Genomic DNA, 57,671 nt, shown 5'->3' on the forward strand with positions numbered 1-57,671 from the left:
CCCCCCCCCCCCCCCCCCCCCCCCCCCCCCCCCCGCCCCCCCCCCCGCCGCGGGGGGGGCCCGGCGCCGGGGGGGGGGGGTCCCGGGCGCCCCGCCGGGGGGGGGGGGGGGGGGGGGGGGGGGGGGGGGGGCAGGGGCGTGGTCGGCCGTCAGGCCCGGCGGTTCGTCGGCGCCGTCGCGCCGGCGAGCGCCGTGGCGTCGTGGGGCTCGACGGCGGCCGGGACGGTGGCCTCGGCGGGCGCGTCCGGGAGGTCCGTGGCCGGGGAGGGGACAGCGACGGCGGGGTCGGGAGCGCCGAGGGAGCCCGCGGCGTCGGCCGGGAGCGGCGCGCCGAACGTGTGGCGCAGGCCGAGCAGCACCGCGCCCGCGACCACGACGACGCCGAACATCACCGCGGCCATCGTCACCGGCGGAGACCCGCCGAGCAGGCCCGTCACGGGCGCGACGACCGCCCCGACGCCGAACTGGAACGCGCCGATGAGCGCCGCGGCGCTGCCGGCGCGGTGCGCGTTGCGCTCGAGCGCGATGGCCGGCACGGACGGCATGACGAAGCCTGCGGTGCCGAGCGTGAGCACGATGAGCGGGACGAGCCACGCGAGGCCGCCACCGGCGAGCGCGGCGACGAGCAGCCCGCCCGAGAGGACGAACCCGGCCGCGACCGCGCCCTGGAGGATGCGCTCGGGCGTGACGCGCCCGACGAGCGCGCCGTTGATCTGGCTGCCCGCCGTCACGGAGACCGCGCCCACGCCGAACACGATCGCGTACTGCTGCGCGGACATCCCGTAGAAGTCCTGGAACACGAACGTCGACGCGGAGATGTACGTGAACATCGCGGCCATGTAGAAGCCGGCGATGAGCGCGAGGCCGATGAACGACCAGTCCCCGAGGAGCGAGCCGTACGAGCGCAGCGCGGCGACGGTCCCGCCGCTGCGGCGACGTTCGACGGGCAGCGTCTCGCGCAGCCGCAGGAGCACGAGCACGAAGAGCACGGCCCCCACGACGGCGAGCGCGACGAACATGCCGCGCCACGACCCGAGCCGCAGGAACTGCGCGCCGATGGTCGGCGCGAGGATGGGCGCGACGCCCACGACGAGCATGAGCCGCGCGATGACCTTGCCGATCTGGTAGCCCTCGAACGAGTCGCGCACGATCGCCATGGACAGCACCATCCCGGCGGCCGCGGAGAGGCCCTGCACGAACCGGAGCCCCGTGAGCGCGGCGACCGAACCCGCGAAGACGATCCCGGCCGACGCCGCGACGTACACCGCGAGCGACACCAGGAGCGGAGCGCGGCGCCCGACCGCGTCGGAGACCGACCCGATGAGGAGCTGGCCGAGGGCGAGGCCCGCGAGGGTCGCGGTGAGGGTGAGCTGGACGCGGGACTCGGTCGTGCCGAGCTCGTCGACGATGCGCGGGAACGCGGAGAGGTAGAGGTCGATCGTCAGCGGACCGATCGCGGTGAGCGCGGAGAGCAGCAGGACGAGCCCCGCGCTGATGCGCCCGGGTCGGGAGGGAGCGGCGAGGCTCGCGGAGCCGGTGCCCGACGGGGCGGCGACGGGCGCGGTCGGCGCCGGGGTCGCGGGGGGAGTGGAGGCCATGACAGCGGCAACCCCGCGCGGGGTCCCGCATGTTCCCGGACGCCGTACGCGATCGGATGCTGAGACGGCGGAGCGGTCTCAGCCCCTGCCGCGCGCCCCGCCGTCGCCGTCGCCGTCGCTGTCACCGCCGCCGACCCCGTGCCTCGCGGCTGCGAGACCGCGCCGCGCACGGGCTTCCTCGGCGACGTCGTCGAGCTCGACGGCGAGCACCTGGGCCGCATGGTGCAGGCTCGCCGCGCGGGCGGCGTCGCCCACGGCGAGCACGGCCTCTCCGAGCGCGTTCAGCGCCTCCGTCTCGACGAGACGTGCGCGCACGCGGCGCGCCAGGTCGACGGCGGCCTCGCCCACGGACACCGCCTCGGCGACGGAGCCCGCGGCGAGCAGCGCGGTCGCGAGAGCGCTGCGGGCCTCCGCCTCCGCGTCGGGGTCGCCGAGCCCGACGGCCGCGTCGACCGCGGCACGCAGCTCCAGGAGCCCGGCCCCCGCCGCGTCGCAGCGTGCGAGGAGCCGACCCACGTGCACCCGTGCCCGTGTCGCCAGCCCCGCGTCCCCCAGGGAGACCGCGCTCGCGAGCGCGTCGCGGTGGAGCGCGAGCGCGCGGTCGAGCGCGCCCTCCGCCTCCGAGAGGATCGCCGCGTTGCTCGACACGATCGCGACGTTCAGGGCGTCACCCACCCGCCGCGACAGCGTGAACGCCCGGTCGTAGCCGGCGCGCGCGTCGTCGTGCCGGCCGAGGATGCGGTGCACGTCCGCGAGGTTCCCGACGGCGCGACCCTCGCTCACCGGGTCGCCCGCGGTCCGCGCCCCGGCGGCGGCGTCGCGGTACGCGGTCTCGGCCTCGTCGAACCGCCCGAGGCGCTTGTACACGTTGCCGACGCGGTTGAGCGTCTGGCCGGGGCGGGGGTCGTCGCCGCGCTCGAGCGAGCGGACGAGCTGGGCGAGCGCCTCGTCGTACCGGCCGAGCCTCTCGAGCGCGCGCCCGAGGTCGCGCCCGGCCTGGGACCGCCCGGAGGGCCGCCCGTGCTCGACCGCCGCCGTGTGCACCGCGACCGCGTCGTTCCAGCGCCCCGCCGAGTCGAGGTACGGCGCGAGCAGGGCGGAGAGGTCGGTCACCGGGTCGGCGAGCTCGTGCTCCGCGGCGAGCGCCGGCGTCGCGACGAGCAGGGCGCGGTGCGCGTCGAGCCACGCGACGGCGGCGTCCGCCGTGCGGCCGGGATGCGCGTCGCCCGCCCCTCCGCCCGCCGCTGTGCCCGCCGCTGTGCCGGTCTCTGTGCTCGTCCCGACGCCCGGCCCGGCCGCGTCGTGGTGGGGCGACGTCGCGTGCACGGCCGGCCGGGCGTCGTCGAGCAGGCGCGCGGCGAGCCGCCCGACGGCGGACGCCCGCGCCGAGAACGGGTCGTCCGTCCGGGCGAGGTCGGCGGCGAGGGTGCGCACGGCGTCGGGCACGACGACCTCCCCGCGCGACCCGGCCGCGACGAGGTGCCAGCGGCCCAGGGCGGCGAGCGCGTCGCGGCTCTCGCTCGTCGAGACGCCGAGGAGCACGGGGACCTCGTCCGCGTCGAGCGGTACCGGGACGAGGGCGAGCAGGCGCAGGGCGCGGGCGTGGTCGGCGGGCAGACGGCGGTGCACGGCGGCGAGCGCGGGGTGGAGGGCCGGTCCGGGGAGGTCCTCGACCCGGCGGACGTGGTCGGCGAGCGACCAGCCGGGCCGCGCGCGGACGTCGTCGGCGATCTGCGCCAGCGCCGCGGGGAGCCCTCCGGACGCGCGCACCAGCCGCGCGGCGGCCTCCGGCTCCGCGGCGGTGCGGTCCTGGCCGACGCGCGCCGCGAGCAGCGCACGGGCGTCGTCCTCGCCGAGCGGTGCGAGGGTCGTGGCGGTCTCGCCGGGGAGCCCGACGACCTGGTGCGCCGCGACGACCACGCGCGCGGTGCCGGGCAGGTGCGCGACGGCGTCGGCGGCCTGGGCGCCGTCGGTCACGCCGTCGAGGACGATCGTCGCGCGCCGCCCGTCGAGCGCGGTCGCGAGCGCGGCGGCGAGGGCGGGGAGGTCGCGCGCCCGCGCGTCGGGCGGGGGTGCGCCGAGCGCCTGGAGCAGCGCGTCGAGCACGACGGCGGCCGGGGGCGGGCCGTCCGCCTCCCCGTGCAGGTCGACCAGCGCGACGACGTCCGCCGGGACCTCGCGGGCCGCGGCGAGCGCGACGCTCGTCGTGCCCGACCCGGGCAGGCCCGTGACCGTCACGACGCGCGGCTGTTCCTGCGAGGGTGCGGGAGGCGGGCCGGTGAGCGCCGCCGCGAGCCGCGCGACGTCGTCGGCCCGACCGACGAGCGGCCCGTCGGGCGCGAACGGTCCCAGCCGGACGGTCGGCGGGAGAGCGAGCTCCGGAACGGCCGCGGGGACGGTCGCCGTCCGGTACGCGGCGCGCCACGCCGCAGGCTGCCGGTCGCCGAGGACGTGCGCGACGTCGGCGAGCAGATCGACGTCGAGCCGCGAGCGGCCCGCCCGGAAGACGTCGTAGACGGTGACGCGGCCGGGGCGCGCCTCCGCGGCGGGGACGCCCCGAGCCGTGCGGAGCGCGCCGACGCGGCGCGCGATCTCGGTGTACGAGGGCTCTCCTGCCCACGCCCGCAGCGCCCGCAGCCGGGCGGCGAGCTCGTCCACCGACCCTGCGCCCACGGGGGACGGCGGCGGGTCGGGGGGCACGGCGCCAGGCTAGCGACGGCCGCGCGCCGCTGCGCGGCGTGCCCGGCGAGACGTCCGGACCAGCGAGGCGCATCTCCGGCTCCGCGTCAGCGACTGACAGGGAGCTCGACGAGGCCCCGTCGGGTCCGCGGCTGCCGGTCTCAGACCGAGGGTCGTGGACTGCGATGACGTCGGTGCGTCGATCGAGCCGACAGCCGTCCTCTTCCTGGGATAGTGAGTCGGTGACGGTGCTGCGGAACAGGTCGAACCAGCTTGCCGGCCTCGCGCTCGTGGCGATGAGCATCGCCTTGTTCGCCGGGGCGGACCCGTGGATGCTGTGGCAGTACGAGGACCTGCCGCCCTCTGACCGGATGACGAGCGAGCAGTCCGCCCTGGCCACCGCCTCCCTCTGCCTCGTCGCGAGCGTCGGCGTTACCTTCGCCCGGTTGCGCGTCATCGTCGGCATGGACGGCCGGATCGTCGTCGTCAATCCGCTCTACACCTGGCGCTTCGATCGGTCCCAGGTCGCCTCGATCGAGAGCGGTGCCGTCCCGAGGGCAGGCCTGAAGACCGGCGAGACGATCTGGTTGCTCGCGCTGGAGAATGCGCTCACCGACCGGCTTCGAGGTGCCGACAGGTCGGAGCCCTTGCGCGACCGCGACCGCCGAACCGGACACTCCGGAGCGTGCCCGATGCCTCGAGCGACGGGACGGAAGGCCTCGGGAGTCGTCCCCCTGGTCGCGCCTTGGGTCTGCGGCGCCGCAGGCTCCGTGCTCGGACTCCTGGTTTCCGCCTCGCGATAGCGCCGGCGCTCGGCCTGCCGGTCGTGCGCCGTGACCGGTCTGGCACTGCAACGTTCGGGATCGTTCGGGATGCGTGCCGCGGGCGTGCGACGTCGTCAGGCTCTCCGCAGGCCGCGACGACCGCGGCGCGAGGGTCCGCGCGGGGCGCGGCGGGACGAAGGAGCGACCGGTGGGGCTGTTCGACAAGCTCAAGGAGATGTTCTCGACGACGGCGGACCTCTACGCGAAGGAGGACGCCCCCGCGCTCACGCCGGCGCAGCAGCGCGGGCTCGCGCTCGGTGCGGTCTACGCCGTCGAGGGCGTGCTGCCGATCAATGCGCTCACCGTGGAGGCCGACGCGCGCACGGCCGCGAAGCCGCTCGCGGCGGGGTGGGACGTGCGGGGCGCCGACGACGTCGAGCGCACCTATGAGTTCCTGCTCACCCAGGGTCACCGGGGCTACTACGCGATCGCGATGCCGAAGGTCGAGGAGCTCTACTCGGGCCGCCTGAGCCGTCGCGACGCGAAGGGCGCGGCGGACCAGCACGTCGCCCAGGCGAGGCAGGAGGCGACGGCGCGGGGCCTCGACCCCGAGCGCGCCGTCGCGTTCTACCAGGGGTGGAGCGCGTCGGCCCAGATGGGCGGGCACGGCGAGCTGGCCGACCCGCTGCCGCCGTCGATCGCGGCGTGGGACGCCGCGCGGGTCGTGCACGTGAGCCGGCTCGCGGTCGACGCCGGGTTCGTCACCCCGGAGCGGGCGTGGGCCGCGATCGAGGAGGCCGTCGCGATGTCGCGCCCCGCCTACGCGTCGTGGGAGCAGTTCGGCGACGGGTTCCTCGCGGGGCGGGCGTTCTGGTCCGCGGGCAACCGCACCCCGGTCGACCAGGACCTGCCCGACTTCAAGCGCGCGGTCCGGCGGCTGCTCGACACCGAGTCGTCGCCCTGGCGCACACTGTCGTACTGACGGCGGGGACGAGAGCGACGGGACGAGAGCGACAGGACGGGAGGGCGGACGGTGCACCGATCGGCGTGGTGGTGGCGCGCAGGGCTCCTGCTCGTCGTGGTCGGTGTCGGCGTGGCGGTGGTCGCGGCCGACGACGGCCTGCGCTCGGAGGTCCACGCGGCCCTGTCGAACCTGGCGCGGGCGCTGTTCTGACCAGACCGTCCCGCCGAGCACGGGGTTGCTGTCGTCCTGGGCCTCAGAGCGACAGCAACCTCGTGCTCGGCACCGTGGGCGGCGCCGGCAGCGCCGCGGTCAGCCCTGGGCGTCGCGCCAGGTGACCCACTCGCGCACGAGGGACAGGTCGTAGTCGGGCCCGCTCGTGCCGACGGTGAACAGGGTCGCGCCCGCGGCGACGAGCGCGTCCGCGGACTCCGCCGGCGGCCGGGACACGGCGACCGAGCGCTCGACGAGCGCGGCGGTGTCGCGGCCCACGGCCGCGCCGTGCTCGTCGAGGATCGCGCTCTTGCGCGCGAGCGTCTCCGCGTCGCCGAACGAGTGCCAGACGTCCGCGTGCTCCGCGACGACGCGCAGCGTCTTGCGCTCCCCACCTCCGCCGACGAGCACCGGGATGTCGCGCGTCGGCGTCGGGTTCGACGCCGCCCAGCGGGCCTTGATGCGCGGGAGCGCCGCGGCGAGGTCGGCGATGCGGCCGCCCGCGGTGCCGAACTCGTACCCGAACCGGTCGTAGTCCTTCTCGAACCAGCCCGCCCCGATCCCGAGGATCAGACGACCGCCGCTGATGTGGTCGACCGTCCGCGCCATGTCGGCGAGGAGGTCCGGGTTGCGGTAGCTGTTGCACGTGACGAGTGCGCCGATCTGGACGCGCTCGGTCTGCTCGGCCCACGCCCCGAGCATGGTCCAGCACTCGAAGTGCTTGCCGTCGGGGTCGCCCGTGAGCGGGAAGAAGTGGTCCCAGTTGAAGATGACGTCGACGCCCAGGTCCTCCGCGCGCAGCACGGCGTCGCGGATCTGGGCGTAGTCGGCGTGCTGCGGCTGGAGCTGGACGCCGATGCGGAAGGGGTGCCGAGGAGAGGTCATGCTCGGAATCTACGTCCGGGCCGAGAACGACGACACCCCGCGTCGAGCACGACCTCGTCGGCGCCACGAGCGTCAGAACGACGGCAAGGTCGTGGTCGGCGGACCTAGGGTGGGCGCATGAAGCGACTGGTGGGCCTGCTCGTGACGCTCGTGGTGCTCGTGGCGGTCGCCGTCGTGGCCGACCGGGTGGCGGTGCGCGCCACCGAGCGCGGCGCGGTCACGGCGTTCGAGCAGCAGGCCGACGACGTGTCCGGCGCCCAGATCGACATCACCGGCTTCCCGTTCCTCACGCAGCTCGTGCGCGGCTCGCTGACGCACGTCACGGGCTCCGCGGACTCCGCGTCGTTCGGCGGCTACGCGATCTCCGACCTCCAGGTCGAGGCCGACGGCGTGAGCACGTCGGAGCCGTACCGGATCGCGTCCGGCACGGCGTCGGGCGTCATCGCGGCGGAGTCGCTGCAGCAGGTCGTCGCCGAGCAGAGCGGGCTCGACGTCGACGTCACCGCGACCGGCGGCGTGCTGTCCCTGGGCTTCGAGCTGCTGGGCACCACGATCACCGTCGACGTGACGCCGCGCGTGTCCGGACCGGCCGAGCTCGCCGTCGACGTCGTCGCCGTCCGCACCGGCCTCGGCACGGTCTCTGTCGACGACCTGCCGTCCGGGCTCTCGGGCGCGCTGTCCGACCTGCGCGTCCCGCTCGACCTGCCCGACGGCGTCGCGCTCGACTCCGTGTCCGCCGTCGAGGGCGGGGTGCGCGTCGCGGTGACGGGGACCGACGTCGTCGCCGCGGACCTGGTGGCCTCGTGACCCGGGCGGCGTGGCCGTCGTGACCGGGGCGGGGTCGTGAGCACCGGGGCGGTCGACGGGCGCCGCGTCCTCGCGGCGCGCCTCGCCGCGCAGCGGCTCCGCTCGCCCGACCTGCCTGACGTGCCGACCGCCGTCGGGCACCACGTCGCGGTGCAGGGCCAGGAGTTCCACCCCGCCCTGTGGGGCCTCACGCGGCGGCTGCGCGCGGACGCGCGGCCGGGTGCGGCGGGCGCGGTCGCCGCGTGCGACCGCGGGGAGGTGCTGCGCACGCACGTGCTGCGGCCCACGTGGCACCTCGTCCGGCCCGACGACGCGCGCTGGCTCCTCGAGCTCAGCGCGCCCCGCGTCCACCAGGCCAACGGGACGCTGTACCGGCAGGTGGGGACCGCCGGGCACGGGGCGGAGACCGACCTCGTCGTCGAGGCCGTGCAGGAGCGGCCCCGCACGCGCCGCGAGCTCGCGGGACTGCTCGCCGCGCACGGCCGCCCGCTCGAGGGCATCGCGCTCGGCTACGTGCTCATGCGCGCCGAGCTCGACCGGCTGCTGGTCAGCGGGCCGCTCGACGGCCGGCAGCAGACGTACGCCCCGTTCGACGACCGCGTCCCGCCCGGCTACGGGCCGCTCGGCGAGCGGTTCGACCGGGACGCCGCGCTCGTAGAGCTGCTGCGCCGCTACCTCGCGAGCCGCGCGTACGCGACGGTCAAGGACGTCGCCCAGTGGTCGGGTTTCACGCTGACGGACGTGCGGCGCGCGCTCGACCTGCTCGACGACGAGGTCGTGGCCGTGCCCGGGGCGGGTGCGCTCGACGGGCTGACGCTCTGGCGGCTCGCGGACCCCGGCGACCGGGTGCTCGACCCCGCGCCGTTCGTCGGTGCGCTCGCGCCCGACGGCGACCCCGCCCGGCCGGTCGTCGACCTGCTGCAGAGCTACGACGAGCTCTTCCAGTCCTTCGGCGAGTCGCGCAGGGTCGTCGTGGCCGACGGCGTCGACCTCGGCGACCGGCTCGGGTCCTTCATCCATGCCGTCGCGGTCGACGGCGTCGTCGTCGGGCGGTGGCGCTGGGTCGTCGGGACGCGCGACGTCGTCGTCGAGCCGCAGTGGCGCCGCGCGCCGTCGCTCGCGGAGGAGGAGGCGTTCGCCGCCCAGGTGGACGCGGTCCGCACCCACTGGGGCACGCTCCTCGCGTGACGAGCCGCCGAGCACGGGATCCGCGACCGGATCGGCCCCGAGACGGTCGCCCACCCCGTGCTCGACGGGGGCGGGCGGGCTAGAGGGTGGCAAGGTGGTGGGCGTGACGGACTTTGGCGCTCCGCGTCTCGCTAACTGGGCCGGGAACCTCACCTACGGGTCCTCCGGGGTCGCGCACCCCGTGAACCCGGAGGAGCTGGCCGACGTCGTGCGGCGGTCGGCGCGCGTCAAGGCCCTGGGGTCGCGGCACTCGTTCGGGGACGTGGCGGACACGACGGGCACGCACGTCGTCCTCGACCGGTACGACGACGGCCGCGCCCCCGTCGAGGTCGACCCGGCCTCGGGCGTGGTGTCGGTCGCGGCAGGCCTGCGGTACGGCGACGTGACGCGGCACGTCCAGGCGGCGGGCCGGGCGCTCGCGAACCTCGCGTCGCTCCCGCACATCTCGGTCGCGGGGTCGGTCGCGACGGCGACCCACGGCTCGGGCGACGTGGTGGGCTCGCTGGCGAGCGCCGTCGTCGGGATGGAGCTCGTCACCGGCGACGGCGAGCGCCGGACGCTGCGGCGCGGCGACGCGGACCTCCCCGGCGCGGTCGTGGCGCTCGGGGCGCTGGGCGTCGTGACGCGCGTCGAGCTGGAGACGGTCCCGACGTTCGACGTGCGCCAGGACGTGCACGTCGGGCTGCCGTGGGACGCGGTGACGGCGCACTACGACGAGATCACCGCGTCGGCGTACTCGGTGAGCCTCTTCACGGACTGGGGGCCCGACGGCGTGCAGCAGGTCTGGCGCAAGTCCCGCCTCGCGCCGGGGGAGCCCGGCGTGGCGCGGGCGGACCTCTTCGGTGCGGCGCCCGCCACGACGATGCTGCACCCCCTGCCCGGCATCGACCCCGTGCACTGCACGCCCCAGCTCGGCGCGCCCGGCCCGTGGAACGAGCGGCTGCCGCACTTCCGGCTCGACTTCACGCCGAGCAACGGCGCCGAGCTGCAGTCGGAGTACCTCGTGCCGCGCGCCCGGGCCCAGGAGGCGTTCGCCGCGATGCGCGACCTCGGCCCGCGCGTCACCCCGCTGCTCCAGGTGGGGGAGATCCGCACCGTCGCACCCGACCCCGAGCCGCTGTGGCTCAGCCCGTTCGACGGCCCGACCGTCGGCGTGCACCTCACGTGGAAGCCCCTGCCCGACGACGTCGCGCGCGTCCTGCCCGACGTCGAGGCCGCGCTGCTCCCGCTGGGCGCGCGCCCGCACTGGGGCAAGCTCTCGCACGCGCTCGTCCACGACCCGGGCACCGTCGCGGCGCTCTACCCGCGCGTCGACGACTTCGGCGCGCTCGCGCAGCGCTACGACCCGCAGAGCCGCTTCCTCGGCGGGTACGTCGAGCGTCTGCTCGCGGGCTGAGCACCGCCGTCGGCTCGCACGGTGCCCGACTGGTCGTTACGGTCGTCCGAGCACCGAGAGGCTCGCCGCCGCGCCGACCCGCGCGGCGCCCGCGCGGGCACGGCACGACAGAGGTACCGAGGAGAACTGTGGCAGCGACCGGCACGGCGGGCGGGGAGCCCGCGACGCAGCAGCCGCGCGAGGAGTGGACCGGGCAGGTCGGCTTCATCATCGCGGCGATCGGCTCGGCGGTCGGGCTGGGGAACATCTGGCGGTTCCCCGGCGTGGCGTACGAGAACGGGGGCGGGGCGTTCCTCGTGCCGTACCTCGTCGCCCTGCTCACCGCGGGCATCCCCATCCTGTTCCTCGACTACGCGATCGGGCACCGCTTCCGCGGCTCGGCCCCGACGGCGTTCCGGCGGATCGCGCGGTGGCTCGAGGGTCTGGGCTGGTTCCAGGTGATGATCTGCTTCGTCATCGCGCTCTACTACACCGCGGTCATCGCGTGGGCCGTGAGCTTCTTCGTCTTCTCGTTCGACCTGCGCTGGGGCGACGACCCGGCCGCGTTCTTCACGGGCGACTACCTCCGGCTCGCCGACCCGGGCGTCAGCCTCGAGTTCGTGCCGGCGGTGCTCGTGCCGCTGGTCGCGGTCTGGGTCGTGACGATCGTCGTCCTCGCGCTCGGCGTGGCGAAGGGCGTGCAGCGCGCGAACACGGTCTTCCTGCCGCTGCTCGTCGTGGCGTTCGCGGTGCTCGTGGTGCGCTCGCTGTTCCTCGAGGGCGCGGCGGACGGGCTGAACGCGCTGTTCACCCCGGACTGGTCGGCGCTCGGCGACGCCAACGTGTGGATCGCCGCCTACAGCCAGATCTTCTTCTCGCTGTCGATCGCGTTCGGGATCATGGTCACGTACGCGTCCTACCGCCGACGCCGGTCCAACCTCACGACGCCGGGGCTCGTCGTCGCGTTCTCCAACTCCTCGTTCGAGATCCTCGCCGGCATCGGCGTCTTTGCGACGCTCGGCTTCCTCGCGCACGAGCAGGGGGTCGGCGTGGGGGAGCTCGAGGGCATCAGCGGGCCCATCCTCTCGTTCGTCACGTTCCCCGCGATCGTGTCGCAGATGCCGGGCGGCCCGATCTTCGGTGCGCTGTTCTTCGGGTCCCTCGCCATGGCGGGGTTCACGTCGCTGCTGTCCATCCTCCAGGTCGTGTCCGCGGGGTTCCAGGAGAAGTTCGGCTGGACCCCGCGACAGGCGTCCGTGCGCCTCGGCGTGGTGAGCGCGGTCATCTCCGTCCTGCTCTTCTCCACCACCACCGGCCTCGTCGCCCTCGACACCGCCGACCAGTGGGCCAACAACATCGGCATCGTGGGGTCCGCCGTGCTCATGTCCGTCCTCGTGCTGTGGGTGCTGCGGCGCGGACCGGAGCTGCGCTACCACCTCAACGCCGTCTCGACGTTCCGCCTCGGCCCCTGGTGGCAGGTGCTCGTCGCCGTGCTGGCCCCGCTCGTGCTCGGCTACATGCTCGTGTCCAGGATCGTCACGCTCGTCGTCGACGGCTACGAGGGGTACCCCGCCTGGTACCTCGCGCTCGTCGGGTGGGGCGCGATCGCGTTCATGGTGCTCGCCGCGCTCGTGCTCACGGCGATGCGCTGGCGCCGCAGCCCCGACGACTTCGTCCCCTGGCCGCCGTACCCGCCGGGTGACGCCTCTGCAGGGCCGGGCCGGGCGCCGTCGGGCCGCGGGACGACGGGCCGCGCGACGGCCTCGACCGGTGCCGACGGGGAGGAGACCCGATGACCACCTCGGCCGTGATCCTGCTCGTGCTCGCGATCGTCGTCGTGTGGGGCGGGCTGCTCGTCGCGATCCTGCGGCTGCGCGCCCAGCCCGAGCGGGCGGACTACCCGCCCGGGGACGAGGACGACCACCGCGAGGACGAGGCGCCGGTCGAACGCGACACGTAGCCCGCGCGGGCCCGCGCCGAGCGCGCCACAGGCGGGTGCGGTTCGTCACGGTTCGGCGTCGATGTCCCCGCCGGTTTGGTGAGCGGGGCCGAACGGCCCCACACTCGTGCGCAGGTGCCGCGCACCGCCGGGTCCTCTGTTCCCCGTACGTTCCTCTGCCCTCACGGGCCGGGTGCTGACGTAACACGACGGAGACGATCGGTGTCTACGCTGCCCCTGCCCGGCCCCCACCGATCGGAGACACCATGCGTACGACCCCGCGCAAGCTCCCCCTCACCGGTCTCGTCGCGCTCGCCGCGACGAGCACCCTCCTGCTCGCCGCGTGCACCGACGCGTCCCAGACCGGGACGGACGGCAGCACGTCGGGCTCCGGTGACGAGACGTCGGCGGCGCCGTCGTTCGACCCGTCGACCATCGAGGTCGACGACGCGGCCGCCGCGCTCCTGCCCGAGGACGTCGCCTCCGCGGGGACGCTCGTCGTCGGCTCGAACACCGAGTACGCGCCCGCCGAGTTCATCGACGCGGACGGCAAGACGCCCATCGGGTTCGACATCGACGTCATCAAGGCCGTCGGCGCGACGCTCGGGCTCGACGTCGAGGTCCAGTCGGCCGACTTCCCGGCGATCATCCCCGCGCTCGGCACCAAGTACGACGCCGGGATCTCCTCGTTCACCATCACGGAGGAGCGCATGCAGGAGGCGAACATGATCGCCTTCCTCAACGCGGGCTCCGCCTACGCGGTCGCGTCGGGCAACCCGGACGACATCGACCCCGAGAGCCTGTGCGGCGTGACCGTCGCCGTGCAGACGGGCACGGTCCAGGACGAGGACATCGCCGTGCAGAGCCAGGCGTGCACCGACGCCGGCGAGGAGAAGATCGACATCCTCCAGTACGACTCGCAGTCCGACGCCACGACGAACGTCGCGGGCGGCAAGGCGCAGGTCCTCTACGCCGACTCGCCGGTGATCGGCTACGCCGTCGAGCAGACGGGCGGCCAGCTCGAGCAGCTCGGCGACGTGTTCGACAGCGCGCCGCAGGGCGTCGTCGTCGCGAAGGACGACACGGAGCTCGCCGCCGCGATCCAGGCAGCCCTGCAGTCGCTCATGGACAGCGGCCAGCTCGAGGAGATCCTCGGGGCCTGGGGCAGCGGCGACGCCGCCCTGGAGACGGCCGAGCTCAACCCGTCCGTCGGCTGACGACCCCCTCGCCAGCCCCCGTCCGTCCCGCCGTCCCGCGGGCGCCCACCCGGCGCCCGCGGCCGGCGGCCGGGACGACCGCGCGGACGACGACGACCGCGCGGCCCGGCTCGTCCCCCGAGCCCCGACCCCCCGAGGTGCACCATGACGACCGGTAGCTCCCCCCGCGGCGCCGCCGCCGGACCGGCCGACGACCCGGTCCCCGACCGCATCCACGCCGTCCCCGTCCCGCGGCCCGGGCGGTGGATCTCCGCCGCCCTGCTGCTCGTGCTCGCCGCGATGGCGGCCAACGCCCTGCTGACGAACGAGAAGTTCCGGTGGGACGTCGTCTGGCTGTACTTCCGCGACGTGACGGTCGTGCGCGGCGTGGGCTGGACGCTCGTGCTGACGTTCGGCTCGATGCTCATCGCGATCGTCCTCGCCGTGCTCCTCGCGATCATGCGGCGCTCGGACAACCCCGTCATGCGGTCGGTGAGCTGGGGCTACATCTGGTTCTTCCGCGGCACCCCGATCTACACGCAGCTCGTTTTCTGGGGCCTCATCTCGGTGCTGTACCCGCGCCTGAGCCTCGGCATCCCGTTCGGGCCGGAGTTCTTCGAGTTCCGCACGGCGGACCTGTTCACCGCGTTCGTGTGCGCGCTCATCGGGCTCTCGCTCAACGAGGCGGCGTACCTCGCGGAGATCGTGCGCGCGGGCCTCGGGTCGGTCGACCCGGGCCAGACCGAGGCCGCGAAGGCGCTCGGCATGAAGGACGGCAAGATCCTCACGCGCATCGTGCTGCCCCAGGCCATGCGCGTGATCGTGCCGCCCACGGGCAACGAGACCATCTCCATGCTCAAGACGACGTCGCTCGTCCTCGCGGTGCCGTTCACGCTCGACCTGCAGTACTCGACGAACGCGATCGGCAACCGCCTCTTCCTGCCGATCCCGCTGCTCATGGTCGCCGCCATCTGGTACCTGCTCATCACGAGCGTCCTCATGGTCGGCCAGCACTACGTGGAGCGGTACTACGGCCGCGGGTTCGGCACGCAGGCGCCGACGCGGCGCCGCGGGCGCGGCCCGGGCGGGCGCGGCCGCAAGCCGAACCGGCAGGACCTCATCGCCGCGTCCGGCACGACGAAGGACGACCCCTTCCTGGAGGTGACCCCGTGAGCGGGACGCACGACACGGCATCCGCGGCGCCCCGGACCTCCCCGGAGGCGGGCCGCTCCACCGACGCCACCCCGATGGTGCAGGTCGAGGGCCTGCACAAGATGTTCGGCGACCTGCACGTGCTCAAGGGCGTGGACCTCGAGGTCGCGCGCGGCTCGGTGTGCGTCGTGCTCGGCCCGTCGGGCTCGGGCAAGTCGACGCTGCTGCGCTGCGTCAACGAGCTCGAGGAGATCACGGGCGGCCGCGTCCGGGTCGACGGCGAGCTCATGGGCTACCGCGAGGTCACCAAGGACGGCCGCACTCGCCTGCACCGCCTGCACCCCAAGGTCGTGGCGCGGCAGCGCTCGCGCATCGGCATGGTGTTCCAGCGCTTCAACCTGTTCCCGCACATGACGGCGCTCGAGAACGTCGCGGAGGCGCCCGTCCAGGTGCGCGGGCTGAGCAAGGCGCAGGCGCGGGCGCGCGCGTCCGAGCTCCTGGACCGCGTGGGCCTCGCGGACCGCGCCGACCACTACCCGGCGCAGCTCTCCGGCGGCCAGCAGCAGCGCGTGGCCATCGCGCGGGCGCTCGCCATGGATCCCGAGCTCATGCTGTTCGACGAGCCGACGTCGGCCCTCGACCCCGAGCTCGTGGGCGAGGTGCTGGCCGTCATGCGCGACCTCGCGCGGTCCGGCATGACGATGATGGTCGTGACGCACGAGATCGGGTTCGCGCGCGAGGTCGCCGACACCGTGGTCTTCATGGACGACGGCGTCATCGTCGAGCAGGGGACCCCGGAGCAGGTGCTCGGGGACCCGCAGCACGAGCGCACGCGGTCGTTCCTCGCCCACGTGCTGTAGGCGGCGTCGCCCCGGCGCGGGACGCGAGATCGGCCCGGGCGTCCGAGGTCGGCCCTCCGTGGGTCGACCGGGGGGCGGTCGGGTCGATCCGGCGCTCAGCCGGCGCGGCGGCGGCGCGGGAGCGCGGGAGCGCCGTGCGCCGGCGCGAGGCGGGGCGAGAGCCCCGTGGGCCGGGCGACCGTGACCATCTCCCCGCTGAGCGCCCGGCCGAGGTGGACGAGCGGCAGCATGTTCTCGTGCTCGACCACGAGGGCGTCGTAGATCGGGGTCTCGCTGTCGGGGGTGGGGGAGGAAGATCGCGTCAGCACGCCTCCCACTGTCGGTGAGGGACGTGTGTTCCGCGACCGGAAGCGGTGACGTGTCCGTGAGGCGTTCGTGGAGACCGCCGGGTCACCAGCCCCAGCCGCCCCAGTCCCAGCCGCCCCCGCCGCCGTCCCCGTCGCCGCCGTCGTTCCCGTTCCCGCCGCCGTTCCCGGGGCCGTTCCCCGGACGGTCCTCCTCCTCGCGCTCGTCCTGCTGCTTCTGGCGTTCGTCGAGCTCCTGCGAGCGCTTCGACGCGTCCTCCTCGGCCTTCGCCACGGCCTCCTCGCGCTCCGTGAGCTGGGCCGTCGCGGCGTCGAGCTCGGCGCGCTGCGACTCGAGGTCGGCCCGCTCGGACTCGAGCTGCTCGCGCTCCGCCGCGACCTCGCTCTGCACGCGCTGCGCCTCGGCCTGCTCGCGCTGCGCCTCGCCCTGCGCCGAGAGCGTGAGGCCGATGCCCACGAGCAGCCCGACCGCGACGCCCGCGAGACCGACCGCCGTCGGGACGACCCACCGCCGCCCCCGGTCCGGCGCATGGTCGCCGTCGTCGTCGGCCGCGGGCAGGGCGAGCGGCCCCACCGGGATGACGCCGGCGGTCCCGGCCCGGGCCGGGACCGTCGGGGCTGCACCCGGGGTCGCGGACGGCGTCGGGCGGGCGGTGGGGACATGCGTCGCCGGGCGGGCGGCCGGGACGGGGACGGGCGACGGGCGCGCGGCCGGGTCGTCGAGCATCCCGCCGAGCGCGGGGAGGATCATCGTCGAGCTCGCCACGGGGTGGTCCTCCACGGCGCCCGGGGCCGGAGGGGCGGCCGGGACGGCGGCCGCGACGCGCGTCGCGTCGGCCTCGGGGCCGACCGCCGGCGTCGCGCCCGACGAGCGGGCGCGCAACGACCGACGGGTCGGCGCGCCGGACCCGACGGGCAGCGGCTCGGTGCTGTGCAGGACGGGTGCCTCCGGGGGCGGCACGGGCCCGGGCGCGGGGGCGGCGTCGTCGGCCCAGAACACCCACCCGGGCGGGGGCGGCGGCCAGGACGGGTCCGGGTGCCACTCGGTCGTCGGGGTGAAGCCCGCGGGCACGGGCCACCCCGGCGGCGGTACGAAGCGCACGGCCATGGGTCCTCCTTCGGTGGCGCCCGCCGGGCGAGGGCGGGGGCGCCGGGAGCCGCGGGGCTCCCGGTCCGGCGCGGACGTGCCGCGGCGACGTCCGACGACGACGTCCGGGCGGGACGTCCGACGGGAACAGTAGGGGAGGCCCGCCCGTCGGCACGAATCGCCTCATCCCGGGCACGGGGCGGCCGCGGGCGGCGGGCGGGCGTGGACGCCGGGGGCGGCGGGCGGTCCCGGGTGCTCAGCGGGTGGTCGGTGGGCGCGGCGGGCGGAGGGGCCGGTGCGGGTGGGTGGCGCCGACGCGTGGGTGGCCGCTGGTAGAACGGACGCAGACCGACGGACGGTCGGCGGCGACGGCCGTCGGCGGCCGTCCCGAACCGGAGGTGTGCGTGTTCCTCGTCGACGAGCCGGTGCTGCGGGCCGCGACCGTGGCCGACCGGGCCGGTGCCGGCGCGGCGCCTCCCCGCGAGCAGTCGCTCGTGCTGTCGGCGAGCGACCTCGTCGTCGCCGCGGACTGCGAGTACCGGCTCCTGTGCCGGCTCGACGAGCAGCTCGGGCGGGCGCCCCGCCGCGACGAGGGCGAGGACGCGATGCTCGCCCGCACGGCCGAGCTCGGCGCCCGGCACGAGCGCGCGGTGCTCGCGGGCTACGAGGCCGAGCACGGCCCGTTCGACCCGGCGACCGGCCGCGGCGTCGTGCACGTCGAGCCGCCGCGCGGCACCTCGTGGGACGAGCTCGTCGCCGCACAGGCGCGCACGCTCGCCGCGGTCGAGGCGGGGGCGGACGTCGTGCACCAGGCCGCCTTCTTCGACGGCGCGTTCCACGGCCGGGCCGACTTCCTCGTGCGCACCGGCACGGACGACGCGGGCGCGGCGCGCTACGCCGTCGTGGACGCCAAGCTCGCGCGCCGCGCCAAGGTCCCCGCCCTGCTCCAGCTCGCGGCCTACGGCGACCAGCTCGTCGCCGTGGGCGTCCCCGTGGACCCGGACGTCTCGCTCGTCCTCGGCACGCGTGAGCGCACGTCGCACCGCCTGGCCGACCTGCTGCCCGTCTACCGGGACCGGCGCGAGCGGCTCGTGCGCCTGACGGCCGAGCACGTCGCGCGCGAGGGCCGTGCCCCGTGGGACGACCCGGCGGTCCGTGCGTGCGGGCGCTGCGCCGACTGCCGCGCCCAGGTGGAGGCGCGCCGGGACGTGCTCCTCGTCGGTGGCGTGTACGAGTCGCAGCGCACGGCCCTGCACACGGCGGGGATCCGGACGATCGACGAGCTCGCCGCCGCGACCGACGAGACGCCGGTCCCGGCCGGGATGAGCCGGTCGACCTTCGCGCGCGTGCGGCGCCAGGCCGCGCTCCAGCTCGGCACCGGCCCGTCCGACGGCACGGTCGTGTGGGCCGACGCGTCCGGGCCGCACGAGCTGTCGTGGCGCATCGACGACCCGGCGCCCGTGCTCGCCCTGCCGGAGCCCAGCCCGGGCGACATCTTCTTCGACTTCGAGGGCGACCCGCTGTGGACGGACGCGAGCGGCACGAGCTGGGGGATCGACTACCTGTTCGGGTGGGTCGAGCGTCCGGCGACGCCCGAGGACCGGCCGCCGTTCCACGCCCTGTGGGCGCACGACCTCGCGGCGGAGCGGGACGCGCTCGTCGCGTTCGTCGACCACGTCAACGCGCGCCGCCGTGTCCACCCCGACCTGCACGTCTACCACTACGCCGACTACGAGCGCGCGCACCTGCTCGCGATCGCCGCGCGGCACGGCGTCTACGAGGAGGAGGTCGACGACCTCCTGCGCGACGGCGTCCTCGTCGACCTGTACGCCGTCGTGCGGCAGGCGCTGCACGTGTCCGACCGCTCGCGGTCCATCAAGAAGCTCGAGCCGCTCTACATGGGCGACGAGCTGCGCACCGGCGACGTGACCACGGGCGCCGCGTCCGTCGTCGCGTACGCCGAGTACACCGCCCTGCGCGACGCGGGCCGCAGCGAGGAGGCGGCCGAGCTCCTGCAGGGGATCGCGGACTACAACCGGTACGACTGCGTGTCGACGCTGCGCCTCGCCGCGTGGCTGCGCGAGGCGGCCGCGGGGGTCGCGGACCGTGACGTCACCGGGGATACCGCGGCCACGGCTACGGCCACCGGCACGGCCGCCACGAGCGTCGGCGCCACCACCGTCGCGGCTGCCACGACCGGTGGGGTCGACGAGACCGGGGCCGGGGAGCGCGAGCGGTCCTCCGCGGTGCTGCTGGAGGAGGAGATCCGGCAGGCCGTCGGCGAGGACCGCGCACGGCGCACCGCGGACGAGCAGGCGCTCGCGATGTACGGGGCGGCGGCCGGGTACCACCGGCGCGAGGCCAAGCCGTTCTGGCACGAGCACTACTCCCGCCTCGCGCTCCCGCCCGACGAGTGGCTGGGGCGGCGGAACGCGTTCCTCGTCGAGCAGGCCGAGGTCGTCTCGGGGTGGGAGGTCGAGCCGGGCCGGCGCACGTGGTCCCGGCACCTCGAGCTCGTCGGACGACTGCCCGAGGGCAGCGACCTGCGCGTGGGCGTCGCCCCGTTCGTGCTCTACGACCCGCCCCTGCCACCCTGCGCCCGCACGGCCGTCGACGGCGTGCGGGGGTGGCTCACGGGCGGGGTGATCCTCGACGCCGGACGCCGCGCGACGTCGGCGGGCGAGCGCGACGTGCTCGTCGTGCGCGAGCAGCTCCCGACGAGCGCGGAGCCGTTCGACGCGACCCCGGTCGCGCTCACCCCGTCGCCGGGGCCGGGCACGAAGCCGCTCGAGGCCGCCACCGAGGAGGCCGCGCGCCGCGCTCTCGCCACGTGGCGGGCCACGGGCTCGCTCCCGCGGGACGCCGCGACCGACCTGCTGCTGCGCCGGTCGCCGCGCCTCGTGCCCGCCGGTCCGGCCGCACCCCACGTCGCTCCGGACGGAGCCGCCGCGGCCGACGGCGCGGGCAACGTGACGGGCGGCGTGCTGCCGCCCGTCGCGGACGATGTCGTCGACGCGGTCACGGCGGCCGTCGAGCGGCTCGACGACTCGTACCTCGCCGTGCAGGGCCCTCCCGGGACGGGCAAGACGTACGTCGGCGCGCGGGTCGTGGCGCGGCTCGTCGCGCAGGGGTGGCGCGTCGGCGTCGTCGCGCAGTCCCACGCCGTGGTCGAGAACCTGCTGCGTGCGGTCGTGCTCGGCGCGGGCGTGCCGCGCGAGCTCGTCGCGAAGAAGCTCGCGGCGGACGGGCCGTCGCCGCGCGCCGTGTACGCCGAGCTCGACGGCGCCCACCTCGCCGCGTTCGCGACCGAGCCAGGCCCGCGGGTCGTCGGCGGCACCGCGTGGGACTTCGCCGCCGAACGGCTGCCCGCGGGCACGCTCGACCTGCTCGTCGTCGACGAGGCGGGGCAGTTCTCGCTCGCGAGCACGGTCGCGGTCGCACGGGCGGCCCGCCGCCTGCTCCTGCTCGGCGACCCGCAGCAGCTCCCGCAGATCAGCCAGGGCCGTCACCCGGAGCCCGTCGACCGCTCGGCGCTCGCCTGGCTCGCCGACGGCCACGGGGTGCTGCCCCCCGAGCGCGGGTACTTCCTCGCCACCACGTGGCGCCTGCACCCGGACCTCGCCGCGGCGGTCTCGACGCTCTCGTACGAGGACCGGCTGCGGGCGCACCCGCTCGCCGCGGCCCACCGCCTCGACGGCGTCGCGCCCGGCGTGCGGCAGGTGCTCGTGGAGCACGCGGGCAGCACCGTGCGCTCGACGGAGGAGGCGGCCGAGGTCGTGCGCCAGGTCGCGGACGTCCTCGGCCGGTCCTGGACGACGACGGTCGACGGCGTCGCGCACGAGCGCCCGCTCGGACAGGGCGACGTGCTCGTCGTCGCCCCGTACAACGCGCAGGTGTGGGCGGTGCGTGGTGCCCTGCGCGACGCGGGCTACCCGGACGTCGAGGTCGGGACGGTCGACCGGTTCCAGGGCAAGGAGGCTCCGGTCGTCATACTCACGCTCGCGGCGTCGTCCGGGCACGAGGCGTCGCGCGGGCTCGGGTTCCTGCTCTCCCGGAACCGCCTCAACGTCGCGGTGTCGCGCGCGCAGTGGAGCGCGGTCGTCGTGCGCTCGCCCGGTCTCACCGACACGCTTCCCCGCTCGGCCCGCGGTCTGGAGGAGCTCGGCGCGTTCCTCGCCCTCACGTCCTGATGGGCGACGCCCGGCCGCCTGACGGGCGACGCCCGGCCGCGGGAGCCACCTGAACCGCTCGGCGGAACCTCCGACCGGACGCACCCGCCGGAACCGCGCGCCGGTGCGCGTCGTTGGTCGGGGAGTGAGCCGTACCCGGCCACGACCCCGGCGCGAGCGCACCGCTCGGCGCCCCCACCCCCGGAGGACGACCCATGGGATTCCTGGACCGGCTCCTCGGCCGCGAGCCGCGAGACCACGGCGGCGCGCCGCAGCACACGGGCCCCTACGGCGCCCAGCCCCCGACGCAGCCCGCGAACCCCTACCCGACGCAGTACCCGGCCCAGCAGCCCGCGTACGGCAGCGCCCCGCAGGACGCCCGGCCCGCGGCCGGGCAGCGCACGCCCGACCAGGTGGCGATCGACCGCTACCGCTACCTGCTGCGCACCGCCCCGCCGGACGCCGTCGAGCAGGCGCACGCCGAGGCCTTCGCGCGGCTCACGCCGGAGCAGCGCCGGCAGGTGCTCGCCGAGCTCGGCGAGCAGGTCCCGGCGGGCGAGCGGGCGACGTCGGACGCCCCGCAGGACCTCGCCCGCATGGCGACGCGGGCCGAGATGCGGCAGCCCGGGACGCTGGAGCGCACCTTCGCGGGCCGGGGCCAGGCGGGCCCCGGGTTCGGCGCGATGGTCGGGTCGAGCCTGCTGGGCACGATCGCGGGCGTCGTCATCGGGTCCGCGGTCGCGAACGCCCTGTTCGGGCCCGCGTTCGCCGACCCGAGCCAGCCCGTGGCCGAGGACGCGGCTGCCGAGGACCCGGGCGCGGGCGAGGACCCGGGTGCCGCCGAGGGCGGCGCTGACGGCGGCGCCGTCGAGGCGTCGGGCGGGGACCCCGCGGGCGGTGCCGACGGCGGTTTCGACGGCGGCGGCTTCGACGACTTCGGCGGCTTCGGCGAGTTCTGAGGCTGCCCGCCCTCGGCGTCGCCCGACCTCGCCCCGCGTTGAGTGCATGAAACAGTCGCCCTCGAATCGGTTCGGGCGCGACTGTTTCATGCACTCAACGTCTGGCCCGTCGCGTCGCGTCGCCCGGAACGCACGAGTGCCCCCGACCGGAGGGTCGGGGGCACTCGAGGAACGATCGATCGGTGCGGCGAGACGCTACCGAGGAGATCGGGTCAGACGGGGCGGATGTTCTCCGCCTGCGGGCCCTTCGGGCCCTGCGTCACGTCGAACTCGACGCGCTGGTTCTCCTCCAGCGTGCGGAAGCCCTGCGACTGGATCGCGGAGTAGTGCGCGAACACGTCGGCCGAGCCGTCCTCGGGGGCGATGAAGCCGTAGCCCTTCTCGCTGTTGAACCACTTCACGGTTCCGGTAGCCATTGTTACTCCTTCAAGAGTGTGGAAACACCCCCCGCGGGCGCAGGGGAGTACATCACGGTGTTCGTCGTCAACTCTTGGGTAACAAGGTCCGCCGGGCACCCGCCGGGTGGCGGTCACGTCGACGCGAGGACAAGCGAGGCACTGCAATCTCGGAGACAACCGTACATGGTAGGCCCCCTCTTGGCCATGGGTTGCCGCGAGCTGTTGTGCCGACCCCCGCGGCATCCGCGGTGGCAGGTGCAGGGAGCGCGCGTGGAGGCGCCCGGGAGGTCCCCGGGCACTCCCCGTGAGGTGCCCGGAGAGCGTCGCCGGGGAGCGCGTCGAGGGCTCAGAACGGGACGTTCGTACCGTTCACGGAACGAAACGAGACCCTTGCGTTACGAGTCGGTAACAACTCCCTGCGTCCCACGAAACCCGATCCGCCTACGTTCGCGTCACCCAGGAACGCGGAGGCGCCCCCTCCCGCGGATTCGTGGGTCCGGAGCCCTCCGAGATGCCGCGGAGGGCTCCGGACGGCGCGACCGCGGGGAGGTTTCGTCCCCGGGTGACCTGTGTCACTATTCAGCACGCAATTCAGTGTTGAATTCAGCGATCGACCGCGGAGAGAGGCGGCTTGGCTGCCTCCGCGGGGATCAGGACCACGGAGGTTGGCATGCATCGCACAGCACGACGGGCGAGCGGGGGTGCCGCCCTGCTCCTCGCGGCCACCCTCGTCCTCACCGCCTGCGGTCCCCAGTCCCAGGGCGGCGGCGACGACGAGACGACCGGGACGTCGACCGAGACCGACGACGGCGGCGGCTCGGCCGACCTGAGCATCGTCCCGTCGGTCCAGATCGACATCGACGGCGCCGAGGTCGAGGCGACCGCGGCCGGCAACCCGGTCGACCCCGCCGGTGACGGCAGCGCCGAGTGCGCCGAGGGCACCTCGATCGCGGTGGCCGGAGCTCTCACGGGCCCGAACGCCGCGCTCGGCCTCAACATCCAGTACGGCGCCCAGGTCGCGGTGGACGCGTTCAACGAGGCGAACCCGGGCTGCCAGGTCACGCTCAAGCCGTTCGACACCGAGGGCGACCCGCAGAAGGCGACCCAGGTCGCGCCGCAGATCGTCGGCGACGCGAGCGTGCTCGGTCTGCTCGGCCCCGCGTTCTCGGGCGAGACGGCCGCCACGGGCGACGTGTTCAACCAGGCGGGCCTGCTGTCGCTCACGGCGTCGGCGACCAACCCCGACCTCACGAAGAACGGCTGGACGAACTTCTTCCGCGGTCTCGCGAACGACGCCGTCCAGGGCCCGTCGGTCGCGAAGTACCTCGTCAACACGAAGGACTTCGGCAGCGTCTGCGTCGTCTCCGACAACTCGGACTACGGCATCGGCCTCGCCCAGCAGATCACCGAGGGCCTGGGCGACGCCGCGAACGAGGACTGCGCCGCTGAGGTGAAGACCGGCGACAAGGACTTCTCGGCCGCCGTCCAGATCATCTCCGGTGCCGACGCGGACGCCGTCTTCTACGCCGGCTACTACGCGGAGGCCGCGCCGTTCGTGCAGGGTCTGCGCGACGGCGGCGTCGACATCCCGTTCGTCTCGGCGGACGGCACGAACGACCCGCAGTTCGTCTCGCAGGCGGGTGCCGCGTCGAAGGGCGCGATCCTCTCCTGCCCGTGCGGCCCGGCCCCGGAGGACTTCGCGGCCACCTACGAGGAGACGAACGGCCAGGCGCCGGGCGTGTACTCGGTCGAGGGCTACGACCTCGCGACGATCATGCTCACGGGCATCGCCTCGGGCGTGACCGACCGTGCGGGCCTGATCGACTACGTGGCGAACTACTCCGGTGAGGGCCTGGCCCGCGCCTACGAGTGGGACGACACGGGCGAGCTCGCCTCGGCGCTCATCTGGATCTACGAGGTCCAGTAGTCCGACGACGACGGGCGCCCCGCCCCGACGTCCCCGCCCCGCGCGGGGACCGGTCGGCGGGGCGCCCGTCGTGGACCACGACCTCGTACCCCAGAGAACGAACCAGGGAGCGTCATGCCCGCTCTTGCTGACGCGCTGATGCACAGCGCGACCGCCGGCCCCCTCGTCCACCAGTCCCTCATCGACTTCAACATCGCGGGCCTCGCCCGGAACTTCTGGGGCCTCACCATCGAGGGCCTCACCTACGGCGCGATCTACGCGCTCGTCGCCGTCGGCTACACGCTCGTCTACGGCGTGCTGCGGCTCATCAACTTCGCCCACTCCGAGGTCTTCATGCTCGGCATGTTCGGGCAGTACGCGACGCTCATGCTGCTCGGCTTCTACCCGAGCGGGAACGCGTACGACAAGGGCATCGCCCTGACGGTGCTCTACCTCGGCATCGCGATGCTCGGCGGGATGCTCGTCGCGGGCGGTGCCGCCGTCGGGCTGGAACGCGTGGCGTACCGGCCGCTGCGACGGCGCGGCGCACCGGCGCTCGTCTTCCTCATCACCGCGATCGGGATGTCGTTCATCATCCAGGAGTTCGTGCACTTCGTGCTGCCGAAGCTCACGGGCGGCACGCTCGGCGGCGTCAACGCGCAGCAGCCGATCCGGCTCGTCCAGCCCGAGGTGCAGTTCACGATCGGCGGCGCGCCGGTCACGAACATCACGCTCGTCATCATCCTGTCGGCGCTGGTCCTCGCGCTCGCGACGGACATGTTCATCAACCGGACGAAGTTCGGCCGCGGCATCCGCGCCGTCGCGCAGGACCCGGTGACCGCGACCCTCATGGGCGTCTCGCGCGAGCGCGTCATCATGCTGACGTTCCTCATCGGCGGCATCCTCGCCGGCGCGGCCGCGCTGCTCTACACGCTGCGCGTGCCCAACGGGATCATCTACTCCGGCGGCTTCATCCTCGGCATCAAGGCGTTCTGCGCCGCGGTGCTCGGCGGCATCGGCAACCTGCGCGGCGCGCTGCTCGGTGGCCTGCTGCTCGGCGTCATGGAGAACTACGGCCAGGTCGTGTTCGGCACGGAGTGGCGCGACGTGGTCGCGTTCGCGCTCCTCATCATCGTCCTGATGTTCCGCCCGACGGGCATCCTCGGGGAGTCGCTGGGGAGGGCCCGCGCATGAGCACCTCGACACCTGCACCCGCCCCCGCGCCCGACGGCGGTCGCCCCACCGCGATGCCGCCCGCCGGCCGCGTCGCGACGAAGGACCGGCCGCACAGCGGAGTCGGCGACCGGCTGCGCCTGTGGTGGGACGCCCAGGCCCGGCCCACGCAGTGGGCGATCGGCGTGCCGTTCCTCCTCTTCCTGGCGCTCGTGCCGATCCTCAACATCCCGGTGCTCACCACGGTGGGCACCAACTTCGGCGGGGTGATGGCGCAGTTCGGCATGATCGCGCTCATCGCCATCGGCCTCAACGTCGTGGTGGGCCAGGCGGGCCTCCTCGACCTCGGCTACGTCGGCTTCTACGCCATCGGCGCGTACACGGTCGCGATCCTCACGAGCCCCGACAGCCCGTGGAACCAGACCGACGAGTGGCTGTCGAAGGACTGGGCGTGGCTCGCGGCGCTCCCGATCGCGGTCGCGATCACGTCGTTGTCCGGGCTGATCCTCGGCTCGCCGACGCTGCGCCTGCGCGGCGACTACCTCGCCATCGTCACGCTCGGCTTCGGCGAGATCGTCCGCCTCCTCGCGGACAACCTCGACGAGCTAACGGGCGGCGGCCAGGGCCTGCGCGGCGTCGCCTACCCCCGGGTGGGCGTCACGGAGGAGCTGCCCAACGGCGTCTTCTCCGCGGGGAACGCCGCGGGCACGCTCAACTCGGGCGTGTGGTGGTACTGGCTGAGCCTCGTGTTCATCGTCATCTCGCTGCTGCTCGTGGGGAACCTGGAGCGCTCGCGCGTTGGGCGCGCCTGGGTCGCGATCCGCGAGGACGAGGACGCGGCCGAGATCATGGGCGTCCCCACGTTCCGCTTCAAGCTGTGGGCGTTCGTCATCGGGGCGTCGATCGGTGGTGTCGCGGGCGCGCTCTACGCCGGGCAGGTCCAGTTCGTCATCCCGACGAACTTCAACGTCATCAACTCCGTGCTCTTCCTGTGCGCCGTCGTGCTCGGCGGCCAGGGGAACAAGCTCGGGGTGATCCTCGGCGCGTTCATCATCGTGTACCTGCCGAACTTCTTCCTCGGCCGCACGGAGCTGTTCGGCATCCCGATCAACGGCAACGAGATCGCGAGCTACCGGTACCTGTTCTTCGGGATCGCGCTGGTCGTGCTCATGATCTTCCGTCCGCAAGGGCTCCTCCCCGTCCGGCAGAAGCTCCTCGCCTACGGGCGCGAGCTCTACGTCGCCGCGCGACGCGCGGCGCAGGCCGCGACGCGGAGCGGGTCCGACGACGGCGCCCGCCCGGGCTCCCCGGCGGTCGCCACGGCGTCGGGCGGCTCCCGCGCGACGCGCGCGACGGGCACGACGACCGGGACCGGCGCAGACGGCACCACGACCGGGGAGGAGACCCGATGAGCACCCACGACCCCGGCGGCATCGGCGCGGGCGGCGAGCACGGCGACGAGCACCTCGCGTCGTCGGGCCGCGCCGACTCCTCGCGTGCCGACCTGTACATGCCCGGAGCCGTCCTCGAGGAGCCGGCGGTCGTCGACGTCGCGGACGTGCGCCCCGAGCTCGCGAACCCCGAGCTCGTCGACGCGATGGTCGCACCGGACCGCACGGTCCACGCCCGCGTCGGCGAGCCGCTGCTCCAGATGCAGAACGTCACGGTCCAGTTCGGCGGCCTCGTCGCGCTCGACGACGTGACGTTCGACATCCGGCGCGGTGAGATCCTCGGGCTCATCGGCCCGAACGGCGCGGGCAAGACGACCGCGTTCAACGCGATGACGGGCGTCTACCGGCCCACCCAGGGGCAGGTCGTCTTCGACGGCTCCCCGGTGGGCAAGCTCAAGCGCTACCGGATCACGCAGCGCGGCATCGCCCGCACGTTCCAGAACATCCGCCTGTTCAACGAGATGACGGCGCTGGAGAACGTCGTCGTCGGGTCGGACGCGCGGCACCGCACGTCGGTCCCCGGGGCGCTGCTGCGCACGCCGCGGCACCGGCGCGAGGAGCGGGACGCGATCGACCGGGCGCTCGCGCTGCTCGAGTTCGTGGGCGTCGGCGGGCGGGCGACGGAGAAGGCGCGCAACCTCTCGTACGGCGACCAGCGCCGGCTCGAGATCGCGCGGGCCCTGGCGACCGAGCCGAAGCTGCTGTGCCTCGACGAGCCGGCGGCCGGCTTCAACCCGGCGGAGAAGGAGTCCCTCATGGACCTCATCCGCCACATCCGCGACGACGGCTACACCGTGCTGCTCATCGAGCACGACATGCGCCTCGTGCGCGGGGTGACCGACCGGATCGTCGTGCTCGAGTTCGGGCGCGTCATCGCGGACGGCACGCCCGACGAGGTCACGAACGACCCCAAGGTCGTCGCGGCCTACCTCGGCGTGCCCGACGAGGAGCTGGCCGGCCCGGACGGCGTCGGGCCCGCGGCCCCCACCACCGAAGGAGGCAGCGGCCATGCCCCTGCTTGAGCTGCAGGACATGACGGTCGCCTACGGGCGCATCGAGGCCGTGCGCGGCATCTCGATCACCGTCGAGGAGGGCGAGCTCGTCACCCTCATCGGGGCCAACGGCGCCGGGAAGACCACGACGATGCGCGCCATCTCGGGCATCCGCCCGGTAGCGCGGGGCAAGGTGCTGTTCGACGGCAAGGACATCACGAAGATGAAGGCGCACCTGCGCGTGCTCGAGGGCATCGTGCAGGCGCCCGAGGGCCGCGGCATCTTCCCCGGCATGACGGTCGTCGAGAACCTGGAGATGGGCGCCTACGCGCGCACGTTCGCGTCGAAGGCCGAGCACGACGAGACGGTCGAGCGCGTCTTCGACCTGTTCCCGCGGCTCGCGGAGCGCAAGGAGCAGGTGGGCGGCACCATGTCGGGCGGCGAGCAGCAGATGCTCGCGATCGGGCGCGCGCTCATGGCCCGGCCGCGGCTGCTGCTCCTCGACGAGCCGTCGATGGGGCTCGCGCCCATGGTCATCCAGCAGATCTTCCGCATCGTGTCGGAGATCAACGCGCAGGGGACGACGGTGCTGCTCGTCGAGCAGAACGCGCAGCAGGCGCTGTCGCGCTCGCACCGCGCCTATGTGCTCGAGACGGGCGAGGTCGTGCGCAGCGGCGGCGGGCGCGAGCTGCTCGCGGACTCGAGCATCAAGGAGGCGTACCTCGGCGTCGCGTGACGGGCACGCCGTCCTCGGCCGGACGCGCCGCCGGGCGCGTCCGGCCGGGTCGGGCATGGCCGGGGGCGGTCCGCCGTCGGGCGCGCTGGCCTAGGCTGGCCGCGTGCCGCTCCGACGACGTGACGCCCGGGACCGACTGACCTTCGAGCTGGTCGAGTCCGAGGACGTCGACGCGGACGACGACGCCCTCGGCGGTCCGGGCCCGGTCTCGCCGGGCGGGCCGCGCGGCGTGCCGTCCGGCGCGACGGGGGGCACGACCTGGACGCCGGGCGTGACGGCGGGCGTCCGTGCCGCCCTCGGGGCGACGGACGGTCCCGCGGGACCCGACGGCCCGCCCAGGCGTGCGTCGGTCGACGACGACCCGGCCGAGGACGACCCGGCAGAGAGCGACCCGGCGGAGAGCGACCCGGCCGAAGGCGGACCGCCCCGGCGGGGACGGCCTGCGGCGGTCGTCGCGGGGGTCGCGGCGGGGGTCGCGCTCGTGCTGGGCGGCATGCTCACGGTCGACGCGTGGCAGGGCCGGGCCGACGTGGAGCGGCTGCGGGCCGCGCCCGGCGGCCTGGAGCCGCTGCCCGACGCGCCCGTCGAGCGCTGGACGGCTGACGTCGAGGTCTCGGGCGGGCTCGCGCTCCTGCCCGGGGCGGTCGTGACGGTCGAGGACGGGACCGCCGTCGCCCGCTCGCTCGACGACGGGGCGGAGCGCTGGCGCGTCGACGTCGGCGCCCACGCGTCGTGCGGCGGCCAGCTGCTGTGGTCGCTGCCCTTCGGTGAGCCCGCCTCGACGCTCGTGTGCGTGGCGCCGTCGTCGGACGCCGTCGGACTCGGGGGCGTGACCGACCTGCAGCTCGACCCCGAGACCGGCCGCGTCCTCGCGTCGGACTGGGCGGTCACGGTGCTCGCCGCGGACGGCGAGGTGCTCGGGCGCCGCGACACGACGTCCGCCGGCGGCGCGCCGATCCCCGGGACCGACGGCACGCTCCTCCGGGCCCAGCGCGTCGGCGAGGTCCCCGCGGGCGACGGCGCCGTCGTCGAGCAGGACGTGGCCACCGGGGAGGTCGCCGACCTCCCCCTGGGGCGCCCCGCCGTCGTCCGCGTCGAGGACGCGCTCACGGGCGACACGCGCTGGGAGGCCGACGTGCCGTTCGTCGAAGGGTCAGGACAGTGCGTCGGCTGGACCGAGGCGGACGGGACGGAGACGATCCGGGCGGAGCTCGAGAACCTGTGGGCGGCGACCGAGACGCACCTCGTTCGTGTCGAGGGCTGCGGCGTCACGGCGTGGTTCACGCCGGGCGGCGAGCGCCTCGACGACCAGGAGAACCCGCTGGACGGAGTCGTCGCGCTCGCGGACGGCACGTACTACCGCGACCCGTCGGGGTATGCCTCCACCTGGGGCTCGGCGGCGACCGCACCGCGCGACGCGGCGCGCGCCGTCCTTGCGGCGGACGGCGCCGTGCGCTGGGAGCCGCCCGGCCCGATCCTCGTGCCGCGCTCGAGCGACGGCTCGGACGCGCCGCTCCTCACCCGGTCCGAGGGGGAGCTCGTCGCGTTCGACGGTGACGGCAGCGAGCTGTGGCGCTCGTCGGAGGTGGTGGCGCCCGAGGCGGTGCTCGTCGCCACGCACGACACGGTCGTCGTGTCCGGGGGTTCCAGCACGGGCTGGATGACCGGGCTCGACGCGACCACGGGGACGGTGCGCTGGTCCCTCGACCGCGAGACGGTCGAGGCCGCGGCCGGCGGGAGCGTCAGCTGGATGGACACCGCCTACACGGACGGGCGGCGCGCGATCCTGCTCGCCTACCAGGACGACGGGCGGACGGACCTTCTCGCGATCGACCTCGCCGACGGTCACGTCGCGTGGTCCGGTGGTGTCGGGCCGGAGGAGGGCTCCTGGCCCGTTCCCCTCCAGGGACGGCTCCTGCGGATCGGGCAGTCGGAGATCGCCCGGCTCGGTTGACGACCGGCCTACGCTGAGGGGGTGCCGCTCCGACGGGGAGACGGCGGCGACGGCCGCCGGACGTTCGAGCTCGTCGACACGGCCGGGGTCGACGACGACCTCGACCTCCTCGACGCGCCGAACCCGGTGCTGCTCGGCGGACCGCACGCCGTGCCGCGCGGCACGACCTTTCCACTGCCTCCCGGAGCGCCCGGAGCGCCCGGAGCGCCCGGAGCGCCCGGAGCGCCCGGAGCGCCCGGTGCGCCTGGTGCGCCCGGTCCTGGACCACGGTCGGCCGGGGCACCCCCTGAGGTGCCGAAGACGCCGCCTGGTCCCGGCCGCCGTCGGGCCGTGGCCGCCGCGGTCGCGACCGGGGTGGCCGTGCTCGTCGTCGGCGGGATGCTCGTCGTCGACGCCGCGACGAGCCGGGACGCGCAGGAGCGGCTGGAGACGGCGCGCGGCGCGGTCCGCGCGCTCGACACCGCCCCGACGGAGCAGTGGCGCGCCCCCGCCGCGGCGGACCGCGGGACGGCCTTCCTCCCGGGACTGCTCGTCACCGTGGACGGCGACGAGGCGGTGGCGCTCGACCTCGACACGGGGGCCGAGGCGTGGCGCGTGCCGGCCGGCGGCGACGAGGCCGTGTGCGGGTCGTGGAGCCCGTGGGAGCGGTCGGCCGTGCCGTCGCGCACGGTGGTGTGCGTCGCCGGGTCGGGGGTCGCGCCGTCCTGGGACGACGTCAGCCCGCCGTCCCGGCCGGGGGAGGGCACGGCGACCGTGACGGTGCTCGACGCCCGCGGGCGGGTCGTCGGGCAGCGGCAGGCGGAGACCGCGGGGGCGCTGCTCGTCCCCGGCCCGGACGGCGGCCTCGTGCGGGCCGAGCGCGTGGGCGAGCCGGGCGCGCCGAGCGGTGCCCCCGTCGCCGTCGACCCCGGCGCGGGCGAGTCCGTCGACGGCGTCGCGGGGCGGGACGTCGTCGTGACGCTCGAGGACGCCGCCACGGGCGCGGTGCGCTGGCGGCGCGAGCTGCCGTTCCAGGACGTCCCGTGGTCGTGCACGTCGTGGCACGCCGAGACCGGCGGGGAGGAGGTCGACCCGGAGCGGCTGCTGCTCGTCGCGACGGAGACCCTGGTCGACGTGGGCGGGTGCGGCGTCGCGGCGTCGTTCCTGCCGGACGGCGAGCGCCTCGACGACCCGGACGTCCCGACCGACGGCGCGGTCCCGCTCGCGGGCGGGCGGTTCCTCGTCGACGCGCACCGGCAGGGGTCGGACGGCGCGCTGCGCGCCGACCGCGTGCTCGACCCGGACGGGACGCCGCTCCTCGACGTGCCGGGCGAGGTCCTGGACCCGCAGGCGACCGACGACCCCGCTCCGGGCGTGCTCCTCGTGCGCGACGGCATCGCTCTGCGTGCCTACGACGAGCAGGGCGCGCGCCTGTGGACGTTCGACGGCGCCCGCGTGCCCGAGGCCGTGTACGTCGTCGCGGAGGGCACGGCCGTCGTCGGGACGGCGAGCACGGTCCTGGGGCTGGACGCGCTGTCGGGCGAGCAGACGTGGTCGCGGTTCGTCGACGACCTCGCGGGCGAGCGCGGCCACGGCGCCGTGGTGACGCAGGCGTTCACCGACGGGCGCTGCGCCTTCCTCGTGCTCGTCGACCCCGCGACGGGGGCGAGCTCGCGCGTCGTGGCGCTCGAGCTGTCGTCGGGGTCGGTCGTCTGGTCGGAGGACCTCGACGGCGGCTGGGGCGGGCTCCTCCCGGTGCAGGGCCGGCTCCTGCGCTGGGACGGGCAGACGGTCGCCCTCCTGGGCTGAGGTGCACGGACGCTCACGCGCTGATGTCGTCGGGTCCCGGCACTACCCTGGCGAGATGCCCGACGACCTCACGCAGCCCGCCACGCCGTCTTCTCCCGAGCCCGAGGTGGCCGAGGCGCCCGAGACTCCGCAGGCGCCCGTCGCCCTCCGTCGTCCCGCGCCGCGCACGCACCACGGCGAGACGGTCGACGACGACTACGAGTGGCTGCGGGACAAGGAGTCGCCCGAGGTCGTCGCGCACCTCGAGGCTGAGAACGCGTACACCGAGGCGCGCCTCGCGCACCTCGAGCCGCTGCGCGAGCGGATCTTCGAGGAGATCAAGGCCCGCACGCTCGAGACGGACCTGTCCGTCCCGGTGCGCCAGGGCGCGCACTGGTACTACGCGCGCACGGTCGAGGGGTCGCAGTACCCGATCCGGGCCCGCGCCCCGATCGACGCGAGCCTCGGCAGCGACGCGCCGTCGGCCTGGGTGCCGCCCGTGCTGGAGCCGGGCGTGCCCGTGCCGGGCGAGCAGGTGCTCCTCGACGACAACGTCGAGGCCGAGGGCCACGAGTTCTTCTCGCTCGGGTCGTTCGACGTCTCGGCCGACGGGACGCGGCTCGCATACGCGGTCGACGTCGTGGGCGACGAGCGCTACACGCTGCGGGTCCGCGACCTGGAGTCCGGCACCGACCTCGTGGACGAGGTCCCGGGGACGTTCCCGGGCGCCGTCTTCTCCCCGGACGGGCGGTACGTGTTCTACCCGACGGTCGACGACGCGTGGCGGCCCTGGCGCGTGTGGCGCCACGAGGTGGGCACGCCCGCGACGCAGGACGTCGTCGTCTTCGAGGAGCCCGACGAGCGGTTCTGGGTCGGGGTGGGCGTCTCGCGCTCGCAGCGGTTCGTGCAGATCGACGTGGGCTCGAAGATCACGTCCGAGACGTGGCTGATCGACGCCGACGACCCGACGGGCGAGGCGCGCGTGGTCTGGCCGCGCCGCGAGGGCGTCGAGTACACGGTCGAGCACGCCGTCCTGCCGAGCACGTGGTTCCCGACCGCCGAGCACGCGGTCGGCGACCGTCCTGACGAGAATCCGGTCGCCGACCCCGTGCTCGGCGGGGCGGGGGAGGGGCGGGACGTGCTGCTCGTCCTGCACAACGACGGCGCGGAGAACTTCGAGCTCGTCGTCACCGGTGTCGCCGACGTCTCGGCCGGGCCGGGCGGCGCGACCGTCGTCGTGCCGCACGACCCCGCGACCCGGCTCGAGGCCGTGGACGCGTTCGCCGGGCACCTCGTCGTCTCCTACCGGCGCGACGCGCTCTCGCGGGTCGGCGTGATCGACCTCGCGAGCCCGGAGCCGCCGCGGCCCGCGGGCCTGCCGACCCCGATCCGCACAGGAGACACACCGGCGCCCGCGACCGACCTCTGGCACGTGCACGAGGTCGCGTTCGACGAGCCGCTGTACACCGCGGCGCTCGGTGCGAACCCCGAGTGGGACCAGCCGAACGTCCGGCTGAGCTACACGAGCTTCGTCACGCCGTCGACCGTGTACGACCTGCGGGTCGAGACCGACGAGCTCACGCTCCTCAAGCAGCAGCCCGTGCTCGGCGGCTACGACGCCGCGGACTACGTGCAGCGCCGCGAGTGGGCCACGGCCGAGGACGGCACGCAGGTGCCGGTGTCGCTCGTGTGGCGGCGCGACGCCGTCGGGCTGGACGCGACGGGCACGGGCGCCGAGCCGGCACCGCTCCTGCTGTACGGCTACGGGTCGTACGAGATCAGCATCGACCCGGGGTTCTCGATCTCGCGCCTGTCGCTGCTCGACCGCGGGGTCGTGTTCGCCGTCGCGCACGTGCGCGGCGGGGGCGAGATGGGGCGCCGCTGGTACGACGAGGGCAAGACGCTCGCCAAGCGCACCACGTTCACGGACTTCGTCGCGGTCGCGCGGCACCTCGTCGACGCCGGCTGGACGAGCCCGGAGCGGCTCGTCGCGCAGGGCGGCTCGGCGGGCGGGCTGCTCATGGGCGCGGTGACGAACCTCGCTCCCGAGCTCTTCGCGGGCGTGCTCGCGCAGGTGCCGTTCGTCGACGCCCTCACCTCGATCCTCGACCCGGCCCTCCCGCTCACCGTCGTCGAGTGGGACGAGTGGGGCGACCCGCTGCACGATCCCGACGTCTACCGGTACATGCGCACGTACACCCCGTACGAGAACGTGCCCGACGACGCGTCGCACTACCCGCGGATCCTCGCCGTGACGTCGTTCCACGACACGCGCGTGCTGTACGTCGAGCCCGCGAAGTGGGTCGCGCGCCTGCGCGCCGCGGGGGCGCCCGCGCTGCTGAAGATCGAGATGCACGCCGGGCACGGCGGGGTCTCGGGCCGCTACGAGGGCTGGCGCGAGGTCGCGTACGAGGACGCGTGGGTGCTCGACGTGCTCGGGCTGGCCGACCGGTGACGTGCCCACGGGCGTGAGGCCGCAGACGGAGGGGGAGCGATGACCGACGAGACCGTGACGCCCGACCCGCGGACGGCGCGCGACGCGACGCCGCCCGGGAGGGCCGTGCTGCTGCTGCGCCCGGTCGGGTACCTCGCCGTCGGGCTGGTGGGGACGGCCGTCGGGCTCGCCCTCCTCGGCCTGTACCTCGCGCCCGCGGCGTACGGGCTGCTCGCGCCGCCGGTGGACCAGGAGCCCTGGGCCGGGCTCGTCGCGTCGCCCGGCGCCGAGCTCGGGCGGCTGGCGGTCGTCGCGCCGGTCGCCGTGGCGCTCGCCGGTCCGGTCGCGTGGTACCTGTCGTGCGCCGTGTGGCCGCTCGCCGCGCTGGCGTTCGTGCACGCCGGGCGGGCGCTGCGGCCGTCGTCCCGGGACGACCGGCTGTCGTTCACGAGCCGGGTCGCGCCGGGCACGACGCTCGGGCCGCCCGTGCCCGGGCCGCTCCCCGTGCCCCTCCAGCCGCAGCGGCGCTCGCGGCTCACGGACACCCTCGTGCGCTTCGCCGTCTGCGGCTGGCACCCCGACCGCCGCGAGGCCGGGGCCGCGGTGCCGGCCGGCGTCGCGTGGGTGCTCGCGAGCGCGGGGGCGTCGACGGCGCTGCCGCCCGGCTGGCGGGTCGTGCTCGTCGTGGCCGCGGTCCCGTTCGCGCTGTGGTCCGTGGTCGCGCTGCGGCGCCGGTGGGTCTGGCGGTTCCACCGCGAGCGCGTGCGCGCGGCGCGGCGCGAGCGGTGGCTCGAGCGCCACGCCGACGGGTACGTGATGCGCGACGGCCCGCGCGTCGTCCGGTCGCGCCCGCAGTCGGCCGAGCACCGCGCACGCGTGGAGGCGGAGCGCGCCGCGGCCCGCGCCGAGCAGGACCGCCTCACGAGCCTGACGAGCGACGCCATCGGCGAGCGCCGCGAGGCGGTGCTCCGCGCCCGCCGCGAGCGCGAGCAGCACCAGAACGACGCCCCACGAGGAGACTGACCCCGCGAGGCCGCCGAGCATGGGGTTGTTGCCCGTCCGGCGTCGGGGACGGGCTGCGACCGCATGCTCGACGGCGGGGGGTCAGACGGACTGCGGGCTGCCGCACTCCGCGCAGTAGCGCGCGGCCGCGGCGTTCTGCGTGCCGCACTCGCGGCACGCGGCCACCTGCGCCAGGCGCTCGCCGCACTCGGGGCAGAACTTGCCGCCGTCGACCTTCGCGCCGCACGACGGGCACCGCGTGACGGCGGCCGTCCGCAGGTCCGCGCCGCCGACGAGGTCGGTCGTGCGGAGCTGCTCCTGGACCTGGTACCGGCGGGCCTCGGCCTGGAGCTGGGCGAGCTCCTCCACCTGCTTGGGCGAGCAACGCACGCACTGCCCCACGGCCTCGTTCCAGCAGACCTCGTGGCACATCCAGTCGCCGCACCCGTGGCACTGGCGGAACGCGTCGCGCACCTCGCCGACGGCGGCGTCGAGCGCCTTGTCCTTCGCCGACGAGTTGGTCTGGCGGTCCGCGGCCCACGACCCCGCCGCGTAGGAGAGGTCGGCGACCTTGCCCCCGAAGAACCGTCCCGCCGCCTGGACGAGGCTGCTGCCCTTCGCGACGACGTCCGTCCGGTAGGCGGAGCGGTAGCCGTTGCCGCAGCGCTCGCACCGGAACTCGAACTGGTAGCCCCCGGCGTTCGACAGGTCGCGGACGTTGTCGGTGAAGGCGATGGGCGTGCTCATGGCGGGGACCTCGGTGGGCTCGTGGGGTCGGCGTCCCCGCAGGCCAGGCCCGCGGGAGGGGGGAGTCATGGGGATCCCGTGACCGCTGCGATGCTACCCACCGACCCTCGCCGTCCCGGCGGATCACCCGGGTGAAATCGGGCGGACCGGCGGGCGTGCCGCGGCCGGGGATCAGGGCCGGACGAGGCGGAGCGGGGCGTCGGCGGTGCGGACCGTCACCGTCTGGCCCCACGAGGCGACGAGGCGGTCGTCCTCCACGCCGTCGCCGAACACGACGAGCCGGTCCGAGGCGACGGTGAGCGCGACGTCGGCCCCCTCCTCGACGACGCCCTCGGTGAGCGAGACGCCCGTCGCGGGCGAGGGCCACGCCTCGCGGACGAACCAGCCGAGCCGGTGCTCGGTGCGCCCCGGGGCCCGCCGTCCGCCGCGGTCGTGCGCGAGCGACGCCCACCAGCCGGTCGCGCCCGTGCCCGTCGCGACGAGCACGCCCGACGACGACTGCCGCTCCTCACCTGCGCCGCAGCGCAGCGTGTAGCGCGCGCTCTGGTGGCTGGGGTGACCGACGAAAACCTCGTTGAGCGCGGTGAGGTGCTGGCCGTCGTCGAGGTCGGCGCGGACCATGGTGAGCGCGTCGACGGGCAGGAGCGCCACCCGGTCGGGCGCGCCGCCCGGCGCCTCGGCGTCGGCCCCGAGCCCGCGCAGGAGGGCCGTCGCCGCCGCGACCGGGTGCCGCACGAGCACGCCCGCGTTCACGCCGGGCTCCGGGTCGACGCCGAGGACCGGCTGGCCGTGCAGGTACTTCGCGACGTTCGCGACGAGGCCGTCCTGCCCTACGACCACCACCACGTCCTCGGGCGCGACGAGGAACCGCGACAGGTCCGCGCGCTCGACGTCGGCGCGCGCCCAGCCCGGGGGCAGGGCGGCCACGACGGCGTCGCGCGCGGCCGCGAGGGCGTCGTGCCGCGCCTGCACCTCGGCCAGCGACCGGCCCCGCGACCGGAGGAAGAACTCCGCCTGGCCGCGCGTCCCGTGCCGGTCCAGCAGGTCGTCGAGCTCGGTCCGCCGGTGCACGACGACGGCGCGTCGCCGGAGCATCGTCAGGCCGCCTTCCCGGGCGCCGCGGCGGGCGAGCCGCCGTCGGGGCCGAGCCCGCGCACCAGGGTCGACAGCACCCCGGTGAGCAGGTCGGGCGTGATGGTGAGGTTCTGCACGTCCGGCAGCGACCCGGCGGCCTCGCGCAGCGCGAGCGCGAGGAGCGTGCCCTGCCCGGCGCTCGCGTACACGTCCATGCGGGCCTGCTCGGCGGCGGCCTCGGCCGCGCCGACGACGCGCACCTGCTCCGCCTTCGCGTCGGTCGCGAGCTGGGCGCGCTCGGCGGTCGCGCGGGCGTCGACGAGGGCGGCGGCCGCCTTCTCCTCGGCCTCGCGCCGCGCGTTCGCGCCCTCCTGGGCGACGAGGCGCTCGCGCCGGGTCGCGAGCTCGATCCTGCTCGCGAGCTCGTTCTCCGCGATCGCCCGCTCGCGCTCGACGGCGAGGGCCCGGCGCTCGTAGGTCGCGCGGTCGGCCTCGGCCTGCACGTGCTCGCGCGCGGGCGTCTGGAGCGCGCGCTCGACGTCCTTCTCCGGCCGGACGGCGAGCACCTGGACGCCGATGACGACGATCCCCGTCGTGGTGAGGCGCGGGTCGGTGGTCAGCGCCTCGGTGAGGACGTCGCGCACGCGCGGCACGCCGGTCGTCAGGGCGTCGGCGAGGGGCATCGCGGCGAGCGCGTCGGTGGCCCGGCTCTGCGCGAGGCGCCCGACGATGCTCGTCACCTGGTCGCGCCCCGCGGTGCTCGTCTCGCCGCTGCCCGGGTCGACCGCGAAGTCGAGGCGCTGCGAGACGGTCACCGGGTCGGCGAACCGGTACGTCACGCCGGCCTGCACGGTGACGTCCTGGTGGTCGGCGGTCACGGCGTGGAAGAAGACGGGGAGCTCCTGGTCGTCGACGGGGACCTCGGAGAGGACCGACGTCGTGGGCCGGAACCAGAACGCCTGACCGACGCCCTCGTGGGCGACGCGCCCGCGGCGCAGGTGCACGACGTGCCCGGTGGGGCTCCCGAGGAAGTGCCGCGTCCACGGGTAGGTGCGGATGGTGGCCATGGTCGTCTCCGATCTGTTTTCGTCAACCTGACGATAACGAGCGTAGGCCGGTGCGCGGGTTCTCGTCAACCTGACGCGAATGTGCGACGATGGGCCCATGACCGCACCCGCCGCACCGGCCCCCGACGTCCCGCCCGGCGCGGCCCTGCTGCCCGTCACGGTCGACGTCGTCGCGCTCACCGTGCGCGACGACGCGCTGCACGTGCTCCTCGTCGAGCGCGGCGTCGAGCCGTACCGCGGCGCGCTCGCGCTCCCCGGAGGGTTCGTGCTGCCGGGCGAGCGGCTCGCCCGCGCGGCGCGCCGCGAGCTCGCCGAGGAGACGGGCGTGCGACCGCCCGGGCACCTGGAGCAGCTCCGCACCTACGGCCCGCTCGACCGCGACCCGCGCGGCCCGGTCCTCTCGGTCGCGTACCTCCTGCTCGCGCCCGAGTTCGGCGTCGTGCACGCCGGGTCCGATGCCGGGGGAGCGGCCTGGCACGCCGTCGATCCCCAGCTCGGGGACGGGCCGGGGGCCGGCCTCGCGTTCGACCACGCGCGGATCCTCGCCGACGGCGTCGAGCGGGCCCGTGCGAAGCTCGAGTACTCCGCGCTCGCGACGGCGTTCTGCCCGCCCGAGTTCACCGTCGCCGACCTGCGGCGCGTCTACGAGGCCGTCTGGGGCGTGCGGCTGGACCCGCGGAACTTCTCCCGCAAGGCCACGACGACCGCGGGCTTCCTCGAGGACACGGGCCGCACGACGTCGGGCGGGGCCGGGCGGCCCGCGGCGCTCTACCGGGCCGCGCGCCCGGCGCCGGGCCCGCAGCCGGGCCCCGGTCCCGACGCCGCCGTGGCCGACACTGCCGCGGCCGACACCGCCACGACCGACGCCGCCGCGCCCGACCCCGACGACGCCCCCGCGAGCGTGCCCGCGGTGCTCGACCCGCCCCTCATGCGCCCGCGTCGTTGACGCCTCGGCCGGGCCCGGCATCGGTGCCCCGCACCGACGGCCCACGCCGGGGGAGTTCTCCCCCTCGACAGCGCCGCCCGGCTGAGTACGCTCGCGCGCATGTCGACGTACAGCTCCTGGCGCAGCGACCAGGGCAACATGCGGGCCCTGTCCGACGAGCTCGCCGCCCAGGCCGCGATGGCGCGGTCCCGCGAGGCGTCGCTCCACCGCCGCCTGCGGTCGCTCGAGGGCGACCTGTCGAGCCGCGTCGAGGTGCTGACCCGCCTCGTCAACGCGCTCATCGAGCTCGGCGAGGTCCGCGAGGAGCTCGCGCTCTTCACGCCCGCGCGCCGCGCCCGCGACGCGGCGCGCGCCCTCACGAGCGCCGTCGTCACGGGGGAGGGCGACGTGTCGCACCTGCGGCGCTCCCCGGACCTCGTGGACGTGCCCGGCTACTGGCTCGTGCCCGCCGCGCTCGCGGTCGCCGAGCTCCCCGCCGGGCGGCTCGACCGGGAGGCGGCCGAGGAGGCCTTGCTGCGCGACCGCCGTCGTGCCGCGACGTACCTCGTCGCGGTGTGCGCGCTCGTCGGGCAGCCCGGCCTCGCGCGCGAGTGGGTGCCGGGGGTGCTCGACGCGCCGGTCCTGCCCGCCGCGGGCTGGGGCAGCGCCGACGGCGCCCCCGAGCCGTCGCCGGGCGCGGGCGAGGGGCCGGACGAGGTGGGCGTGACCGGGGCCGAGCGCGCGCTGTGGGTCGCGGCCGCGGCCGGTCACCTCGGCGGCGACGGGGTGGAGGTCGTGCGCCGCGCGCTCGCGGAGCGGGTCGCGCTGCTCGACGACGACGCGCGCGCCCGCTGGCGGGCCCGGCTCCTGGAGGCAGCACCGTCGCTGCCCGCGGCGCCCGCCGACGGCGCGGCCTGGGGCAGCCCCGAGGCCGCGGGGGACGTGGCGGGGGCGCGCCGTCGCGCCGCTGCCCCCGACGCGCTCCCGCTCCTGCGGTCGTGGACGGCGTGGTCGCGCGCGCTCGTGGCGGGGGAGGTCGCGGTGCTCGCGCCGGCCCCCGGACCCCTCCCGACCGGCGCGCCGACGCCCGCCGTCGCACCCGCCGCCGTCGCCCCCGGTGCGTCCGCCGCCGGTGCGGCGGACTCGCAGGCCGCCGGGGGCGCCGACGACCCGGCCGGGACCCCCGAGGCGCCCGGCGCGGCGCTGCTCCGCGTCGTCGCGTCGCTCGTGGACGAGGGGGCGCCCGTGGAGCGCGGGCTCCTGGACCGGGCGGCGCTGCTCGACGAGCGCGTCGGGCGCGCGCCCCGCGAGGACGCGCCCGGGTGGGACGCCCCGGCGGGGACGCTCGTCGACCTGCTCGTCGAGGACGCCCGCGGGACCGATCCCGGGCGTGCGGCGCTCGCGGGCCCGCTCGTCGCCGAGGAGCTGCGGGCCGCGACCCACGCGCGGGCGGCGGAGCTCGCGGGGGCGCCCGCGCCGTCGCGCGAGCTGCGCCTCGGGGGCCGCACCGTGACGGTCACCCCGACCGAGGACGGCGCCGCACCGGCTGCGACGGCCCGCGCGGAGCTCCTCGCGCAGCCTGTGGACGGCGTGTCGTGGGGCGCCGTCGGCGGGACCGCCGCGGTCGCGGCGCTCGGCCTCGTGCTCGGCCTCGCCGCCTCGCCGGCGTGGTTCACGGTGGCCGTCGTCGCGGCCGGCCTCGCCGTGTGGCAGTGGTTCGCGGGGGAGCGACGGGCACGCGACCAGCGCGCCGACGCGCAGGCCCGCGCGGACCGGTTCGACGCCGACCTCGCCGAGGCGCGCACCGTCGTGGCCGCGTCCGCGGAGCGCGCGCGGACGCAGCGCGAGGCCGTCGCGACCGTCGTCGCCGACCTCGACGACACCCTCGCCGAGCTCGCCGCCCGCACCCCGGCCTGACGCGGGCGGGCGGTCGCGCCGGGCACGTCCGACGCGGCCGCGCCAGGGGCCGTCCGCCCCCGCTCCCGGGCCGTCCGCCCCGGACGCCGACGGGCATCTCCGGCGTTCGAACGAGGGCTTCGAACGCCGGATGAACTGTCGGTGAACAGTGGCGGAAGAATCCACAGGATGGTCGAGCGCGCGGCGGTCGTGACCGCACCATGGACGACGTGACCGAGACGCTCCTGCTGGTGCTCGTCGTCGTGACCGCACTGGCCTTCGACTTCACCAACGGCTTCCACGACACGGGCAACGCGATGGCCACGTCCATCGCCACCAAGGCCCTCAAGCCCAAGACCGCCGTCGCCCTCTCCGCCGTCCTCAACATGGTCGGGGCGTTCCTCTCCCTGGCCGTCGCGGCGACCATCGCGAAGGGTCTGGTCGACGCCGACGTCATCACCCTCGAGGTCGTCCTCGCGGGACTCGTGGGCGGCATCACCTGGAACCTCCTGACCTGGTTGCTCGGCATCCCGTCGAGCTCGTCGCACGCCCTCATCGGCGGCGTCGTGGGCTCCGTGCTCGCGGCCGTCGGCACGCAGGGCGTCATCTGGAGCGGCGTCGCCGCCAAGGTGCTCATCCCCGCGCTGCTCGCCCCGCTCATCGCGGTCGGCGTCGCGAGCGTCGGCACGTGGGCCGTGGCCCGCCTCACGCGCGACGTCCCCGAGGACGTCTCCACGCGGGCGTTCCGCTGGGGCCAGGTCGGCTCCGCGTCGCTCGTCTCGCTCGCGCACGGCACCAACGACGCGCAGAAGTCGATGGGCATCATCCTGCTCGCGCTCATCGCGGCGGGCGCCGTCCCGGCCGACTCGAGCGTGCCGTTCTGGGTCATCCTGTCCTGCGCGTTCTTCATGGCCCTCGGCACCTACCTGGGCGGCTGGCGGATCATCCGCACGCTCGGCAAGGGCCTCGTCGAGATCGACACCCGCCAGGGCATGGCGGCCGAGACGTCGTCTGCCGCGGTCATCCTCATGTCGGGCCTGTTCGGCTACTCGCTCTCGACGACGCACGTCGCGACCGGCTCGATCCTGGGCTCCGGCGTCGGGATGCCCGGCGCGAAGGTCCGCTGGGGCGTCGCGGGCCGCATGCTCGCCGCGTGGGGCCTCACGCTCCCGGCCGCCGGCCTCGTCGGCGCGGCCTGCTACGGCATCCAGCACGGCATCGGGGGCGCCGCCGGGACGGTCGTCGTGTTCGCGATCCTCGTCGGGTCCTCGCTGGCCATCTGGATCGCCTCGCGCCGCAAGCCCGTCGACCACACGAACGTCAACGACGCCTGGGAGGAGGGCGCGGTGGACGTCGGGCTCGAGTCCGAGGTCGTCGAGGCGCGCGAGGCCGCGCTCGAGCGTCGCCTCGACGTCGCCGACCCGTTCACCGACGCCGCGCCCGCCCCGGCGCCGACCACCCCGACCACGCCCGCCTCGCGCCAGCGCGCGGGCGTCTGACCGGCAGCCCGGAGGAGAGAACCGTGTTCGTCGAGATCGACTCGCTGCTCAAGGTCGTCGTCGCAGGCCTCGTGGTCGGCGCGGGCCTGCCCGCCCTCTTCGCCCTGGGGGTCCGGCTCGCCGCCGGGCGCGCCGTGCCGGTCGAGGTCGGCACCCCGGACGGCCGCTTCACGTCCGACGGCCGCACCGTGCGCGTCGAGCGCGCGACCCGCCCCCGTCAGGTCGGCGCGATCGTGTGCTTCGCCGTCGTGGTCGTCGCGATCGCGGCCGGCATCGCGTTCGTCGCGGGCGGGGGCCACTGACCGGGACGGCACGCTCCCGCTGAGTGCAGGAAAGAGTCGCGGTCGGACGTCCCGACCGCGACTTTTTCATGCACTCAGCGGGTGGGGGTCAGGCGGAGTCGCGGACCACGAGGTGCGGCTCGAACAGGACCGAGCGCGCGTCGGCGTCCGGGTCGTCGATCGCGGCGAGCAGGAGGCGCGCCATCTCGGCCGCCATCTCCTCGACCGGCTGCCGGACCGTCGTGAGCGGCGGGTGGGCCTGGCGCGCGACCGTCGAGTCGTCGAAGCCGACGACGGCCACGTCCTGCGGGACGTGGCGGCCCGCCTCCTGCAGGACGAGGGACGCGCCGTCGGCCATGAGGTCGCTCGCGCCGAACACGCCGTCGACGTCCGGTCGCGCGGCGAGCAGCTCGCGCGCCGCGGCCTCCCCGCCCGCGCGCGTGAAGTCGCCCTCCACGACGAACGGCTCCGCGAGCCCGGCGGCCCGTACCGCCTCGAGGAAGCCGTCGCGGCGTCCCCGCGCGAACGGCACGTCCGACGGGCCGGCGACGGTCGCGAGGCGCGTGCGGCCGTCCGCGATCAGACGCTCGGCGGCGATCCGGCCGCCGGCGGCCTGGTCGAGGTCCACCCAGCTCACGCCGGCCGCCTCGTCGACCCCGTCGAGGTGCGTCGACAGCACGACCGGCACCGTGAGCGCGGCGAACCGTGCCGGCAGCGGGTCGCTCGCGCTCGACGTGATGAGCAGGACGCCGTCGACGTGCCCCTGCCGCACGTAGCGCACGACCTGGTCGTGCGCGGGCGGGTCCGCGGGCAGGATGGCGAGGTGGATGTCGCGCGGGCGCAGCACCTGCTGCGCGCCCGCCGTCACGCGCCCGATGTACGGGTCGGTGAACAGCCGCTCCAGGAACGGGCTCGGGGAGCGCTGCTCCGACGGCTCGGACACGACGAGCGCGACCGACCCCGTGCGCCGGGTCACGAGCGTCCGGGCGGCGAGGTTGGGGACGTAGCCCGTCTCGTCGATCGCCTTCTCGACGACCGCCACGATCGCCGGGTCCACCGTCGGCACGCCGTTGATCACGCGGGACACCGTGGCGCGGGAGACGCCCGCGACGGCCGCGACGGCCTCGAGCGTCGGGCGGGGAGCGGGGCGACGGGCAGCCATGCGGTCAGTTATACCGCCGGGCCGCGCGCTCAGCGCAGCCGCTCCTTCGCCGCGAGCACGCGCAGCACGGCCGCGTCGACCTGCGCGGCGAACGCGTCGTCGCTCGACGCCCGCTCGACGACGGCCGCCACCATGGGCTCGACCACGCTCGGGTCCGCGGACGCCAGCACCATGTCGCCGCCCGCGGCGATCGTCAGGACGGCACGGTCCGCGGGCGACCAGGCCTGCACCTGCTGCGCGGCGGACACGTCGTCGGTGAGGACGACGCCGTCGAACCCCAGGTCGCCCCGCAGCATCCCGTCCACGACGACGGGCGAGAAGGCCGCGGGGAGCGTCCCGTCGATCTGCGGGTAGACGGCCGTGGAGGTCATGACGAACGCCGCGCCGGCCTCGATGCCCGACGCGAAGACGGCGACCGACGGGTCGTCGCGCGTCGTCACGTCGTCGGTGACGCCGGCGTCGGTGTCCGTGTTCTCGGTGACGCGGCCGAGCCCGGGGAAGTGCTTGATCGCCACGTCCACGCCCGACGCCTCCATCCCGGCGCTGAACGCGTTCGCGTGCGACGTGACCGAGTCCGGGGTGAACCCGTAGCTGCGCTGGAAGGCCCCGATCGGCGGGTTCTGCGCGGCCGTCCCCTCGGGCACGAGGTCCATGACGGGCGCCAGGTTGAGGTTCACGCCCGCCGCGGCGAGCTCGGCGCCCCACGTGGTCGCGTCGGCCTGGAGCGTCGCCGGGTCGAGCCGGGCCTGGTCGGTCGCCGCCGGGATCTGCGAGAACCCGGGCCCGCGCAGCACCTGGACCTTCCCGCCCTCCTGGTCGGTCGCGACGAACAGGGGAGTGCCGTTGGTCGTCTCCGGGGAGACGAGCGCCGTGAAGCCCGCGACGAGGTCCGCCGTCGGGCCGGTCCCGGCCTGCGAGCGGCCCGCGAGGAACACGTTGCCCACGTGCAGGCGCGAGACGGCGTCGTAGCTCACCTGCTGCGGGTCCCGCACGTCGACCCCGACCATGAAGAGCTGCCCCACCTTCTGGTCGAGCGTCCACCCGGCCAGGGGGTCCTCGGGCGGGGTGGACGGCGTCGGCGACGTGCCCGACGGCGCCGGGTCGGCCGGGGCGGACGGCGAGCCCGACGGCGGGGTCTGCGGCGCGGGGGCGGGCCGCGTGACGTACCAGGCGACGGCCGCCACGGCGGCGAGCGCGGTCACGACGGCGACGACGATCCAGGTGGTCCGGGCACGAGCGGTCACAGGCGACACCTCCGACGCCACGGTAGCCCGACGGCCGCGGCGGGGTCCCACCCCGGGCGCTCCCGCCGGCCCCCGGGGGGTATGACCGACGTCACCGCCGGGTTCGCGTCATGAGCGGCGTCCCGGCGCGTCTCCTCGGTGACATGGCGTCCTGGCCTCGCGGTCGCGGGGCGCACCCCCGAACCTGGAGCATGGCATGATCCCTCGCCCACCCTCCCTCCGCGTCGCACCAGGACGCCTGCGCAGAGCGGTCGCGGCGCTCGTCGCCGCCGTGCTCGCCCTGGCCGGCGCCGTCGTCCTCGTCTCGGGGCCGCAGGCACGCCCGGCGTCCGCCGCGGTCGGGTCCTGCCCCGCGCCGGGAGACATGCCGAACGTCGGCCAGACGCCCCCGCTGTTCACGGACACGAACGTCACGGTGTGGACCGGGGGCGACTACCACGCCACGGCGAGCGCCGCGGAGTCGGAGGGGCTGCTCGTCGTCGCGGGGGAGGCGACGATCGACGGGCCCGGGAACTTCAGCATCGGCGCCGTCGGCGCGGGCTCGCAGATCACGCCGCCCGACGGCGCGGTGATGCTCGCCGTCGGGGGTGGCCTGGAGATCGGGCCGGAGACGAGCGTCACCGTCGGCTCGACGCTGCCGACCGGCGGCGCGGTGGACGTCGGCGCCGCGGTCACGGGCGGAGGGTCGCTCTCGACCGCCGGGACGACGCCGGGCGCGGACGCCCCGGTCAGGCAGGGCCTGGGTGCGGCGGCCCTCGGCGAGTGGGCCGGGTACGGCGCCGTCGTCGCCGACGCGTCGGCGACGATCGCCGGGTGGCCGGCGACCGCGGCGGGCGTCGTGTCGGGGACCCGGGTCACCTTCACCGGCTCCGGCACCGCCGACCCGCAGGTGTTCACCGTCGACGCCGCGCAGCTCGCGGGCGTCCGCGAGGTCGTCTTCGCGAACGTGCCGGACGACGTCGCGATCGCGATCAACGTGACCGGGGACGCGCCGGTGAGCATGAGCCCCAACTACTGGGAGGGCAACGGCTCGCCGTTCATCAACGACTTCAACTCCAACCCGGGCTTCGGCAGCTGGGCCGCGCGCATCCTGTGGAACTTCGCGTCCACGCCGGACCTCGCGCTCGGCCGGGCCGACCAGTTCCTCGGCACGATCGTCGCGCCGGTCGCGGACGCGACGATCACGACGAGCACGAACGGCCGCGTCCTCGTGGGCGGGAACCTCACGTTCGGCGACCCGAGCGTGACCGGCGGGCTCGAGATGCACAGCTACCCGTGGATCGGGCCCGGCCCGTTCGACTGCACCGGGGGCGCGAGCTTCGCCGTGCAGAAGACCGTGACGGGCGAGGCGGCCGCGGACGTGCCCGCGGGCACGACGTTCCAGGTCGAGTACACCTACGAGCAGCCGGACGGCGTCACCGGCGGCGACACGCTCACGGTCCCGATCAGCGGGGCCCTGGTGAACGGGCCGACCCTGCCGGAGGGCACGGTCGTCACGGTCCGCGAGACGAACCTGCCGTCGGTGGCGGGCGTCGAGTGGGGCACGCCGGTGATCCGCGTGGACGGCGAGCCGCTCGGCGACCCGGCCCAGTTCACCGTCGTCGAGGGCCGGACGGTCACGGTCACCGTGGTGAACACGGCGAACGCCGGCGGCGGGACCACCGCCGTGGGCGGCTTCACGGTGGCGAAGGTCCTCGCCGGGGACGCCCTCGGCCTCGTCCCGGCGGACACCGCGTTCCTCGTCGACTGGGAGGCCACGCTGCCGCAGGGCGCGACGTACGACGGCGACCTCACCGGCACCCTGAGCGTGCTCGCGGACGGCGCCGTGGTGGACGGGCCGGCCGACCTCCCGGTCGGCACGACGGTGACGTTCACCGAGCGGCTGCCGCTCCCGGTGGTCGACGGCGTCGTGTGGCGCGACCCGGTCGTGAGCCCGACCGGGCCGGTGACGGTCGTCGAGGGTGCGACGGGCGTCGCGGTGACCGTCACCAACGTCGCGGACCCCGTCGTCGGCGGGTTCACGGTCCGCAAGGCCGTCGAGGGCTCGGCCGCGGGCGACGTCCCGGCGAGCACCGCGTTCCTCGTCGACTGGCGCGCGACCGTCCCCGCGGGCGTCGCCTACGACGGCCCGACCACGGGCACGCTCACGGTGCGCGCCGACGGCACGCCCGTCGGCGGACCGGCGGACCTGCCGGTCGGCACGGTCGTGACGCTCGCGGAGCAGCAGCCGCTGCCCGCCATCGACGGCGTCGTGTGGGGCGTCCCGTCGTTCGACCCGGGGCCGTCGGTGACGGTGACCGAGGGCGCGGCCGTCGAGGTCACGCTGACGAACGCCGCGGAGGCGGTGCAGGAGGTCGGCGGGTTCGCCGTCCAGAAGACCGTCGCGGGCGGCGCGGCCGGCGCCGTCCCGGGCGGCACCGAGTTCGTCGTCGAGTGGACGGCGGAGCTCCCCGAGGGCGCCGAGTACGCGGGGGACACGCAGGGCACGCTCACCGTCCGCGCCGACGGCACGGTCGACGCGGGGCCGCAGGACCTCCCGGCGGGCACCGTCGTGCGCTTCGTCGAGCGACAGCCGCTGCCGACGGTCCCCGGGGTCGCGTGGGGCGAGCCGGTGTTCTCGCCCGCGACGGTGACCATCGGCGACGGCGACGCCGTCGCGGGGGTCGCGCTGACCAACCAGGCCGACGCCCTCGTCGGGGGCTTCTCCGTCGCGAAGACCGTCACGGGCGACCTCGCCGCGAGCGTGCCCCCGGGCACGGAGTTCTCGGTCGCGTGGTCCGCGGCGCTGCCCGCCGGGTTCAGCCACGACGGCCCGCTCGCCGGGACGCTCACGGTGCGCGCCGACGGCACGGCCGTCGACGGCCCGCAGGACCTCCCGGTCGGGACGGTCGTGACGTTCCGGGAGGTCGACCTGCCCGAGGTGGGCGACGTCGTCTGGGGCGCGCCGGTGTTCTCGCCCGCGTCCGTCACGGTCGGTGACGGGGAGGACACGCTCGTCACGCTGACCAACACGACGCAGGACGTGGCCGCGGTCGGCGGGTTCTCCGTCGCGAAGGAGGTCGTGGGCGACCACGCGGACCTCGTCCCCGCCGGGACGACGTTCACGGTCACGTACGCGTACGAGCTCGAGGGCACGCCCGTGGGCGGTTCCGTCGAGGTCCCGGCCGACGGCACGGTCGTCGCCGGGCCGCAGAACCTCCCGGCCGGGACGGTCGTGACGTTCGGCGAGACGGACCTGCCCGCGGTCGACGGCGTCGTGTGGGGCACGCCCGTGTTCAGCCCGCCGACGCTCGTCGTCGGCGAGGGGACGGACCCGCTGGTCACGGTGACGAACACGGCCGAGCAGGCCGTGGGCGGGTTCTCCGTCGTGAAGGAGGTCGTGGGGGCCGCGGCGGGCTCCGTGCCGGCGAGCACCGAGTTCACCGTCCGCTACGCGTTCGACCGCGACGGCGAGCCCGTCACCGGCACGCTCACGGTGCGGGCCGACGGGCAGGTCGTCGACGGGCCGCAGGACCTTCCCGTGGGGACCGTCGTGCGCCTCACCGAGACCGACCTGCCGACGGTCCGCGGCGTCGACTGGGGCACGCCGGTGCTCACCGTCGGTGACGAGCGGGTGACCGGGGTGACGGTCGGCGCGGGCGCGCCGGTCGTCGTGACGGTGACGAACACCGCGTCGTCGGCCGGCGGCCTCGCGATCACGGGTGCGGACGCCGTCGTCGTGACGACGCTCGCGCTGCTGCTCGTCGGGACGGGCGCCGCGCTCCTCGTGGTCCGCGCGCGCCGCCGCCGCACCGCCTGACGCGCGGGGCGTCGTCGGGCCGGTACCGGACGGCCGACGGGCCGGTCACCTCCTCGCGGGGGTGACCGGCCCGTCGTCGTGCGGGGCGGGACGCGTCAGTCGTGGCCCGCGAGCGTCGCGAGCGCCTTCGTCCACAGGGCGTGCGCGCGCTCGGCGCGCTCCGCCGTCTCGATGTTGCGCTCGACGACGCGCACGAGCGTCCCGGAGTCGTCGGGCTCGAGCGTGATCGCGATGTCGTGGTAGCTCTCCGGCACGTCGGGCAGGCCCATGGTGGGCGAGAAGTGCGTGAAGTGCAGCAGGCGCGGGCGCTCGACGGCCACGACGGTGCCCCAGTCGGCGAACTCGCGGCCCATGTAGTGGCCCTCGAACGTCACGGGGCTCCCGGGGCGGAAGTCGGTCTCGATGTTCATGCCCAGCATCCAGCGGGCGCTCGGGTGCATGAGCTCGGCCCAGACGACCTGCGGGGGGCGGGCGACATGGGTCTCGACGGTCGTGCTGTGCTCGGTCAGGGTGCGGTCGTTCACGGGGGACTCCGGGGGGGTGGGGGCTGGCTCCTGGGCCCGACGGTAGACCCTCCCGGCGGCACCGGCAGCCGGTAGGTTCGGCGCGTGACCCGACTCGTGCTCGTCCACGGCCGCGACAACCAGGGGCTCGACGCCGAGCAGCTCGACCGCACGTGGACCGAGGTCCTGGACGCGGGTCTCGCTGCGGCCGGCTCCGGCGTCGTCGTGCGCGACGCGGACACGGCGTTCGTCTACTACGGCGACACGCTCGCCGCGCTCGTCGGGGGCGCGACGACGCCGCCTCCGGTCACCGTGCACGCGGTCGGCGCGCCGCGCGACGGGGTCGCCGTGTGGTCCACGGCCGAGGCCGCGGAGGAGGCCGCCTTCGTGGCGGCCGTCGCCGAGGAGGTGCTGCGCGCCGCGGGCGCGCCGGTGCCGGTGCGCCCGGAGGGTGCCGGGCCCGGTGCTGTGGAGGGAGACGTCGGCGCGTGGCTCAACCTGCTGCTGTCCGCGCTCGACCGGTCCGTGCCGGGCCTGAGCGGCGCCGTCGTCGCGCTGCTCGCGCGCGACGTCTGGGCGTACCTGCACGACGACACCGTCCGCACGACGATCGACGACGCGCTCGCCGCCGCGATCCCGGCGGACGGGCCCGCCGTCGTCGTCGCGCACTCGCTCGGGTCGGTCGTCGCCTACGCCGTGCTGCGCGAGCACCCCGACGCCGCGCGCTGGGACGTGCCGCTCCTGCTCACGCTCGGGTCCCCGCTCGCCGTCCGCGCGATCCGGGACGTCCTGGCCGCGCGCGCCCCGCTGCGCGTGCCGGTCCCCGTGCGGCGGTGGGTCGCGGCGCGCGACCCCCGGGACGCGCTCGCGCTGCACGGCCTCGGGCCGGCGGCGTTCCCGCTCGACCCGGCGTCGCCGGGGATCGAGGAGCTCGTCGTCGCGAACGCCGCGCCGGGCCACCACGCGGCGGCCGTCGTGCTCGACGGCGGCCGGCCCGCCGGCTACCTCGCCGTCCCGGAGGTCGCGCGCACCGTCGTGGACGCGCTCGGCGCCTGAGGGCGGCGCTCCGGCGGGAGCGCGGACGGCCCAGGTGCCCGACGCCGGGCAGGCCCCGCCAGGCGACGCCGGTCAGGAGACGCCGTGCAGACGCGCGTGCAGCGCGCGGACCTCCACCTCGAGCTCGTACGCGGGACCGCGCACGGCGACCCCGGGCGCGACGTCGCCGATCGCGAGCGGGCGCACCGGTCCCGGCGCGACGCCCCACTCCTCCAGCCACCCGACGAGCTGCGTCGTGCTCGCGGCGTAGACGACCGGGCCGAGGCCGACCCACGCGTGCGCCGCGCTGCACATCGCGCAGTGCTCGCCGGACGTGTAGACGGTCGCGTCGCGCCGCTCCTCGGGCGTCAGGTGCGCGGCGGCCCAGCGGGCGATCTCGAGCTCGGGGTGCCGGGTCGCGTCGCCGTCCTTGACGCGGTTGCGGTCCTCGAGCCGGACGACCCCGTCGCGGTCGAGGAGGAGGGAGCCGAACGGCTCGTCGCCGTCGTCGAGCGCCTCGCGCGCCAGCTCGACGCAGCGGCGCAGGTGCACGAGGTCGTCGGCGGTCGGCAGGGGCAGGCTCTGGTCGCTCATGGCGTCATCCTCGCCCGCTCACGACGCGACCGCGAGGGCGGCCCGCACGTCCGCGACGAACCCGTCCACGTCCCCCGGGGTCGTGTCCCACGCGCACATCCACCGCACCTCGACGCGGTCGGGCGTCTCGCCCGGTCCCCAGTCGTAGAACCGGTGCCGCTCGCGCAGGCGCGCGACCGCCGTGCGCGGGAGCGTCGCGAAGACCGCGTTGACGAGCGTGGGCTGGGTGAAGGCGAGGCCCGTTGCCGGGCCCGGGGCGGCGTCGTCGGGCCCGACGGCGGCCGGCACGACGACGTCCGCGAGCCCCGCGCGCAGCCGCGCGGCCATCGCGTTCGCGTGGCGGGCGTTGCGGAGCCAGAGCTCGTCGGCGTCGGCGCCCTCGTCCACCTCGGCGACGACGTCGCCGACCGGCTCGAAGAGCGCGAGGAGCTGCGCGGACACGTAGCGCATCTTGGACGCGAGCTGCATCGTCGACTTGCGCACGAACTCGACGCCGTCGACCGCGGACGGGTCGAGCACGACGACCGCCTCGCCGAGCGCGAGCCCGTTCTTGGTGCCGCCGAACGACAGCACGTCCACGCCCGCGTCGGTCGTCAGGTCGCGCAGCGGGACGCCGAGCGCCGCGGCGGCGTTCGCGAGGCGCGACCCGTCGAGGTGCACCCGCATGCCGCGGGCGTGCGCGGCGTCGGCCACCGCCCGGATCTCGTCGGCCGTGTAGAGGGTGCCGAGCTCGGTGGACTGCGTGAGCGACACGACGAGCGGCTGCGCGCGGTGCGGGTCGCCGAGGTCGCCCGCGAAGCGCTCGACGGCGTCGGGCGTGAGCTTCCCGTCGGGCGCCGGGACCGTGAGCACCTTGACGCCGCCCACCCGCTCGGGGGCGCCGTTCTCGTCCGTGTTGAGGTGCGCGTGCTCGGACGCCACGACGGCGCCCCAGCGGGGGAGCGTCGCCATGAGCGCGACGACGTTCGCGCCCGTGCCGGTGAGCACCGGGTACGCGGTGGCGTCGGGCCCGAACCGCGCGCGCACGGCGTCCTGGAGGCGCGCGGTCCACGGGTCCTCGCCGTACGAGATCTCGTGCCCGGCGCTCGCGGCGGCGAGCGCGGCGAGGACGTCGGGGTGGGCGGGGGAGTAGTTGTCCGAGGCGAACGAGGTCACGTGCCCAGCGTAGGTCGGCGGGGCGGCCCGGCCGCGCGCGAGCGGGCCGGGGCGCGCCTAGCGTCGAGGAGGGACGCGGTGCGCGTCCCGTGGACCGCGCGCAGCGCGTGAAGCACGGAGGTGCAGCCATGACCACGAACCCCGACCAGCCCGGTACGGGCCCGGGCTCCCCGGCGGAACCGACGGTGGAGCCGCCGAAGTCGCCGGGACCGCCCCCGGACCCGTCGACGCCGCCGCACGACCCGAGCCACGCCGACCCGGTCCCCGGCGGGCCGGCCGACCCGTCGCCCGACGTCCCCGACCGGCCGTCGTCGCCGGGCCGGCCCGTCGGCCCCGACGAGCCGACGCACGGCTGACGCCCCGGGCTCACGCCCCGGGCTCACGCCCTAGTTGACCGGTCGGCACCCGGCCGACCGACCCGGCGCCCGCCCCGGCCGCGCCGGCTCAGAGGAGCCGGCGCGACCCGGGCGGTGTGACGCGCAGCCAGCGGAACCCGTAGCCGTCGAGCCGCACCTCGGCGGTCCCGTCGGGCGCGGGCTCGACGTCGTCCGCGTCGAGGACGTCGACGAGCCGCGCGTCCTCCGGCAGGTCGCCCAGGGGCACCCGCACGACGACCGGGTCCGGCGACAGGTTGTGCAGCGTCACCATCGAGGCGTCCTGCCAGGTGGTGCGCAGCGCCAGCACGGACGGCTCGGGCGAGTCGAGCACCTGCGCGTCGCCCCAGCCCAGCTCGGGGCACTCGCGGTAGCGGTGCGCGAGCATCCGCACGAACGTGAGCAGCGACTCCGGGTCGCGGCGCTGGTCGGCGACGTTGACGTGCTCGGGCGCGTACCCGTCGCCCGGCAGCGACGCCGCGAGCCGGCGCGCGGGGGCGCGGGAGAACCCGCCGTTCGGCCCCGACGTCCACTGCATGGGCGTCCGCACGGCAAGGCGCCCCGGCACGTCCAGGTTCTCGCCCATGCCGATCTCCTCGCCGTAGAACAGCACGGGCGTGCCCGGCAGCGAGAAGAGCAGCGCGTACACCATCCGCAGCCGGCGCGGGTCGCCGCCCAGCATCGGGGGCAGCCGCCGTCGCAGTCCCCGACCGTAGAGCTGCATGTCCTCCTCGGGCCCGAACGCGGCGAAGACCTCGGCGCGCTCGTCGTCCGTGAGCTTGTCGAGCGTGAGCTCGTCGTGGTTGCGCACGAACGTCGCCCACTGGGTGTCGCGGGGGATGGGCGGACGCGCGGCGAGCGACCCGGCGAGCGGGGTCGCGTCGTGCCTCGCGAGCGCCAGGTACAGCGCCTGCATCGCGTTGAAGTCGAACTGGAGCGTCAGCTCGTTGCTCGTCACCCCGCCCGGGTCGCCGTCGGTGGGGTCGCCGTCCCCGAAGTAGCGCGCCTGCTCCTCGTACGGCAGGTTGACCTCGCCCATGAGGATCGCGTCGCCCGACCGCCGCCCCACGAACGCGCGCAGCACGCGCAGCAGGTCGTGGGGGTCGTCGATCTCGTCGCCCGGGTTCGCGGCCGCGTCGGTCAGCGCGTAGGGGACGGCGTCGACCCGGAAGCCGGAGATGCCGAGCTCCAGCCAGAAGCCGATCGTCTTCGCGATCGCGTCCCGCACCTGCGGGTTCGCGGTGTTGAGGTCGGGCTGGTGCCGGTAGAAACGGTGCCGGTACCACTCGCCCGACGCCTCGTCGAGGGTCCAGATGCCCTCCTCCTGGTCGGGGAACACGACCTGGTCCTTGGTCGACGGCGGCTCGTCGGACCGCCACACGTAGTAGTCCCGGAACGGGGACGACGTCGACCGCCGCGCCGAGCGGAACCACGGGTGGCGGTCGGACGTGTGGTTGACGACGAGGTCGACGATCACGCGGATGCCCCGGTCGCGCGCGGTCCGCACGAGCTCGACGACGTCGCCCAGGTCGCCCAGGCGCGGGTCGACGCCGAGGAAGTCGGTGATGTCGTAGCCGTCGTCGCGGTCGGCCGTCGGGTAGAACGGCATGAGCCACAGGCACGTCACCCCGAGGTCGGCCAGGTGGTCGATCCGCTGGACCAGGCCGGGGAAGTCGCCGATCCCGTCGTCGTCCCAGTCCATGAAGGTCTCGACGTCGAGGCAGTAGACGACCGCGTTCTTCCACCACAGGTCCCCGGTGTCACGGATCCTCACGCCGCACCCCCGTCGGTGGAGGCGGCGCACGCCTCGCGCAGCCGGGGCAGGAGGGCCTCGCCCGCCGCGTCGAGGAACGCGTCCTGCTGCTGCCCCACGTGGTGCAGGTACACCTCGTCGAACCCGCACGCGACCATCTCGGCGACGCGGTCCGCGAGCCGCTGGGGGTCGTGCTCGACGAGCACCGTGCCGCGCACCTCCTCCGGGCGCACGAGCTCCGCCACCGCGTCGTACTGCTCCGGGGTCTCGAGGTGCCAGTTGACGCTCGGCGGCAGGAGGTTCGAGCGCCACTGGTCGTGCGCGACGGCGAACGCGGCCTCGTCGTCCGTGCCCCACGCGACGTGGACCTGGAGCGCGAGCGGCCCGCGGCCCCCCGCGTCGCGGTACTCGCCGACGACCTGGCGCAGCGACTCGACGGGCTGGTTCACGGTGACGAGGCCGTCGGCCCAGTCGGCGTGGCGGCGCGCCGTGGCGGGGGTGACGGCCGGCCCGACGAGCCGCGGCGCGACGTCGGGCAGCGACCACACGCGCGCCCGGTCCACCGTGACGTGCCCGTGGTGCGTGACCTCCTCGCCCGCGAGGAGGGCCCGGATGACGTCGACGCACTCGCGCAGGCGGGCGTCGCGCTCGGCCTTCGTGGGCCAGCGGTCGCCCGTGACGTGCTCGTTCATCGCCTCGCCCGAGCCGAGCGCGGCCCAGAAGCGGCCCGGGAACATCGCGCCGAGCGTCGCGATCGCCTGCGCGACGATCGCCGGGTGGTAGCGCTGGCCGGGGGCGGTGACGACGCCGAACGGCAGCGCGGTCGTCGCGAGCGCGGCGCCGAGCCACGACCACGCGAACCCGGACTCGCCCTGGCGCTCGCTCCAGGGGGCCAGGTGGTCGGAGCACATGGCGGCGTCGAAGCCGACCTGCTCGGCGCGGCGGGCCGCGGCGAGGAGGGGGCCGGGCGGGATCTGCTCGTGGGAGGCGTGGAAGCCGACGGTGACCATGGCGCCCAGTGAACCGACCCTCGCCGTCCCACGCGCGGCGAGGAGGGGGAACGGTGGAGGCTCCGTGGCCGCGCCGCGGGGCCCGGCGCGCCCGGGACGCGCGCCCGTACGCTGACGGGATGCGCCTGCTGACCTGGACGTTCGCCGTCTATCTCGCCGCCGTCCTGGTCGTGACGCTCTGGCCGTCGCCGCAGTCCACCGACGCGCCCGGCTGGGCGACGTCCACGCTCGGCTTCCTCCAGGGCCTCGGGATCCCGATCACGCTGCCGGTGCTCGAGGCTCTCGCCAACGTCGTGATGTTCGGGCCGTTCGGCGTGCTCGGCGTGCCCCTCCTGCGGGGCGCGGCGGCCCGTCGGGGCCGTGCCGTCCCGGGCGTGTGGCGCGCCGTCGGGCTCGTGACGCTCGCGGGCTGCGCCCTCTCGGTCGCGATCGAGCTCACCCAGAACCTCCTGCCCGGCCGTGTCCCGACGGTCCAGGACGTCGTCCTCAACACGGCCGGCGCGCTCCTGGGCGCCGTGCTCGTGACCGCGGCGCTCGCGGTCGCGGCCGCACGACGCCCGGCCGCGCCCCGCCGCTGAGCGCTACCGGCGCCGCGGCGGCGCCCTCAGGCGACCGCGCCGTCGACGTAGGACCAGCGGTCGCCCTCCCTGACGAACCGGCTCACCTCGTGGAGCCGCCCGCGGTCGGCCGGGTCCGTGCGCGAGCGGTGGTGCGCGACGAACTCCACGACCCCGGTCGTGTCGAACGGCCCGCCCGCCTCGGTGCGCACGACGTCGAGGCGGCGCCATTCGACGTCGTCGTCGAGGTCGAGGTCGAGGTCGGCAGGCCGGGTGGAGGGGTGCCACGTCGCGAGCAGGTAGTCGGCGTCGCCGACGGCGAACGCGCTGTAGCGCGAGCGCATGAGCGCCTCGGCCGTCGGTGCGTGCGGGCCCGGGGCGGTGCCGTCCGGGCCGGGCCGCAGCCCCGCGTGGTACCGGCCGCAGCACGACCCGTAGGTGTCGCCGGAGCGGCACGGGCAGCGTGCGTCGTCGTCGAGGGGGTTCCCGGTCATGCGGCCGCATCCTACGGGGGGCGTGCGGGCGCGGGCCGCGCACGACGGCGCCCGCCCACCGACCGGTGAGCGGGCGCCGGCGCACGTGCGTCAGTCCTGCGGGTCCCAGGGGCCCCAGCGGTCGCCGGGCGCCTGGTTCCGCGTCCACCACTTCGCGGTGTACGTCGTGCCCTCGTACGTCACGCTGTCGCCCTTGACGTAGACGCGGCTCGGCTTCCACGCGCCGACCCCGGCGGAGTCGACCCCGGCGATCTCCTCCCACGGGCCCCACGCGTCGGCACCGGGCACCTGGCCCTTCGTCCACCACTGCGCGCGCCACACGGCGCCCCCGTAGGTGACCGTGGTGCCGCCCGCGTAGGCGGTGCCCTTCGACCAGGCCGGCGGCTCGGTGTACGTCGGCTGGGCCTGCGGGTTGAACTCGTCCGTCACGACCGACTTCGCGGCGTTCGTCACCGGGTCGTCGAGCAGCAGGACGTCGAGGCCCTGCTGGATGTCGTTCGAGATGATCGCGCCGTTGTACCAGTAGGCCGACCACGAGCCGCCGAGGATCAG

General features: G+C 75.7%; 48 protein-coding genes (1 of these 48 running past the window's edge). 30 read left to right on the forward strand and 18 right to left on the reverse strand.

Annotated features, from left to right (window positions below):
• Positions 1-149: 149 nt before the first annotated feature.
• Both E1O70_RS01795 and E1O70_RS01800 read right to left on the reverse strand, forming a co-directional pair.
• Positions 150-1,598: a multidrug effflux MFS transporter gene (locus E1O70_RS01795; RefSeq protein ID WP_082774496.1), complete on the reverse strand. Its 1,449-nt coding sequence runs from the start codon at positions 1,596-1,598 to the stop codon at positions 150-152.
• Positions 1,599-1,676: 78 nt separating this feature from the next.
• Positions 1,677-4,298 carry a tetratricopeptide repeat protein gene (locus tag E1O70_RS01800; RefSeq protein ID WP_082774495.1) on the reverse strand — a complete coding sequence of 874 codons (2,622 nt, stop codon included), beginning with the start codon at positions 4,296-4,298 and terminating at the stop codon, positions 1,677-1,679.
• Positions 4,299-4,519: 221 nt separating this feature from the next.
• On the opposite strand from E1O70_RS01800, the gene E1O70_RS01805 reads away from it, so the two are divergent.
• The 3 genes from E1O70_RS01805 to E1O70_RS19790 all read left to right on the forward strand — a co-directional run bounded on the left by E1O70_RS01805 (position 4,520) and on the right by E1O70_RS19790 (position 6,215).
• On the forward strand, positions 4,520-5,080 hold the full coding sequence (locus E1O70_RS01805) for a hypothetical protein (protein WP_061267910.1): 561 nt from the start codon (positions 4,520-4,522) through the stop codon (positions 5,078-5,080).
• Between the two features lie 169 nt (positions 5,081-5,249).
• Entirely contained in the window at positions 5,250-6,023 is a 774-nt protein-coding gene (locus E1O70_RS01810) for a DUF1266 domain-containing protein (RefSeq protein WP_076404308.1), read from the forward strand.
• 51 nt (positions 6,024-6,074) lie between these two features.
• Positions 6,075-6,215, forward strand: coding sequence for a hypothetical protein (locus E1O70_RS19790; RefSeq protein WP_157446567.1), 141 nt, complete (start codon positions 6,075-6,077; stop codon positions 6,213-6,215).
• A gap of 99 nt (positions 6,216-6,314) precedes the next feature.
• Here E1O70_RS19790 and E1O70_RS01815 read toward each other — a convergent pair whose 3' ends face one another.
• Positions 6,315-7,100: an LLM class F420-dependent oxidoreductase gene (locus E1O70_RS01815; protein WP_061267908.1), complete on the reverse strand. Its 786-nt coding sequence runs from the start codon at positions 7,098-7,100 to the stop codon at positions 6,315-6,317.
• A 117-nt stretch (positions 7,101-7,217) separates the two neighbouring features.
• On the opposite strand from E1O70_RS01815, the gene E1O70_RS01820 reads away from it, so the two are divergent.
• The 8 genes from E1O70_RS01820 to E1O70_RS01855 all read left to right on the forward strand — a co-directional run bounded on the left by E1O70_RS01820 (position 7,218) and on the right by E1O70_RS01855 (position 15,617).
• Positions 7,218-7,907 carry an LmeA family phospholipid-binding protein gene (locus E1O70_RS01820; RefSeq protein WP_076404310.1) on the forward strand — a complete coding sequence of 230 codons (690 nt, stop codon included), beginning with the start codon at positions 7,218-7,220 and terminating at the stop codon, positions 7,905-7,907.
• Positions 7,908-7,943: 36 nt separating this feature from the next.
• Complete coding sequence (locus tag E1O70_RS01825; protein WP_061267906.1) at positions 7,944-9,095, forward strand: DNA glycosylase AlkZ-like family protein; 1,152 nt, start codon at positions 7,944-7,946, stop codon at positions 9,093-9,095.
• A 97-nt stretch (positions 9,096-9,192) separates the two neighbouring features.
• Positions 9,193-10,491, forward strand: coding sequence for an FAD-binding protein (locus E1O70_RS01830; RefSeq protein WP_420808499.1), 1,299 nt, complete (start codon positions 9,193-9,195; stop codon positions 10,489-10,491).
• 128 nt (positions 10,492-10,619) lie between these two features.
• Positions 10,620-12,266, forward strand: a complete 1,647-nt coding sequence (locus tag E1O70_RS01835; RefSeq protein ID WP_061267904.1) for a sodium-dependent transporter — start codon at positions 10,620-10,622, stop codon at positions 12,264-12,266.
• Positions 12,263-12,430 carry a methionine/alanine import family NSS transporter small subunit gene (locus E1O70_RS01840; protein WP_081600093.1) on the forward strand — a complete coding sequence of 56 codons (168 nt, stop codon included), beginning with the start codon at positions 12,263-12,265 and terminating at the stop codon, positions 12,428-12,430. The genes E1O70_RS01835 and E1O70_RS01840 overlap by 4 nt, the downstream gene beginning before the upstream one ends.
• Before the next feature lie 245 nt (positions 12,431-12,675).
• Positions 12,676-13,626 carry an ABC transporter substrate-binding protein gene (locus E1O70_RS01845; RefSeq protein WP_061267903.1) on the forward strand — a complete coding sequence of 317 codons (951 nt, stop codon included), beginning with the start codon at positions 12,676-12,678 and terminating at the stop codon, positions 13,624-13,626.
• A gap of 144 nt (positions 13,627-13,770) precedes the next feature.
• Positions 13,771-14,778, forward strand: a complete 1,008-nt coding sequence (locus tag E1O70_RS01850) for an amino acid ABC transporter permease (protein ID WP_061267902.1) — start codon at positions 13,771-13,773, stop codon at positions 14,776-14,778.
• A gap of 74 nt (positions 14,779-14,852) precedes the next feature.
• On the forward strand, positions 14,853-15,617 hold the full coding sequence (locus E1O70_RS01855) for an amino acid ABC transporter ATP-binding protein (RefSeq protein WP_061267916.1): 765 nt from the start codon (positions 14,853-14,855) through the stop codon (positions 15,615-15,617).
• 95 nt (positions 15,618-15,712) lie between these two features.
• Here the strand turns inward: E1O70_RS01855 and E1O70_RS01860 are convergent, their stop codons facing one another.
• Both E1O70_RS01860 and E1O70_RS01865 read right to left on the reverse strand, forming a co-directional pair.
• Positions 15,713-15,925 carry a hypothetical protein gene (locus E1O70_RS01860; protein WP_128082896.1) on the reverse strand — a complete coding sequence of 71 codons (213 nt, stop codon included), beginning with the start codon at positions 15,923-15,925 and terminating at the stop codon, positions 15,713-15,715.
• Between the two features lie 82 nt (positions 15,926-16,007).
• Entirely contained in the window at positions 16,008-17,030 is a 1,023-nt protein-coding gene (locus E1O70_RS01865; protein WP_061267901.1) for a hypothetical protein, read from the reverse strand.
• Between the two features lie 383 nt (positions 17,031-17,413).
• Between E1O70_RS01865 and E1O70_RS01870 the strand changes: the two genes are divergently transcribed.
• On the forward strand, positions 17,414-21,199 hold the full coding sequence (locus E1O70_RS01870) for a TM0106 family RecB-like putative nuclease (RefSeq protein WP_240696566.1): 3,786 nt from the start codon (positions 17,414-17,416) through the stop codon (positions 21,197-21,199).
• A gap of 194 nt (positions 21,200-21,393) precedes the next feature.
• Positions 21,394-22,137 (forward strand): hypothetical protein, encoded by a 744-nt coding sequence (locus E1O70_RS01875; RefSeq protein ID WP_061267900.1) that lies wholly within the window; start codon positions 21,394-21,396, stop codon positions 22,135-22,137.
• Between the two features lie 212 nt (positions 22,138-22,349).
• Here the strand turns inward: E1O70_RS01875 and cspE are convergent, their stop codons facing one another.
• Positions 22,350-22,553 (reverse strand): transcription antiterminator/RNA stability regulator CspE, encoded by a 204-nt coding sequence (cspE, locus tag E1O70_RS01880; RefSeq protein ID WP_009861351.1) that lies wholly within the window; start codon positions 22,551-22,553, stop codon positions 22,350-22,352.
• 652 nt (positions 22,554-23,205) lie between these two features.
• Between cspE and E1O70_RS01885 the strand changes: the two genes are divergently transcribed.
• The 9 genes from E1O70_RS01885 (at position 23,206) to E1O70_RS01925 (ending at position 35,971) form a co-directional block, all read left to right on the forward strand.
• Positions 23,206-24,462: a branched-chain amino acid ABC transporter substrate-binding protein gene (locus tag E1O70_RS01885; RefSeq protein WP_031315662.1), complete on the forward strand. Its 1,257-nt coding sequence runs from the start codon at positions 23,206-23,208 to the stop codon at positions 24,460-24,462.
• Between the two features lie 114 nt (positions 24,463-24,576).
• Complete coding sequence (locus E1O70_RS01890) at positions 24,577-25,635, forward strand: branched-chain amino acid ABC transporter permease (RefSeq protein WP_043657230.1); 1,059 nt, start codon at positions 24,577-24,579, stop codon at positions 25,633-25,635.
• Positions 25,632-27,026 (forward strand): branched-chain amino acid ABC transporter permease, encoded by a 1,395-nt coding sequence (locus tag E1O70_RS01895; RefSeq protein WP_205688590.1) that lies wholly within the window; start codon positions 25,632-25,634, stop codon positions 27,024-27,026. Before E1O70_RS01890 ends, E1O70_RS01895 begins: the two co-directional genes overlap by 4 nt.
• Positions 27,023-28,087, forward strand: coding sequence for an ABC transporter ATP-binding protein (locus E1O70_RS01900; RefSeq protein WP_021483128.1), 1,065 nt, complete (start codon positions 27,023-27,025; stop codon positions 28,085-28,087). Before E1O70_RS01895 ends, E1O70_RS01900 begins: the two co-directional genes overlap by 4 nt.
• Entirely contained in the window at positions 28,074-28,793 is a 720-nt protein-coding gene (locus E1O70_RS01905; RefSeq protein ID WP_021483127.1) for an ABC transporter ATP-binding protein, read from the forward strand. The genes E1O70_RS01900 and E1O70_RS01905 overlap by 14 nt, the downstream gene beginning before the upstream one ends.
• Positions 28,794-28,896: 103 nt before the next feature.
• Positions 28,897-30,747 (forward strand): outer membrane protein assembly factor BamB family protein, encoded by a 1,851-nt coding sequence (locus E1O70_RS01910; protein ID WP_061267899.1) that lies wholly within the window; start codon positions 28,897-28,899, stop codon positions 30,745-30,747.
• Positions 30,748-31,077: 330 nt separating this feature from the next.
• The gene (locus E1O70_RS01915; protein WP_061267898.1) at positions 31,078-32,535 is read left to right on the forward strand and encodes an outer membrane protein assembly factor BamB family protein; all 1,458 of its coding nucleotides are present in this window, start codon (positions 31,078-31,080) and stop codon (positions 32,533-32,535) included.
• A 55-nt stretch (positions 32,536-32,590) separates the two neighbouring features.
• A complete protein-coding gene (locus tag E1O70_RS01920) occupies positions 32,591-34,969 on the forward strand; it encodes a S9 family peptidase (protein ID WP_082774492.1) in 2,379 nt (792 codons plus the stop codon).
• Positions 34,970-35,008: 39 nt separating this feature from the next.
• Positions 35,009-35,971 (forward strand): hypothetical protein, encoded by a 963-nt coding sequence (locus E1O70_RS01925; RefSeq protein WP_061267897.1) that lies wholly within the window; start codon positions 35,009-35,011, stop codon positions 35,969-35,971.
• An 81-nt stretch (positions 35,972-36,052) separates the two neighbouring features.
• On the opposite strand, the gene E1O70_RS01930 is transcribed toward E1O70_RS01925, so the two are convergent.
• From E1O70_RS01930 to E1O70_RS01940, 3 genes are all read right to left on the reverse strand, one after another.
• Positions 36,053-36,697: a zinc ribbon domain-containing protein gene (locus tag E1O70_RS01930; protein ID WP_205688591.1), complete on the reverse strand. Its 645-nt coding sequence runs from the start codon at positions 36,695-36,697 to the stop codon at positions 36,053-36,055.
• Between the two features lie 171 nt (positions 36,698-36,868).
• On the reverse strand, positions 36,869-37,792 hold the full coding sequence (locus E1O70_RS01935; RefSeq protein ID WP_061267896.1) for a diacylglycerol kinase catalytic domain-containing protein: 924 nt from the start codon (positions 37,790-37,792) through the stop codon (positions 36,869-36,871).
• A 2-nt stretch (positions 37,793-37,794) separates the two neighbouring features.
• Complete coding sequence (locus E1O70_RS01940) at positions 37,795-38,838, reverse strand: SPFH domain-containing protein (RefSeq protein WP_061267895.1); 1,044 nt, start codon at positions 38,836-38,838, stop codon at positions 37,795-37,797.
• Between the two features lie 97 nt (positions 38,839-38,935).
• On the opposite strand from E1O70_RS01940, the gene E1O70_RS01945 reads away from it, so the two are divergent.
• From E1O70_RS01945 to E1O70_RS01960, 4 genes are all read left to right on the forward strand, one after another.
• Positions 38,936-39,784, forward strand: a complete 849-nt coding sequence (locus E1O70_RS01945; RefSeq protein ID WP_082774491.1) for an NUDIX hydrolase — start codon at positions 38,936-38,938, stop codon at positions 39,782-39,784.
• A 99-nt stretch (positions 39,785-39,883) separates the two neighbouring features.
• On the forward strand, positions 39,884-41,680 hold the full coding sequence (locus E1O70_RS01950) for a hypothetical protein (protein ID WP_061267894.1): 1,797 nt from the start codon (positions 39,884-39,886) through the stop codon (positions 41,678-41,680).
• Between the two features lie 200 nt (positions 41,681-41,880).
• Positions 41,881-43,158: an inorganic phosphate transporter gene (locus E1O70_RS01955; RefSeq protein WP_082774490.1), complete on the forward strand. Its 1,278-nt coding sequence runs from the start codon at positions 41,881-41,883 to the stop codon at positions 43,156-43,158.
• 23 nt (positions 43,159-43,181) lie between these two features.
• Complete coding sequence (locus E1O70_RS01960; protein ID WP_061267893.1) at positions 43,182-43,460, forward strand: hypothetical protein; 279 nt, start codon at positions 43,182-43,184, stop codon at positions 43,458-43,460.
• Positions 43,461-43,548: 88 nt separating this feature from the next.
• Here E1O70_RS01960 and E1O70_RS01965 read toward each other — a convergent pair whose 3' ends face one another.
• Positions 43,549-44,601: a LacI family DNA-binding transcriptional regulator gene (locus E1O70_RS01965; protein ID WP_061267892.1), complete on the reverse strand. Its 1,053-nt coding sequence runs from the start codon at positions 44,599-44,601 to the stop codon at positions 43,549-43,551.
• A gap of 29 nt (positions 44,602-44,630) precedes the next feature.
• Complete coding sequence (locus E1O70_RS01970; protein WP_061267891.1) at positions 44,631-45,845, reverse strand: glycoside hydrolase family 3 N-terminal domain-containing protein; 1,215 nt, start codon at positions 45,843-45,845, stop codon at positions 44,631-44,633.
• Between the two features lie 196 nt (positions 45,846-46,041).
• Here E1O70_RS01970 and E1O70_RS01975 point away from each other — a divergent pair, with 196 nt between their 5' ends.
• Positions 46,042-49,644: a DUF5979 domain-containing protein gene (locus E1O70_RS01975; protein ID WP_061267890.1), complete on the forward strand. Its 3,603-nt coding sequence runs from the start codon at positions 46,042-46,044 to the stop codon at positions 49,642-49,644.
• Between the two features lie 95 nt (positions 49,645-49,739).
• Here the strand turns inward: E1O70_RS01975 and E1O70_RS01980 are convergent, their stop codons facing one another.
• Complete coding sequence (locus E1O70_RS01980; RefSeq protein WP_228485119.1) at positions 49,740-50,168, reverse strand: SRPBCC family protein; 429 nt, start codon at positions 50,166-50,168, stop codon at positions 49,740-49,742.
• Positions 50,169-50,252: 84 nt separating this feature from the next.
• On the opposite strand from E1O70_RS01980, the gene E1O70_RS01985 reads away from it, so the two are divergent.
• A complete protein-coding gene (locus E1O70_RS01985; RefSeq protein ID WP_061267889.1) occupies positions 50,253-51,203 on the forward strand; it encodes a hypothetical protein in 951 nt (316 codons plus the stop codon).
• A gap of 72 nt (positions 51,204-51,275) precedes the next feature.
• Here E1O70_RS01985 and E1O70_RS01990 read toward each other — a convergent pair whose 3' ends face one another.
• Together E1O70_RS01990 and E1O70_RS01995 are read right to left on the reverse strand one after the other, a co-directional pair.
• A complete protein-coding gene (locus E1O70_RS01990) occupies positions 51,276-51,776 on the reverse strand; it encodes a nucleoside deaminase (protein ID WP_061267888.1) in 501 nt (166 codons plus the stop codon).
• Positions 51,777-51,794: 18 nt separating this feature from the next.
• A complete protein-coding gene (locus E1O70_RS01995) occupies positions 51,795-52,931 on the reverse strand; it encodes a threonine aldolase family protein (RefSeq protein WP_061267887.1) in 1,137 nt (378 codons plus the stop codon).
• A gap of 128 nt (positions 52,932-53,059) precedes the next feature.
• On the opposite strand from E1O70_RS01995, the gene E1O70_RS02000 reads away from it, so the two are divergent.
• On the forward strand, positions 53,060-53,287 hold the full coding sequence (locus E1O70_RS02000) for a hypothetical protein (protein WP_051028580.1): 228 nt from the start codon (positions 53,060-53,062) through the stop codon (positions 53,285-53,287).
• A gap of 88 nt (positions 53,288-53,375) precedes the next feature.
• On the opposite strand, the gene E1O70_RS02005 is transcribed toward E1O70_RS02000, so the two are convergent.
• Complete coding sequence (locus tag E1O70_RS02005) at positions 53,376-55,079, reverse strand: alpha-amylase family protein (protein ID WP_061267912.1); 1,704 nt, start codon at positions 55,077-55,079, stop codon at positions 53,376-53,378.
• A complete protein-coding gene (locus E1O70_RS02010; RefSeq protein ID WP_061267886.1) occupies positions 55,076-56,068 on the reverse strand; it encodes a TIGR03885 family FMN-dependent LLM class oxidoreductase in 993 nt (330 codons plus the stop codon). The genes E1O70_RS02005 and E1O70_RS02010 overlap by 4 nt, the downstream gene beginning before the upstream one ends.
• A 119-nt stretch (positions 56,069-56,187) precedes the next feature.
• Here E1O70_RS02010 and E1O70_RS02015 point away from each other — a divergent pair, with 119 nt between their 5' ends.
• Positions 56,188-56,646, forward strand: a complete 459-nt coding sequence (locus tag E1O70_RS02015; RefSeq protein ID WP_082774497.1) for a VanZ family protein — start codon at positions 56,188-56,190, stop codon at positions 56,644-56,646.
• A 26-nt stretch (positions 56,647-56,672) separates the two neighbouring features.
• Here E1O70_RS02015 and E1O70_RS02020 read toward each other — a convergent pair whose 3' ends face one another.
• Together E1O70_RS02020 and E1O70_RS02025 are read right to left on the reverse strand one after the other, a co-directional pair.
• Entirely contained in the window at positions 56,673-57,119 is a 447-nt protein-coding gene (locus E1O70_RS02020) for a YchJ family protein (RefSeq protein ID WP_061267884.1), read from the reverse strand.
• A 90-nt stretch (positions 57,120-57,209) separates the two neighbouring features.
• A protein-coding gene (locus tag E1O70_RS02025; protein WP_081600149.1) for a carbohydrate-binding protein crosses the window boundary here: on the reverse strand, positions 57,210-57,671 show its end. The gene runs 1,347 nt beyond the window's last position; the window shows 462 of its 1,809 coding nt (coding positions 1,348-1,809); the start codon falls outside the window, past its right edge; the stop codon is at positions 57,210-57,212.

It is taken from the genome of Cellulosimicrobium funkei (genome assembly GCF_004519295.1).
GTDB lineage: Bacteria > Actinomycetota > Actinomycetes > Actinomycetales > Cellulomonadaceae > Cellulosimicrobium > Cellulosimicrobium funkei.

Excerpts from the sequence above, each read along its gene's own strand:
- E1O70_RS01920 (WP_082774492.1), top strand. The coding sequence starts at position 32,591 with ATGCCCGACGACCTCACGCAGCCCGCCACGCCGTCTTCTCCCGAGCCC.
- E1O70_RS01890 (WP_043657230.1), top strand. The coding sequence starts at position 24,577 with ATGCCCGCTCTTGCTGACGCGCTGATGCACAGCGCGACCGCCGGCCCC.
- E1O70_RS01905 (WP_021483127.1), top strand. The coding sequence starts at position 28,074 with ATGCCCCTGCTTGAGCTGCAGGACATGACGGTCGCCTACGGGCGCATC.
- E1O70_RS02020 (WP_061267884.1), bottom strand. The coding sequence starts at position 57,119 with ATGACCGGGAACCCCCTCGACGACGACGCACGCTGCCCGTGCCGCTCC.
- E1O70_RS01900 (WP_021483128.1), top strand. The coding sequence starts at position 27,023 with ATGAGCACCCACGACCCCGGCGGCATCGGCGCGGGCGGCGAGCACGGC.
- E1O70_RS01840 (WP_081600093.1), top strand. The coding sequence starts at position 12,263 with ATGACCACCTCGGCCGTGATCCTGCTCGTGCTCGCGATCGTCGTCGTG.
- E1O70_RS01925 (WP_061267897.1), top strand. The coding sequence starts at position 35,009 with ATGACCGACGAGACCGTGACGCCCGACCCGCGGACGGCGCGCGACGCG.
- E1O70_RS01815 (WP_061267908.1), bottom strand. The coding sequence starts at position 7,100 with ATGACCTCTCCTCGGCACCCCTTCCGCATCGGCGTCCAGCTCCAGCCG.
- E1O70_RS01955 (WP_082774490.1), top strand. The coding sequence starts at position 41,881 with ATGGACGACGTGACCGAGACGCTCCTGCTGGTGCTCGTCGTCGTGACC.
- cspE (WP_009861351.1), bottom strand. The coding sequence starts at position 22,553 with ATGGCTACCGGAACCGTGAAGTGGTTCAACAGCGAGAAGGGCTACGGC.
- E1O70_RS01795 (WP_082774496.1), bottom strand. The coding sequence starts at position 1,598 with ATGGCCTCCACTCCCCCCGCGACCCCGGCGCCGACCGCGCCCGTCGCC.
- E1O70_RS02000 (WP_051028580.1), top strand. The coding sequence starts at position 53,060 with ATGACCACGAACCCCGACCAGCCCGGTACGGGCCCGGGCTCCCCGGCG.
- E1O70_RS01930 (WP_205688591.1), bottom strand. The coding sequence starts at position 36,697 with ATGAGCACGCCCATCGCCTTCACCGACAACGTCCGCGACCTGTCGAAC.
- E1O70_RS01895 (WP_205688590.1), top strand. The coding sequence starts at position 25,632 with ATGAGCACCTCGACACCTGCACCCGCCCCCGCGCCCGACGGCGGTCGC.
- E1O70_RS01990 (WP_061267888.1), bottom strand. The coding sequence starts at position 51,776 with ATGAGCGACCAGAGCCTGCCCCTGCCGACCGCCGACGACCTCGTGCAC.
- E1O70_RS01885 (WP_031315662.1), top strand. The coding sequence starts at position 23,206 with ATGCATCGCACAGCACGACGGGCGAGCGGGGGTGCCGCCCTGCTCCTC.
- E1O70_RS01845 (WP_061267903.1), top strand. The coding sequence starts at position 12,676 with ATGCGTACGACCCCGCGCAAGCTCCCCCTCACCGGTCTCGTCGCGCTC.
- E1O70_RS01965 (WP_061267892.1), bottom strand. The coding sequence starts at position 44,601 with ATGGCTGCCCGTCGCCCCGCTCCCCGCCCGACGCTCGAGGCCGTCGCG.
- E1O70_RS01855 (WP_061267916.1), top strand. The coding sequence starts at position 14,853 with ATGGTGCAGGTCGAGGGCCTGCACAAGATGTTCGGCGACCTGCACGTG.
- E1O70_RS01975 (WP_061267890.1), top strand. The coding sequence starts at position 46,042 with ATGATCCCTCGCCCACCCTCCCTCCGCGTCGCACCAGGACGCCTGCGC.
- E1O70_RS01950 (WP_061267894.1), top strand. The coding sequence starts at position 39,884 with ATGTCGACGTACAGCTCCTGGCGCAGCGACCAGGGCAACATGCGGGCC.
- E1O70_RS01850 (WP_061267902.1), top strand. The coding sequence starts at position 13,771 with ATGACGACCGGTAGCTCCCCCCGCGGCGCCGCCGCCGGACCGGCCGAC.
- E1O70_RS02015 (WP_082774497.1), top strand. The coding sequence starts at position 56,188 with ATGCGCCTGCTGACCTGGACGTTCGCCGTCTATCTCGCCGCCGTCCTG.
- E1O70_RS01820 (WP_076404310.1), top strand. The coding sequence starts at position 7,218 with ATGAAGCGACTGGTGGGCCTGCTCGTGACGCTCGTGGTGCTCGTGGCG.
- E1O70_RS02010 (WP_061267886.1), bottom strand. The coding sequence starts at position 56,068 with ATGGTCACCGTCGGCTTCCACGCCTCCCACGAGCAGATCCCGCCCGGC.
- E1O70_RS01935 (WP_061267896.1), bottom strand. The coding sequence starts at position 37,792 with ATGCTCCGGCGACGCGCCGTCGTCGTGCACCGGCGGACCGAGCTCGAC.
- E1O70_RS01865 (WP_061267901.1), bottom strand. The coding sequence starts at position 17,030 with ATGGCCGTGCGCTTCGTACCGCCGCCGGGGTGGCCCGTGCCCGCGGGC.
- E1O70_RS01875 (WP_061267900.1), top strand. The coding sequence starts at position 21,394 with ATGGGATTCCTGGACCGGCTCCTCGGCCGCGAGCCGCGAGACCACGGC.
- E1O70_RS01945 (WP_082774491.1), top strand. The coding sequence starts at position 38,936 with ATGACCGCACCCGCCGCACCGGCCCCCGACGTCCCGCCCGGCGCGGCC.
- E1O70_RS01940 (WP_061267895.1), bottom strand. The coding sequence starts at position 38,838 with ATGGCCACCATCCGCACCTACCCGTGGACGCGGCACTTCCTCGGGAGC.